Source organism: Flagellimonas okinawensis (genome assembly GCF_029194005.1).
GTDB lineage: Bacteria > Bacteroidota > Bacteroidia > Flavobacteriales > Flavobacteriaceae > Flagellimonas > Flagellimonas okinawensis.
Map to the genome: position 1 here is coordinate 172,369 of NZ_JARFVA010000006.1, position 57,671 is coordinate 230,039.

The 57,671-nt window shown below is 43.6% G+C and carries 53 protein-coding genes (2 of these 53 only partly in view); 26 read left to right on the plus strand and 27 right to left on the minus strand.

What is annotated here, in order from left to right; all coding sequences use genetic code 11:
• From PY091_RS15665 to glgB, 4 genes are all read right to left on the minus strand, one after another.
• Window positions 1-799 carry the 5' portion of an MFS transporter gene (locus PY091_RS15665; RefSeq protein ID WP_275650540.1) on the minus strand. 533 nt of this gene lie to the left of the window's left edge, so 799 of the gene's 1,332 nt are visible here — the first part of the coding sequence; the start codon lies at window positions 797-799; its stop codon lies off the left edge, out of view.
• 111 nt (window positions 800-910) lie between these two features.
• Window positions 911-1,720 (minus strand): M48 family metallopeptidase, encoded by an 810-nt coding sequence (locus PY091_RS15670; protein ID WP_275650541.1) that lies wholly within the window; start codon window positions 1,718-1,720, stop codon window positions 911-913.
• A 40-nt stretch (window positions 1,721-1,760) separates the two neighbouring features.
• On the minus strand, window positions 1,761-4,160 hold the full coding sequence (locus PY091_RS15675; protein WP_275650542.1) for a glycoside hydrolase family 31 protein: 2,400 nt from the start codon (window positions 4,158-4,160) through the stop codon (window positions 1,761-1,763).
• 96 nt (window positions 4,161-4,256) lie between these two features.
• A complete protein-coding gene (gene glgB, locus PY091_RS15680) occupies window positions 4,257-6,152 on the minus strand; it encodes a 1,4-alpha-glucan branching protein GlgB (RefSeq protein ID WP_275650543.1) in 1,896 nt (631 codons plus the stop codon).
• Window positions 6,153-6,312: 160 nt separating this feature from the next.
• Between glgB and PY091_RS15685 the strand changes: the two genes are divergently transcribed.
• From PY091_RS15685 to PY091_RS15705, 5 genes are all read left to right on the plus strand, one after another.
• Window positions 6,313-6,891, plus strand: coding sequence for a collagen-like triple helix repeat-containing protein (locus PY091_RS15685; RefSeq protein WP_275650544.1), 579 nt, complete (start codon window positions 6,313-6,315; stop codon window positions 6,889-6,891).
• 113 nt (window positions 6,892-7,004) lie between these two features.
• Window positions 7,005-7,508 carry a peptide-methionine (R)-S-oxide reductase MsrB gene (gene msrB / locus PY091_RS15690; RefSeq protein ID WP_275650545.1) on the plus strand — a complete coding sequence of 168 codons (504 nt, stop codon included), beginning with the start codon at window positions 7,005-7,007 and terminating at the stop codon, window positions 7,506-7,508.
• A gap of 18 nt (window positions 7,509-7,526) precedes the next feature.
• Window positions 7,527-7,931 (plus strand): peptide-methionine (R)-S-oxide reductase MsrB, encoded by a 405-nt coding sequence (gene msrB, locus PY091_RS15695; protein WP_275650546.1) that lies wholly within the window; start codon window positions 7,527-7,529, stop codon window positions 7,929-7,931.
• Window positions 7,932-8,097: 166 nt separating this feature from the next.
• On the plus strand, window positions 8,098-9,489 hold the full coding sequence (lpdA, locus tag PY091_RS15700) for a dihydrolipoyl dehydrogenase (RefSeq protein WP_275650547.1): 1,392 nt from the start codon (window positions 8,098-8,100) through the stop codon (window positions 9,487-9,489).
• 3 nt (window positions 9,490-9,492) lie between these two features.
• Entirely contained in the window at window positions 9,493-9,774 is a 282-nt protein-coding gene (locus PY091_RS15705) for a DUF3817 domain-containing protein (RefSeq protein WP_275650548.1), read from the plus strand.
• On the opposite strand, the gene aroQ is transcribed toward PY091_RS15705, so the two are convergent.
• Complete coding sequence (aroQ, locus tag PY091_RS15710; RefSeq protein ID WP_275650549.1) at window positions 9,766-10,182, minus strand: type II 3-dehydroquinate dehydratase; 417 nt, start codon at window positions 10,180-10,182, stop codon at window positions 9,766-9,768. The genes PY091_RS15705 and aroQ overlap by 9 nt on opposite strands.
• Window positions 10,183-10,301: 119 nt before the next feature.
• Complete coding sequence (locus PY091_RS15715) at window positions 10,302-10,826, minus strand: hypothetical protein (RefSeq protein ID WP_275650550.1); 525 nt, start codon at window positions 10,824-10,826, stop codon at window positions 10,302-10,304.
• A gap of 237 nt (window positions 10,827-11,063) precedes the next feature.
• Here PY091_RS15715 and xerD point away from each other — a divergent pair, with 237 nt between their 5' ends.
• Complete coding sequence (gene xerD, locus PY091_RS15720) at window positions 11,064-11,960, plus strand: site-specific tyrosine recombinase XerD (RefSeq protein ID WP_275650602.1); 897 nt, start codon at window positions 11,064-11,066, stop codon at window positions 11,958-11,960.
• A 5-nt stretch (window positions 11,961-11,965) separates the two neighbouring features.
• Here the strand turns inward: xerD and PY091_RS15725 are convergent, their stop codons facing one another.
• Window positions 11,966-12,481 (minus strand): hypothetical protein, encoded by a 516-nt coding sequence (locus PY091_RS15725; RefSeq protein WP_275650551.1) that lies wholly within the window; start codon window positions 12,479-12,481, stop codon window positions 11,966-11,968.
• A 95-nt stretch (window positions 12,482-12,576) separates the two neighbouring features.
• Complete coding sequence (locus PY091_RS15730) at window positions 12,577-13,884, minus strand: NAD(P)/FAD-dependent oxidoreductase (RefSeq protein ID WP_275650603.1); 1,308 nt, start codon at window positions 13,882-13,884, stop codon at window positions 12,577-12,579.
• Window positions 13,885-13,985: 101 nt separating this feature from the next.
• Between PY091_RS15730 and PY091_RS15735 the strand changes: the two genes are divergently transcribed.
• The 3 genes from PY091_RS15735 (at window position 13,986) to PY091_RS15745 (ending at window position 16,629) form a co-directional block, all read left to right on the plus strand.
• Complete coding sequence (locus tag PY091_RS15735; protein ID WP_275650552.1) at window positions 13,986-15,413, plus strand: amidohydrolase; 1,428 nt, start codon at window positions 13,986-13,988, stop codon at window positions 15,411-15,413.
• A 74-nt stretch (window positions 15,414-15,487) separates the two neighbouring features.
• The gene (locus PY091_RS15740) at window positions 15,488-15,982 is read left to right on the plus strand and encodes an RNA polymerase sigma factor (protein ID WP_275650553.1); all 495 of its coding nucleotides are present in this window, start codon (window positions 15,488-15,490) and stop codon (window positions 15,980-15,982) included.
• A 2-nt stretch (window positions 15,983-15,984) separates the two neighbouring features.
• Window positions 15,985-16,629 carry a hypothetical protein gene (locus PY091_RS15745; RefSeq protein ID WP_275650554.1) on the plus strand — a complete coding sequence of 215 codons (645 nt, stop codon included), beginning with the start codon at window positions 15,985-15,987 and terminating at the stop codon, window positions 16,627-16,629.
• Here PY091_RS15745 and PY091_RS15750 read toward each other — a convergent pair.
• Window positions 16,626-17,447 carry a lysophospholipid acyltransferase family protein gene (locus tag PY091_RS15750; protein WP_275650555.1) on the minus strand — a complete coding sequence of 274 codons (822 nt, stop codon included), beginning with the start codon at window positions 17,445-17,447 and terminating at the stop codon, window positions 16,626-16,628. The two genes, PY091_RS15745 and PY091_RS15750, sit on opposite strands and share 4 nt — an antisense overlap.
• Before the next feature lie 41 nt (window positions 17,448-17,488).
• A complete protein-coding gene (locus tag PY091_RS15755; RefSeq protein ID WP_275650556.1) occupies window positions 17,489-18,130 on the minus strand; it encodes an NUDIX hydrolase in 642 nt (213 codons plus the stop codon).
• Here PY091_RS15755 and PY091_RS15760 point away from each other — a divergent pair.
• The gene (locus PY091_RS15760) at window positions 18,129-18,848 is read left to right on the plus strand and encodes a peptidylprolyl isomerase (protein WP_275650557.1); all 720 of its coding nucleotides are present in this window, start codon (window positions 18,129-18,131) and stop codon (window positions 18,846-18,848) included. The genes PY091_RS15755 and PY091_RS15760 overlap by 2 nt on opposite strands.
• 10 nt (window positions 18,849-18,858) lie before the next feature.
• Here the strand turns inward: PY091_RS15760 and PY091_RS15765 are convergent, their stop codons facing one another.
• From PY091_RS15765 to PY091_RS15785, 5 genes are all read right to left on the minus strand, one after another.
• Window positions 18,859-19,362: a hypothetical protein gene (locus tag PY091_RS15765; RefSeq protein WP_275650558.1), complete on the minus strand. Its 504-nt coding sequence runs from the start codon at window positions 19,360-19,362 to the stop codon at window positions 18,859-18,861.
• Window positions 19,363-19,367: 5 nt separating this feature from the next.
• On the minus strand, window positions 19,368-22,019 hold the full coding sequence (locus PY091_RS15770) for a carboxypeptidase-like regulatory domain-containing protein (RefSeq protein ID WP_275650559.1): 2,652 nt from the start codon (window positions 22,017-22,019) through the stop codon (window positions 19,368-19,370).
• Between the two features lie 17 nt (window positions 22,020-22,036).
• A complete protein-coding gene (locus tag PY091_RS15775) occupies window positions 22,037-23,182 on the minus strand; it encodes a hypothetical protein (protein WP_275650560.1) in 1,146 nt (381 codons plus the stop codon).
• 196 nt (window positions 23,183-23,378) lie between these two features.
• Window positions 23,379-23,993, minus strand: a complete 615-nt coding sequence (locus PY091_RS15780) for a trimeric intracellular cation channel family protein (protein ID WP_275650604.1) — start codon at window positions 23,991-23,993, stop codon at window positions 23,379-23,381.
• Between the two features lie 2 nt (window positions 23,994-23,995).
• Window positions 23,996-24,721 carry an RDD family protein gene (locus PY091_RS15785; protein WP_275650561.1) on the minus strand — a complete coding sequence of 242 codons (726 nt, stop codon included), beginning with the start codon at window positions 24,719-24,721 and terminating at the stop codon, window positions 23,996-23,998.
• Window positions 24,722-24,756: 35 nt separating this feature from the next.
• Here PY091_RS15785 and PY091_RS15790 point away from each other — a divergent pair, with 35 nt between their 5' ends.
• Genes PY091_RS15790 through PY091_RS15815 form a run of 6 tightly spaced genes read left to right on the plus strand, consistent with a single transcriptional unit; the run spans window position 24,757 to window position 30,917 of the window.
• Window positions 24,757-25,728: a stage II sporulation protein M gene (locus PY091_RS15790; RefSeq protein WP_275650562.1), complete on the plus strand. Its 972-nt coding sequence runs from the start codon at window positions 24,757-24,759 to the stop codon at window positions 25,726-25,728.
• Window positions 25,709-26,650, plus strand: coding sequence for a hypothetical protein (locus PY091_RS15795; RefSeq protein ID WP_275650563.1), 942 nt, complete (start codon window positions 25,709-25,711; stop codon window positions 26,648-26,650). The genes PY091_RS15790 and PY091_RS15795 overlap by 20 nt, the downstream gene beginning before the upstream one ends.
• The gene (locus PY091_RS15800) at window positions 26,647-27,363 is read left to right on the plus strand and encodes a hypothetical protein (protein ID WP_275650564.1); all 717 of its coding nucleotides are present in this window, start codon (window positions 26,647-26,649) and stop codon (window positions 27,361-27,363) included. The genes PY091_RS15795 and PY091_RS15800 overlap by 4 nt, the downstream gene beginning before the upstream one ends.
• A 2-nt stretch (window positions 27,364-27,365) precedes the next feature.
• The gene (locus PY091_RS15805; protein ID WP_275650565.1) at window positions 27,366-28,577 is read left to right on the plus strand and encodes a DUF4350 domain-containing protein; all 1,212 of its coding nucleotides are present in this window, start codon (window positions 27,366-27,368) and stop codon (window positions 28,575-28,577) included.
• A gap of 3 nt (window positions 28,578-28,580) precedes the next feature.
• On the plus strand, window positions 28,581-29,579 hold the full coding sequence (locus PY091_RS15810) for an AAA family ATPase (protein ID WP_275650566.1): 999 nt from the start codon (window positions 28,581-28,583) through the stop codon (window positions 29,577-29,579).
• 3 nt (window positions 29,580-29,582) lie between these two features.
• Window positions 29,583-30,917 carry a DUF58 domain-containing protein gene (locus tag PY091_RS15815; protein WP_275650567.1) on the plus strand — a complete coding sequence of 445 codons (1,335 nt, stop codon included), beginning with the start codon at window positions 29,583-29,585 and terminating at the stop codon, window positions 30,915-30,917.
• Here the strand turns inward: PY091_RS15815 and PY091_RS15820 are convergent.
• From PY091_RS15820 to mnmA, 3 genes are read right to left on the minus strand one after another with little or no spacing between them, the layout of a single operon-like run.
• Window positions 30,910-31,383: a YfiM family lipoprotein gene (locus tag PY091_RS15820; RefSeq protein ID WP_275650568.1), complete on the minus strand. Its 474-nt coding sequence runs from the start codon at window positions 31,381-31,383 to the stop codon at window positions 30,910-30,912. The genes PY091_RS15815 and PY091_RS15820 overlap by 8 nt on opposite strands.
• A gap of 49 nt (window positions 31,384-31,432) precedes the next feature.
• The gene (locus PY091_RS15825) at window positions 31,433-32,374 is read right to left on the minus strand and encodes an NAD(P)H-dependent flavin oxidoreductase (RefSeq protein WP_275650569.1); all 942 of its coding nucleotides are present in this window, start codon (window positions 32,372-32,374) and stop codon (window positions 31,433-31,435) included.
• Between the two features lie 53 nt (window positions 32,375-32,427).
• Window positions 32,428-33,618 (minus strand): tRNA 2-thiouridine(34) synthase MnmA, encoded by a 1,191-nt coding sequence (gene mnmA / locus PY091_RS15830; protein WP_275650570.1) that lies wholly within the window; start codon window positions 33,616-33,618, stop codon window positions 32,428-32,430.
• 202 nt (window positions 33,619-33,820) lie between these two features.
• Here mnmA and PY091_RS15835 point away from each other — a divergent pair, with 202 nt between their 5' ends.
• Window positions 33,821-35,686 carry a fasciclin domain-containing protein gene (locus PY091_RS15835; RefSeq protein WP_275650571.1) on the plus strand — a complete coding sequence of 622 codons (1,866 nt, stop codon included), beginning with the start codon at window positions 33,821-33,823 and terminating at the stop codon, window positions 35,684-35,686.
• A 270-nt stretch (window positions 35,687-35,956) separates the two neighbouring features.
• Here the strand turns inward: PY091_RS15835 and yidC are convergent, their stop codons facing one another.
• The 3 genes from yidC to PY091_RS15850 all read right to left on the minus strand — a co-directional run bounded on the left by yidC (window position 35,957) and on the right by PY091_RS15850 (window position 39,819).
• The gene (gene yidC, locus PY091_RS15840; protein ID WP_275650572.1) at window positions 35,957-37,825 is read right to left on the minus strand and encodes a membrane protein insertase YidC; all 1,869 of its coding nucleotides are present in this window, start codon (window positions 37,823-37,825) and stop codon (window positions 35,957-35,959) included.
• A gap of 91 nt (window positions 37,826-37,916) precedes the next feature.
• The gene (locus PY091_RS15845; RefSeq protein ID WP_275650573.1) at window positions 37,917-39,527 is read right to left on the minus strand and encodes a CTP synthase; all 1,611 of its coding nucleotides are present in this window, start codon (window positions 39,525-39,527) and stop codon (window positions 37,917-37,919) included.
• Window positions 39,528-39,576: 49 nt separating this feature from the next.
• Entirely contained in the window at window positions 39,577-39,819 is a 243-nt protein-coding gene (locus PY091_RS15850; protein ID WP_207036487.1) for a DUF3820 family protein, read from the minus strand.
• A gap of 43 nt (window positions 39,820-39,862) precedes the next feature.
• Between PY091_RS15850 and PY091_RS15855 the strand changes: the two genes are divergently transcribed.
• The 4 genes from PY091_RS15855 (at window position 39,863) to PY091_RS15870 (ending at window position 42,855) form a co-directional block, all read left to right on the plus strand.
• Window positions 39,863-40,726 carry a hydroxypyruvate isomerase family protein gene (locus PY091_RS15855; RefSeq protein WP_275650574.1) on the plus strand — a complete coding sequence of 288 codons (864 nt, stop codon included), beginning with the start codon at window positions 39,863-39,865 and terminating at the stop codon, window positions 40,724-40,726.
• A 47-nt stretch (window positions 40,727-40,773) separates the two neighbouring features.
• On the plus strand, window positions 40,774-41,730 hold the full coding sequence (locus PY091_RS15860; RefSeq protein WP_275650575.1) for a sugar phosphate isomerase/epimerase family protein: 957 nt from the start codon (window positions 40,774-40,776) through the stop codon (window positions 41,728-41,730).
• A 10-nt stretch (window positions 41,731-41,740) separates the two neighbouring features.
• Window positions 41,741-42,028, plus strand: coding sequence for a hypothetical protein (locus PY091_RS15865; protein ID WP_275650576.1), 288 nt, complete (start codon window positions 41,741-41,743; stop codon window positions 42,026-42,028).
• Window positions 42,029-42,123: 95 nt separating this feature from the next.
• Window positions 42,124-42,855: a DUF6090 family protein gene (locus PY091_RS15870; protein WP_275650577.1), complete on the plus strand. Its 732-nt coding sequence runs from the start codon at window positions 42,124-42,126 to the stop codon at window positions 42,853-42,855.
• 24 nt (window positions 42,856-42,879) lie between these two features.
• On the opposite strand, the gene PY091_RS15875 is transcribed toward PY091_RS15870, so the two are convergent.
• Genes PY091_RS15875 through guaA form a run of 4 tightly spaced genes read right to left on the minus strand, consistent with a single transcriptional unit; the run spans window position 42,880 to window position 47,486 of the window.
• Window positions 42,880-43,413 (minus strand): DUF922 domain-containing protein, encoded by a 534-nt coding sequence (locus PY091_RS15875; RefSeq protein WP_275650578.1) that lies wholly within the window; start codon window positions 43,411-43,413, stop codon window positions 42,880-42,882.
• A complete protein-coding gene (locus tag PY091_RS15880) occupies window positions 43,401-43,805 on the minus strand; it encodes an OsmC family protein (RefSeq protein ID WP_275650579.1) in 405 nt (134 codons plus the stop codon). Before PY091_RS15880 ends, PY091_RS15875 begins: the two co-directional genes overlap by 13 nt.
• Complete coding sequence (locus tag PY091_RS15885) at window positions 43,783-45,957, minus strand: LysM peptidoglycan-binding domain-containing protein (RefSeq protein WP_275650580.1); 2,175 nt, start codon at window positions 45,955-45,957, stop codon at window positions 43,783-43,785. The genes PY091_RS15880 and PY091_RS15885 overlap by 23 nt, the downstream gene beginning before the upstream one ends.
• Window positions 45,954-47,486 (minus strand): glutamine-hydrolyzing GMP synthase, encoded by a 1,533-nt coding sequence (gene guaA, locus PY091_RS15890; protein WP_275650581.1) that lies wholly within the window; start codon window positions 47,484-47,486, stop codon window positions 45,954-45,956. The genes PY091_RS15885 and guaA overlap by 4 nt, the downstream gene beginning before the upstream one ends.
• Before the next feature lie 206 nt (window positions 47,487-47,692).
• Here guaA and pgmB point away from each other — a divergent pair, with 206 nt between their 5' ends.
• Window positions 47,693-48,352 carry a beta-phosphoglucomutase gene (gene pgmB / locus PY091_RS15895; protein ID WP_275650582.1) on the plus strand — a complete coding sequence of 220 codons (660 nt, stop codon included), beginning with the start codon at window positions 47,693-47,695 and terminating at the stop codon, window positions 48,350-48,352.
• 236 nt (window positions 48,353-48,588) lie between these two features.
• Here the strand turns inward: pgmB and bshC are convergent, their stop codons facing one another.
• Window positions 48,589-50,190 (minus strand): bacillithiol biosynthesis cysteine-adding enzyme BshC, encoded by a 1,602-nt coding sequence (gene bshC, locus PY091_RS15900; protein ID WP_275650583.1) that lies wholly within the window; start codon window positions 50,188-50,190, stop codon window positions 48,589-48,591.
• Window positions 50,191-50,348: 158 nt separating this feature from the next.
• On the opposite strand from bshC, the gene PY091_RS15905 reads away from it, so the two are divergent.
• The 3 genes from PY091_RS15905 to PY091_RS15915 all read left to right on the plus strand — a co-directional run bounded on the left by PY091_RS15905 (window position 50,349) and on the right by PY091_RS15915 (window position 55,341).
• Window positions 50,349-52,796, plus strand: a complete 2,448-nt coding sequence (locus PY091_RS15905) for a M14 family metallopeptidase (RefSeq protein WP_275650584.1) — start codon at window positions 50,349-50,351, stop codon at window positions 52,794-52,796.
• A 113-nt stretch (window positions 52,797-52,909) separates the two neighbouring features.
• Entirely contained in the window at window positions 52,910-54,229 is a 1,320-nt protein-coding gene (locus tag PY091_RS15910; RefSeq protein WP_275650585.1) for a carboxypeptidase-like regulatory domain-containing protein, read from the plus strand.
• 59 nt (window positions 54,230-54,288) lie between these two features.
• A complete protein-coding gene (locus tag PY091_RS15915) occupies window positions 54,289-55,341 on the plus strand; it encodes a S66 peptidase family protein (protein ID WP_275650586.1) in 1,053 nt (350 codons plus the stop codon).
• A gap of 66 nt (window positions 55,342-55,407) precedes the next feature.
• Here PY091_RS15915 and rocD read toward each other — a convergent pair whose 3' ends face one another.
• Window positions 55,408-56,688 carry an ornithine--oxo-acid transaminase gene (gene rocD, locus PY091_RS15920; protein ID WP_275650587.1) on the minus strand — a complete coding sequence of 427 codons (1,281 nt, stop codon included), beginning with the start codon at window positions 56,686-56,688 and terminating at the stop codon, window positions 55,408-55,410.
• A 235-nt stretch (window positions 56,689-56,923) separates the two neighbouring features.
• Here rocD and rlmD point away from each other — a divergent pair, with 235 nt between their 5' ends.
• Window positions 56,924-57,671 carry the 5' portion of a 23S rRNA (uracil(1939)-C(5))-methyltransferase RlmD gene (rlmD, locus tag PY091_RS15925; RefSeq protein WP_275650588.1) on the plus strand. 665 nt of this gene lie beyond the right edge of the window, so only the first 748 of its 1,413 coding nucleotides appear in the window; it begins with the start codon at window positions 56,924-56,926; its stop codon lies off the right edge, out of view.

The following is a 57,671-nucleotide window of genomic DNA, read 5'->3' on the forward strand; positions in this document are numbered from 1 at the left end:
TATAGGTGAAAAATGCGCCCAGGTACCTTTTGAGTCTTCGATTCTCCCCCAACTGGTGCCATACCGACCTCAACTCCCTAAAACCGTTCAATACAATGTGGTGACGTTCCCCCTGGCGCTTGTAACCCTTGGGTAAATGCTTAAAGGTGTATTGACTGAAAACGGCCCACCAAATACCGACAGAAATAAAAGAATATTTCATAGCCTTGATCTCGGCGACCTCCCCTACACTATCGGTAATGCCAAAAAAATCGGGATCCATCACCATAAAAAGATTGAAGACCATCAGGATAACACTGCCCACATAACCAAGCGAAAAACCTTTGGCACTAATTCTGTCCTGTTGTTCGGGATAGGCGATATCCGGCAAATAGGAGTTATTGATGGCAAAACTTACCCAAAAGCCCACAAGTCCAAAAAAATAACAGGTAAGTCCAAAATAAATGTGTTCCAGGGAAAACCAGTACAACCCAATGGATGAGGCAGCGCCTAGGTAACAGAAGAACTTGAGAAAAATCCTCTTGTTTCCCAAATAATCCGCCACTCCGGAAATCAGGGGTGTCACTATGGCGATAAATACAAAGGCAAGGGAGGTTACATAACTGATCAGTGGGGCCCTTGCGATTTCACCACCAAAGATGGTAACCTGTTCTATACCAGCCGTTCTAAACAACAAGCCATAGAAAAGAGGGAATATGGCCGATGAGATGACCAGACTGTACACTGAATTGGCCCAATCGTAAAATGCCCAGGCATTCAATAGTTTTTTGCTTCCCTTCAATGCCATTGTCTGTACCATAATCTAAACACAAAAAAATGCCACTTCGAATCCCTTTTGAAAAACCCTTGATGGTGTCGATTGGATTTTTCGTCTGTTTCGAAGTGACATGTACTGTTACTTTTTATCGATTTACTTGAAGGAAGTTACCCCAAATTTACGAGCTTCTTGTTTTGCGGCCGGGGCCCAAGCGGTCAAATTACTGATTCGCGTATCGTTGGACGGGTGGGTACTCAAAAACTCCGGAGGGGCCTGTCCGCCTGATTTAGCTTTCATACGTTGCCACAGTTTGGCCGCTTCATCGGGATTATAACCGGCAATGGCCATGATCTGAAGCCCGATCCTGTCCGCTTCGGTTTCATGGTTTCTGCTAAATGGGAGCATAACCCCTATCTGTGATCCAACGCCGTACGCTTGATTGAACAAGCCTCTGGTCTGCTCATCCTTGATGGCAACATTTCCTGCCACCGCGCCTATCTGTTGCAATGTCCCGGCACTCATTCGCTGGGCACCGTGATCGGCGAGGGCATGTGCAACCTCATGTCCCATGACCACTGCTATACCTGTCTCGTTTTGGGCAATGGGCAAAATTCCCGTATAGAATACGATCTTCCCTCCGGGCATGCACCATGCATTGACCGTTTCATCATCGACCAAATTGTACTCCCACTTATAATCCTTTAGATATCCGGGGTACCCATTGGCATCTAACCAACGTTCCGCTGCAGAAGCAATGCGTTGCCCAACATTCGTTATCATTTGGGCCTCTGCCGTTCCCTTGACCACTTTGTTCTCTTCCAAGAACTGATCGTATTGAGAGAAGGCCATAGGGAACATTTGACTATTATCATAAAAATTGAGTGTACTCTTGCCCGTAAATGGGTTGGTCTTGCAAGCCACGGCCATTCCCAGCACAAGCAACGTAAGGATAAGCTTTTTCATATGGTATTTTGTGTTTATTGTATCGGTAAATTACGAATTTTTATTTTCCGAATATGTGTAGTTCCGTGAAATCCTTTGCCACCTCTATGGAGTTATTGCCATTGAGCTTGATATCCTTCAAATCCACTTCCTCGTTGTCTACCTCCACGGTATCTATGGTAAACGGAAGTCCATGGAAGGTCAATTTGAAATTATCGTAGGAAGTGATGAAGTTCCCATCCTTGAACTGTTGGATTATCAATTCGTTCTCTTTGCCCGTCAATTTGAAACGTCTCAAACTATAGCGGCCCTTTTTATAGTCGTAGCCCTCTTGCTGGTCCTCATAGACCTCGGAATTTTCCGTACCTTCTTTAAAGTAGACATCAATGGCAAGCTTTTCGATCTCCTTCTCGCCCACATATTGTTGCACCGGATATTTCGGTATCATGGCCCCTTCCTTCACGAACAAGGGCACTCGGTGTATTTCCGCCGACACCCAGCGTTCAATCCCGCCTTCTGTCAATTCATCGGTCCAATAATTGTACCAGTTCCCTTTTGGAAAATACATTCGCCTTCCCTGAGCATTGGGTTCCTGTACGGGACAGACCAACATTTGCTTTCCAAAAATAAATTCATCCGTTCTAAAATGAGTCTGAGGGTCCTCCTGGTCATAAAAAACCAGGGATTGCAACATGGGAAAACCTTCCTTGATGTAATTGTAGAACATGGTGTACAGGTAGGGCAACAATTGATACCTTAATTCGATGAACTCCCGAACGATATCGGTAATCTCGTCACCAAAGGACCATGGTTCCTGGTCACCGTGATCGCCACTGGAGTGCACCCTGCAAAATGGATGGAAAACTGCCAACTGCATCCAACGGGCAAAAAGTTCCCCATTGGGCTGTTCGGCGAAGCCGCCGATATCCGAACCTACAAATGAATATCCGCTCAAGCACATACGTTGCATCTGCACATTTGCTATCCACAAATGTTCCCAAGTGGCCACATTGTCCCCTGTCCAAGTGGCACAATAACGCTGGGTACCGGAATATGCGGCCCTTGTAAGTACAAAGGGCCTTTTGGGGAACATGAACTTTTTAACGCCTTCATAGGTGGCCCTTACCATTTGCATACCATAAACATTGTGTGCCTTTCTATGGCTGCACGGGTGCCCATCATAATCATGCCTTACGTCCAAATTGGCGGTTTTGGTCGGCACCTCCATCACAGCCGGCTCGTTCATATCGTTCCACACACCACTTACGCCCATTTCTGCGATCATTTCTTTATAAAGATCGCTCCACCATTCACGTACCTCCGGATTGGTAAAGTCGGGGAACTTACATTCACCGGGCCATACTTTTCCCTTAAAATGTGGGCCGTCCGCTCTTCTGCAGAAGAACCCATTGTCCATGGCCTGCTGGTACACCCAATAATCACGGTCTATCTTGATTCCGGGATCGATCATGGTGATGGTCTTAAATCCATCTTCCTCCAATTCCTGGATCATTTTTTTGGGATTAGGGAAATACTTATTGTTCCAAGTGAAGCATCGAAACCCTTCCATATAATCGATATCGAGGTAAATCGCATCACAGGGAATATTGTGTTTCCTAAATGAAGCTGCAATATCCTTCACCTTTTTCTCTGGATAATAGCTCCATTTGGATTGATGGAAACCCAATGCCCACAAAGGTGGAAGCTCAGGTACACCGGTCAAGTCGGTGTAAGATTCCACCACATCGTACATCTTTGGACCGTAGAAGAAATAATAGTTCATCTCACCCCCATCGGCCCAAAAACTGGTGACATTTCTCTTTTCAGCGGCAAAATCAAAGTAGGTACTGAAAGAATTGTCAAAAAATATCCCATAGGACTTGCCCTGGGTAAGTCCTATGTAAAATGGGATGGATTTATACAATGGTTCCTGATCCTTGCCATAGGCATAAGAATCGGTAACCCAATTGTTCACTCTTTTGCCCTTTAGATTGGTATGTGAAGCCTTGTCCCCCATTCCGTAATAGCTTTCACCGGAATGGCATACTTTACTCATTTTTACCACATTGCCTCCATAATCAAAATTTTCCTCCCAATGAAAGCCCAGTTCGTCTTCGCATAAGAGCACATCGTTCTTGTCCACGATCTGCACTTTGAGGTCCGCCTTGTTGATATATATTTTGATCTTGGAAGTGGTGATCACGTATTCTGGAATCTCGTCCTTGACACTGAGTTCGTTGTAGCCTAAATTAACATCTTCACTGATGGCATAGGAGAAATCAGGTTCAAAAACATATTCCGTGGCATATCGGAACCGCACTACGCTATCCCTTAAAATGGTCACTTGGAGTATCACCCCGTTCTGGGTGGTAAAGTATATTTTATCGTTTTCCTGTTTGAAGTCTACGATATGGTTGGGGAACTGATTCCCTCTATTTGCAATTTCCGTATTGGTAATCATCTGTAATCAGTTGAGGCTCACAAAAGAAATACAAAAGCCTGAATAAATAAAAATATGTTTTGAAAAGCGATCAACTACATCGTTTTAGTAGCCCGTTTATTTGTAAACCACTACCCCCAGAGGTGGAAGGTTCACCAATACGGACTGTTCTTGACCGTTCCATGGGGTTTTCGAGGGCTTCATGGTCTTTTTGCCCACTCCACTTCCCGAATACCTTTTATCATCACTGTTGAACACCAATTTCAAGTTGGTGGACTTGGGCACGCCCAACCTATAGTTTTCCCGTGGCACCGGGGTAAAGTTGCAAACAATGATCAAGTCATCCTTTGGGTCATTGCCCTTTCTAATATACGAGATTACGGTATTCTCCGTATCGTTGTACTCTATCCATTGAAACCCCTCGGGTTCGAACTGCTTTTGGTACAATGCGGGTTGGGCCTTGTACAATTTGTTCAAATCCTTTACCGCTTCCTGTATCCCAGAGTGAAGATCATATTGGGTCAGGTGCCAATCCAAGCTCTCTTGGAAGTTCCATTCCGAAGATTGTCCGAACTCCCCTCCCATGAATAACAGGTTTCCACCAGGATGAGTGAACATATACCCGAACAACAACCTCAGGTTGGCAAACCTTTGCCATTCGTCCCCAGGCATTCGGTAAAGAAGTGATTGTTTGCCATAGACCACCTCATCATGGGAAAAAGGGAGCATAAAGTTTTCCGTAAAGGCATATGTAAGACTAAAACTGATCATGTTAAGATCGTAAGAACGGTGGATCGGATCCCTTTTGAAAAACTCCAAGGTATCGTGCATCCAACCCATCATCCACTTCATGCCAAAACCAAGCCCCCCATAATGTACAGGTTTGGTAACACCTGTAAAGGCCGTTGATTCTTCTGCAATGGTCTGCACCCCTTTGAAACTTGCATATACCTCTTGGTTCATCTCCCGTAAAAAGGACATGGCCTCAAGATTTTCATTATTGCCGTACATATTGGGCTCCCACTCACCATCCTCACGTGAATAATCCAAATATAACATGGATGCCACGGCATCCACCCGTAATCCGTCCACATGGTATAGATCAAGCCAATAAATGGCATTGCTGATCAAAAAAGCCCGCACTTCGTTTCTACCATAGTTAAAGATGAGGCTTTTCCAATCGGGGTGGTAGCCCCTTCTTCGATCAGGATGTTCGTAGAGGTGAGAGCCATCAAAAAATCCCAGCCCATGTGCATCTTCGGGGAAATGGGAAGGCACCCAATCCAGTATCACTCCGATACCACGTTGGTGCAGGGCCTCCACCAATACTTTAAAATCCTCCGGCTTGCCAAATCGTGATGTCGGGGCGAAATATCCGGTTATTTGATAGCCCCAGGATGGGTCGTAGGGATATTCCATTACCGGCATGAACTCCACATGGGTAAACCCCATTTCTTCAACATAATCCGCCAATTGTTCCGCCATCTCCAGATAACTCAACGATTCCCAGCCATTCTTTTTTTTCCAAGAAGCCAAGTGAACCTCATAGACGGAATAGGGCTTGTCCAAACCGTTCTTTCCTTCTCTCGTTGCCATCCACTGATCATCTTTCCATTTATGGTTATCGTCCCAAACTATGGAAGCTGTTTGTGGAGGTTGCTCACAATAACGCGCAAAGGGGTCGGCCTTCTCCGTCCAAATATCATTGTTATTGGAATGTATCTTGTATTTGTACTTGGTTCCCTTGTCCACTCCCGGAATGAATCCTTCCCAGATACCACTGCTGTCCCATCGAACATTGAGTTGGTGCTCCCCAGCATTCCAATAATTGAAATCACCCACCACACTGACCGACTTGGCAGAGGGGGCCCACACGGCAAAATAGGTTCCTTTAACACCATCTACCTCCGTTAAGTGGGAACCCAACTTATTGTAGAGCCTAAAGTGTTTTCCACCTTTAAAAAGGTCGATATCAAAATCTGTAAAAAAACTGTGCGGGATTACCTTGGACATATGTGTGGTTTTAGTACTATACAATAATAAGGATCTTTGGGCAAGAATCCGATTTTGGCGATCGGTTTGATCAATTAAATCATTTTTTTAAAAAAATGGAACGCTTTTTGATTTTTAAACGTTGACATATAAATTGAACACAAATCAAATTCCAAAAATCATGAATAAATTTAGTACAATTCTAGGGGCAGTAATCATTTTAGTTTTCGCAGCATGTGAAGGACCGCAAGGACCTCCGGGATTCGACGGGCTGGATGGGCTAAATGGCCAGGACGGCCTGGACGGTATACAGGGACAGGTAGTAGAAGTTGAGGGGGTAAACTTTGATTACGACTTTGATGCCAATCTCTTTAGTACTTTGATCACTTTTTCCGATGTCACCAACTTTGAAGTTTTTGAATCGGATGCCGTTCTGGTATATAGACACGATGGGGTAATCGACCTAAACGATGGTTCCACTGCAGATGCATGGACCCAAATACCCCAAAATTACTTCCTGAACGAAGGAACCATCCAATATGTATTTGCCCACACATTTGTCGACCTTGAATTGTTCATCGATGGCAATTTCGATCTATCGAATTTGAGCACAGACTTTACAGACAACCAATTGTTCCGTATTGTATTTGTACCAAGCGAATATGCAGAATCACCAGATTTTGATGCAAGCAATATCGAAAGCGTGATGTCCACCTTGAATATTGGCGAGAGTCAGATCATGAAGTTGGATATCGACTAAATCCATTCAAAAATAGTATCTTAAGTCCTGTTGGAAGCAATGGGACTTTTTTTATGGAATCTTTTTGAAAGGATTTCCATTCAGTCTCGTCTAAAGAGTTAAAAAATCACAGCATGGGAAAAAGATTGCTATTATTTGCACTGGTAATACTTACAGGTTGCAAGGGAACATCACAGGAAGAGAAAAAGGAATCTGCCAATAACGAGACCGGGAAAGAAACGTTCAAAGTGAACAAAACGGATGCTGAATGGCGGGCTGAACTTACTGATATGGAATATTACGTGCTCCGAAAAGCAGCTACGGAAAATGCATTTTCCAGTGAATTGCTCGACAACAAGGAAAAAGGGACCTATGTCTGCGCAGGATGCGGGACCCCACTCTTTAAAAGTGAACACAAATTTAAATCGGGAACGGGCTGGCCCAGCTTTGACCGGGAAATAGAGGGGAATGTGGCCTTTGATACCGACTATAAAATTGGTGTGGCCCGCACCGAAGAGCATTGCGCAACCTGTGGCGGTCATTTAGGCCATGTTTTTAACGATGGCCCCAGCAACACCACGGGAAAAAGGCACTGTATCAATGGTGCCGCACTTGATTTTATCCCTTACAACAAATAAATTGCCCCAAAAAAGTCAATGGATAAAAAATATAGCATCAACAAAACCGAGGCGGAGTGGAGAAAAGAGCTTTCTGCCGAAGAATATTATGTTTTAAGGCAAAAAGGTACCGAACGCCCCTACACGGGAAGGTTCGACCTGCATTTTGAGGACGGTGACTATCATTGTAAGGCCTGTAACGCCAAACTTTTTGAAAGTGGGCACAAATTCGAAAGTGGTTGTGGATGGCCATCTTTTGACCAAGCTGTCGAAGGCGCCATTGAATACATTCGGGATACTAGCCACGGTATGATTCGCACAGAAACCGTTTGTGCCAACTGCGGAAGCCATTTGGGGCATGTCTTCAACGATGGCCCCAAAGAAACCACTGGCCAAAGATATTGCATCAATTCCATCAGCATTGATTTTGATCCCGAGGATTAAAACGTGTCGGCTGTCTTTTCTTTACGCTAAATAGCGCCGTTCCCACATTTCACAAACTAATCCACAATTGATTTTTTTCAACTTGGGAAATGGGAATTGATTTCCGTACTTTTGCAGCTGCCAATCGATGGCACATTTTCAATCTAACAACTAAAATCAAAATCTAATGAGCAAGTTCGATATAATTGTTTTGGGAAGTGGTCCTGGTGGATATGTTACCGCCATAAGGGCATCACAATTAGGTTTCAAAACAGCCATTATAGAAAAAGAAAGTTTAGGAGGTGTATGTCTTAATTGGGGATGTATCCCAACAAAGGCCCTTCTAAAATCCGCTCAAGTGTTCGAATATTTGAAACATGCCGAAGACTATGGATTGAGTGCCAAGGACGTTGACCATGATTTTGAAGCGGTTGTAAAAAGAAGCCGTGGTGTTGCCGAGGGAATGAGTAAAGGTGTCCAGTTCTTGATGAAAAAGAACAAGATCGAGGTCATCAATGGATTTGGAAAGGTAAAATCCGGCAAAAAGGTCGAGGTAAAGACCGAGAGTGGTGAAACCACCGAATATTCTGCCGATCATATCATTATCGCTACCGGTGCCCGTAGCCGTGAGCTGCCCAGTCTTCCACAAGATGGAAAAAAAGTAATCGGTTACCGCGAGGCAATGTCCTTGAAAGAACAACCTAAGAAAATGATCGTGGTAGGTAGTGGCGCCATTGGAATGGAGTTCGCTTATTTCTATCACTCCATGGGTACCGAGGTAACTGTTGTAGAGTATATGCCGAACATCGTTCCTGTTGAGGACGAGGATATCTCCAAACAATTGGAACGCAGTTTTAAAAAGTCAGGTGTAAAAATCAAGACTTCTGCCGAGGTTACCAAAGTCGACACTTCAGGTGATGGCATAAAGGCAACCGTAAAAACCAATAAAGGGGAAGAGGTCTTGGAGGCGGATATCGTACTATCCGCTGTGGGCATTAAAACCAATATCGAGAACATTGGTTTGGAAGATGTTGGAATCGCCACGGATAGGGACAAAATATTAGTCAACGATTATTACCAGACCAATATACCGGGATATTATGCCATCGGAGACGTTACCCCGGGTCAGGCATTGGCACACGTTGCCTCAGCAGAAGGAATTCTCTGTGTGGAAAAAATTGCGGGAATGCATGTGGAGGCGTTGGACTACGGAAACATTCCGGGCTGTACTTACTGCATCCCTGAAATCGCTTCCGTTGGTTTGACCGAAAAGCAGGCCAAAGAAAAAGGATACGACCTTAAAATTGGCAAGTTTCCATTCTCAGCCAGTGGTAAAGCAAAGGCAGCAGGTACCCCAGATGGTTTCGTAAAAGTAATTTTTGATGCCAAATACGGTGAGTGGTTGGGTTGCCACATGATCGGCGTCGGTGTAACGGACATGATCGCCGAAGCAGTAGTCGCTCGAAAATTGGAGACCACTGGACATGAAGTATTGAAAGCCGTTCACCCGCACCCAACAATGAGCGAAGCTGTTATGGAAGCAGTTGCTGACGCTTATGATGAAGTAATCCACCTATAAGGTATGCTGAAAATTTTTAGGGCCACTGCCATATTGGAAGGTATTTCCTATCTACTCCTTTTCGGAATGACCATGCCGTTAAAGCATTGGGCAGATATTCCTGAACCCAACCAAGTTGTTGGTATGGCGCATGGAATATTGTTTATTCTATATGTTGTAGTGGCCATAATTTTTTGCTGGGAAAGAAAATGGAAGCTCAAAAGGTTCATTATCCTTTTTATAGCCTCCCTCCTGCCGTTCGGTACATTTTATGCGGACAAAATTTACCTAAAAAACTTAGTTTAAAAAGCTTTGGATAGCCAAATCATAACTTTGAAGGCCAAATCCGAGGATAACACCTTTGGCCCCTGAAGATATGTAAGACACATGGCGATATTCCTCTCTTTGGTGGGTATTGGAAATATGCACTTCTACAACGGGAGTCTCAACCGCTTTAACAGCATCTCCCATACCTACAGAGGTATGGGTATAAGCAGCTGCATTTAAAATAATGCCATCATATTGAAAACCAACTTCCTGTATTTTACCTATAAGTTCTCCTTCTATATTGGACTGATAATATTCCAGTTCCACATCCGGAAACTTATTTTTAAGTTGCTCAAAGTATTCCTCGAAAGTAACGCTACCGTACACTTCCGGCTCGCGTTTTCCCAAAAGGTTCAGGTTGGGTCCGTTGATGATCATTAGCTTCATACCATCAAAAATACAACAAAAAGAAAAGGGCGGGAATACCCGCCCATATTTCATATTATTTTAAGCCTTTTAGGAATTACGATCTTCAATAAGATTCGGCTATGTGATATGCACGTACATTAAAACAAGAACAATAAGCCCAAAGCAACAACCGAGAAACTCCCATTATTGCTCACATTGATATAGGAAACGTTCAACTCTGTATTTCCAGTTATATTGTACCCTATCATGGGTCTAACATAAAATCCACCTTCATTGCCCTCGTTAATACCAACAGCATACCCTATATCACCACCTAGTTTAAAATTGTAGTTGGGATAAAGCCTAAAAGCTGCCGCTACTGGAACAAACTGAATGTCACCAAAATTTCCGGAAACCGTAATGGGACCGTCGGTAAATTCCACGTCACTTCCGAAGGAGTTTAAGAATCCTGATGCAATACCCACATCTACCATTTCCGAAACGGACCAATGATACCCAAGGTCTATCCCAAGGCTAAAACTTGAAAAATCCGCAGCATCGCCTACAGGAAGCCCTGCAAAAACACCTGCTTTAAAACTGGTACGGTCCACATGCTGAGCCATGGACGAAAAACTAAAGGCAACCATTGCTATAATTGCCAAAAAGAATGTCTTTTTCTTCATTGTTAAAATTTTACTAACAACAAAACGCAGCTGCTTTAAAAAAAGTGTGGTTTGAAATATTTTTCTTATTAAAAGACGGTCTCAACTTTCTAGAATCACTCATCAGTCCAATTGATTTGTGGAAAGTATGCAATCCATATACCTTTTATTTATCCCATTTGATAAAATGGTATTTTGAGTTGACCAATGCAGTTTTCGAACCAACTTCCAAACAGGATTGTCATTATATTTGATGCTGTGAACTGGCAGCAAGCAATAAAGGATTATCAAAATTATCTTAAGATAGAGCGAGGGCTATCCCTAAACTCCATCTCCAATTATACCATGGACCTTGAAAAACTTGCCAATTATTTGGAGGAGCAAACCATTGAGGAGAAACCAATGGAAATAAGTAGGGAAACGGTTCAACAATTTATTTACGATATTGCCAAAATTGTTAGCCCAAGGACGCAAGCACGTATTATATCAGGGCTAAGGGGTTTTTTTACCTATTTGGTTTTCGAGGATTACCGGGAAGACAACCCCATGGACCTAATCGAAACACCCAAAATCGGGAGAAAACTGCCCGACACACTTTCCGAACAGGAGATCGATCTATTGATCACGGCAATCGACCTGTCAAAGCCCGAGGGTGAACGCAATAGGGCCATTTTAGAAACCTTGTACGGGTGCGGACTTCGCGTTTCCGAACTTATCAACCTAAAACTTTCCGATCTTTATTTTAATGAGGATTTTATTAAAGTAACGGGAAAAGGGAACAAGCAGCGCTTTGTACCCATAAGTGGGGTAAACCAAAAGTACATTGACATTTACAGGAAAGAGGTACGGGTCCATTTGCCCATAAAAAAAGAGCATGAAGATTATGTTTTTTTAAACCGGAGAGGTAAGCAGCTTACACGCGCCATGATTTTTACCATTGTAAAAAGGTTGGCCGAGACCATTGGCCTGGACAAAAATATAAGCCCGCACACCTTTAGGCATTCTTTCGCTACCCATTTATTGGAAAATGGTGCAGACCTGAGGGCCATTCAACAAATGTTAGGACATGAAAGCATAACCACTACCGAGGTTTACATGCATGTCAATCGTAAACATTTGACCAAGGTCCTCAAAGATTTCCACCCGAGAAAATAAAATGCTTAAAATTTGAGCCGGGTACCCATTTCCAGTCGGGTCTTAACCCCCTCGAGCCCGATACTATAAAAATCTGATTGGAAAGTAGGTTGGACCATCCTGACATCCATTAACATATTCTCCTTAACTTGATGCTGCACGCCAAAATATATTTCTTCACGAGGTACTGGATTAGGGTATCCCCTGCCCTCATTGTACAGGTCCCATTCCTTTTGGTAACCACCAAAAATATTTGATTTTTCGTTTAATCGTTGTCTAAAACCGGCCCCTAACTTAAATCTGTCCGCATAATACCTTCTGTAGTGTTCGCCTATTATTTGCAGTTCAGTCCCTTTTACAACTTTAAAATTGACATTGAACCAGGCAAAATGGGACAGTTCATCAAATTTTGGGTAATTGAACCCTTCAATATATATGGGGGGTTCCGATGTTTTGGACATACCTGATTGATATTGTGCCCATCCTTCAATACCAAAAACCAGTAGTGCGGCCAGTGTGAATAAAAAGCTTAATCTGAACATGGTAAGTGTTTTACTACAATGTACCAAAGTGCAGCCGATTCACCATGATCATTGGGTAAATTTTAACCTGGATAGTTGATGCAGAACAAACTAAATCAGTCTTGCATTAAAGTATCCTTTTTTACCCTGTTCTGTTTTTTAAAGGGACGAATAATCAATCTTGCCTCGCGATCAAATCGAATATAATTGTACACCCAGTTGATAAATACAACAACTCTATTTCTGAATCCTATGAGGAAATACAGATGCACGAACATCCATACAAACCATGCAAACACCCCTTGAAACCTAAACTTGGGCATATCCACGACCGCTTTGTTCCTTCCCACGGTGGCCATACTTCCCTTATCCTTGTAAACAAATGGCCGCATTGGCTTTCCATCTATCAATTTAACAAGGTTGTCGCCTAAATTTCTACCTTGTTGAATCGCTGGTTGTGCCATCATGGGGTGACCATGTGGAAAATCCTCGCTTTCCATCTGGGCCACATCACCAATAGCGAAAACATGATCTACGCCCATTACCTGATGGTATTCATCAACTTTTAACCGATTGCCCCTAGCTAAAAGTTCCTCACTGTCCAGACCCTTCAGTCCAACTGCCTTTACACCTGCGGCCCAGACCAAGGTTTCTGCATCAAAAATTGTATTGGTGTTGGTTGTGACCCGTTTGCCATCATAGTCCACAACCCGGATATTCTTCCATACATTCACACCCAGTTCCTCCAAAAACTTTTCTGCCTTTTCGGAAGCCTTACTACTCATCGCCGGCAAAATCCTATCGCCGCTCTGCACTAGGTTTATCTGTGCCCGCCTAGTGTCCAGGTCAGGATAATCCTTGGGCAATATCCCCTTCTTTATCTCGGCCAGGGCCCCTGCCAATTCCACCCCTGTAGGTCCACCTCCTACGATCACAAAGTTCATAAGGGCATCCCGCTCATGGAGGTCATCCGTTAAAAGTGCCTGCTCAAAATTTTCCAGGATCAAACTGCGCAAGTTCAAAGATTGAGGAATGGTCTTCATGGCCATACCCTTGGACTCAATGCCCTTGTTCCCGAAAAAATTGGTCTCAGAACCCGTGGCGATCACCAGATAATCATAAAAGATCTCACCTATATTGGTCTTGATCCGTTTGGTATCCGTTTTAACCTCCAGCACCTGTGCCAACCTAAAAAAGAAATTAGGGTATCCCTGGAGTACCTTGCGTATGGGATAGGCAATGGAATCCGGTTCAAGTCCACCAGTGGATACTTGATAGAGCAAAGGTTGAAAATTATGGTAATTGTGCTTGTCCAAAAGGACGACCTGGGCATCTTTCTTACTTAACTTCTTGGCTAATGCAATGCCTCCAAAACCGCCGCCGACGATAACGACCCTTGGAAAACTGGATTGAGGAATGTTCATTCTCGACATATCGTCAAATTTACGTATTCCCGTTCACCGGGACCCATCGCAGGGTCGGTTTTTTTGTATCTTTAGAGCCTAACTCAAAAAAACTTCAACCAATGAGAAAATTTCTCCCGTTAGGTGTGCTATTCCTATTGTGCACAATGGGTGTCCATGCCCAAAAAAAGAAGAATGACGTCATTAAACAGCTCGACTCAAAATCCGAAGAATACAGTAAGATAGCCCATGATATCTGGGATCTTGCCGAAATGGGATATTTGGAAGAGAAAAGCTCTGCCATCCTACAGGAAACCTTATCCGATGCAGGTTTTTCCATCGAAGCGGGTATCGCAGGTATTCCCACCGCCTTTAAGGCAGAATTTGGTTCCGGTTACCCAGTGATCGCCATTTTGGGCGAATACGACGCCCTTCCAGGTTTATCGCAGGAGGCCGTTCCAGAGAAAAAATCGGCAGGTGGAGCAGCAGGTCATGCCTGTGGACACCATTTGTTCGGTACAGCATCCACAGCCGCTGCCATATCAGTTAAGAACTGGATGGAAACCAACAATATCAAGGGGACCATTCGTTTTTATGGATGTCCTGCGGAAGAAGGTGGTTCCGGTAAGGTATATATGGTACGCGAAGGCGTTTTCGATGATGTTGATGTTGCCCTTCACTGGCACCCAAGTTCGGCAAATGCCGCAAACGCTGGTGCGGCCCTGGCCAACAAATCCGCTAAATTCAGGTTCCATGGTGTATCTGCCCACGCGGCCGCTGCGCCACAAATGGGACGCTCGGCATTGGACGGCGTAGAGGCCATGAACGCTATGGTGAACATGATGAGGGAACACGTTCCAGAAGATGCAAGGATTCACTATGTGATCACCAATGGTGGAAAGGCCCCCAATGTGGTTCCTGATTTTGCAGAGGTCTACTATTATGCCCGACACAATACAAGGGATGTGGTCGTAGACATGTTCGATAGAATAGTAAAAGCCGCCGAAGGTGCTGCAATGGGTACGGGCACTACCATGGAATACGAAATGATCGGGGGCACGCATGAATTGTTGCCCAACCTTACGGTACAAAAGATCATGTACGACAACTTGGTCAAAGTAGGTGGGGTCGCCTACAATGAAGAAGAAAAAGCCTTTGCCGAGAAAATATCGGCAACCTTGGGCAAAAATGCCCCGGAAATAAGCTCTGCAGCAGAAATCCAACCGTATAAAGAAACCGCCGAAGCCGGAGGTTCCACAGATGTTGGCGACGTAAGCTATACGGTCCCAACAGCCGGACTTGGAACTGCGACCTGGGTTCCGGGAACACCTGCACACAGCTGGCAAGCAGTTGCCGCCGGTGGTATGAGCATTGGTTCCAAGGGAATGATGGTAGCGGCCAAAACCATAGCGCTTACAGCAATGGACATTTTTGAGAGCCCCAAAACCGTGGAAGCCGCTAAAAAGGAATTGGAAGAAAGAAGAGGCAAGGACTTTAAATATGTTCCTATGTTGGGAAATCGACCTCCCGCTTTGGACTACCGTAAATAATTTTTTTCACTCAGTATTGTAACAAAAGCTTTCTTGACCCTACTAATGGGTAAAGCAAACTTACCAACCATTTAGTGAACAAAGAACTGGAACATCGTTTTGTGACGGAACTTGAGGACAATCAAAACATTGTCCATAAGGTTTGCAGTCTATATACCAATGACAAGGACTCTCACAACGATTTGTTCCAGGAAATTACAATACAACTCTGGAAAGCATACCCAAAGTTTCGGGGAGATGCCAAGTTCAGTACATGGATGTACCGTGTTGCACTGAACACTGCAATAACCTTGTACAGGAAATCCAAGAAAAGGGTAAAGACCCAGGATTTTGATTCGGTCCTCTATAAGATCAAGGCCACCGACTATGATGATACGGAGGAACGACAATTAAAACTGATGTACGATGCCATTAAGCAACTGGGCGATATCGACAAAGCTTTGGTCTTTCTTTATCTGGAAGACAAAGATTATTCCGAGATAGCCGAAACTTTGGGAATTTCAGAGGTAAATGCGAGAGTGAAAATGAGCAGGGTGAAAACGAAATTAAAAACCATATTAAATCCGTGATTATGTTGGATGAACTGGAGCTCTTGAAAAAGGATTGGCAGAAGCGGGAAGCAAATCTTCCCAAGTTGTCCTATGAGCAAATATACCCGATGACCAAGAAAAAGTCATCGTCCATAGTAAAATGGATTTTTTATATCAGTATCATAGAGTTTGTCTTCTGGGCGGGAATCAATATTGTTTTTAGTGGACCGGATACCATGCAGGAACTTAAGGACATGCACATCTACAAAGTGGTCATGGCCCTTAATGTGATCAATTATGCCATCATCCTTTACTTTATCTATAAGTTCTACACCAATTACAGAAAAATATCCTTTACCGATTCGTCCAAGAATTTGATGAAGACCATATTAAATGTGAAACGCACCGTTACACAATATGTTTGGTTCAACTTGATCATCTTCACCACCTACTTGATCATTAACATGTACGGGGTACTACTCTATGGCCAGGAGGGACAGGAAATTGTGGAAGCAGCCTCCCAAGATGGCAATACCATGGCATTTTGGGCCATGGTGATCGGTATATCCATAATCTTTACAGCAGCGATCCTGTTCTTGATATGGCTCTTTTATAAACTTCTTTATGGAATCCTGCTAAAAAGGCTCAGAAAGAATTACAATGACCTCAAAAGATTGGAGGTCTAATCATCGATCTTTCCCTTATAGCTGTATCTTCTTTTTTGGTTCTCCTCTTCATAGGCCAACAATTCCTTTTGTGGGATCACCTTGAGGAATGATGGATGCTGCTCGATGGCGTATTCCAGTTTCTCCAAAATGGCATCAATGGATTCATTGTCGTAATCAATATCCAAGGGTTCTTTTATTTGCATGGACTGAAGGATGCCCTTCTTCTTGACCCTAAGCCCCTTTTTATCAAATGAACGTCGGAAACCATCAATTACAACGGGGACCACGATAGGTTTGTATTTTTTTATGATATGTGCCGTACCCTTTCGGAGTGGTTTCCAAGGTGTGGTGGTGCCCTGTGGAAAGGTAATCACCCAACCATCGTCCAGTGCCTTTCCGATATTGGAGATATCACTGAATTTCACCTGGCGATTTACATCCTGTCCATCCGCCCTCCAGGTCCTTTCGATACTAATGGAGCCTGCATAGGCCAAGATCTTGGTCAACAAACTCTTGCCCATGGTTTCCTTGGCAGCCACATAATAGATGTTGAGTTTGGGATTCCATAGATAACCGAGATTTTTGATGGAATCGTCCCTTCCCTTCAAGCTCGCATTGAAAACATGGAACATGGCCACAACATCGGCAAAATAGGTTTGGTGATTACTGACAAAAAGCACCTTGTTCTCGGGAAGGTCCCTTATAATCTGTGAACCTTCTATCTCGAGGGTATTGAAACCCTTGTAGCGCTGGTGGGTCATCATGCCAGCAATACGGATCAGCCATCGTTTTAAAAATAAAATATGACCAAAAGGATTTTTCTTAAAAAGGCCCATATGTAGTGTTGGTTGTTAACTGCAAATTTACAAAATAGACGCTAAAGCACTTGCCGTAAAAGCTCTTTGATCTCACTCAACATCATTGCCGTAGCACCCCAGACCGTGTAACCGTTTAATTTAAAGGCCGGTACATTAATGTTTTTTGCATAGGAAGTGCTCAAAATTTCTTGAATATGATTGGAATCGTCCAAAAAATCCCTGAGATATACCTCCACAAGGCTCTCCACTTCGCTGTCCTCCTTGATAAAGGGCTGCGGATCTGGATAGATCCCGATGTAGGGTCTCACCAAAAAATTGCTGGGAGGAATGTACACATCACTGAGTTCTTTGATCACTTCGACCTTGGAGGGCGGCACCCCTACTTCCTCATGGGTTTCCCGCAAAGCGGTATCCATAAGGTCCCGATCAATTTTTTCGACCTTGCCCCCCGGAAAACCGATTTGGTTAGAGTGAACTCCTTGGTACACCTTTCGCAAGATCAACAGCAATCTGGTCTCGCGCTCCATATCCGGATAAAAGAGCGCCATTACACCTGCCCTTCTAGGGTTTGCCTCTTCTACCCTATTGTCCCTCAACCATTGGATACGTAGCTCTGGAGACATTTTGTTGTGTGAATCCTCGCCGGGTAGTGGTAGATTTTTTAATTTTAAGGCTCGTTGACAAAAATCATTAAAATCCATGTTGTTGAAACAATCGGCTTTAACTACAATTATACTACTCTTTTTATTCGTTTCCTGTGGAGAATCCCCTAAAAAGGAGAAGGACAAAGTTCAGGAAAATATTGCAAACAAGGACACGACACCTGAAATAGAAGTGGATTCCACCCAGTTGGCCGAAGAGGAAGAGCCCTTTTTACTAACAGAGGAAAACGCCATAGATTTTTTCTTTGACTATGCCAAAAAGGTCAAAAAGGACAAAGTGAGAATTACCACTACCATGGGCAGCTTTACCGTTCAACTTTACGATGATGTTCCCTATCACAAGGCCAATTTCATCTATTTGGCGAGACAAAAATATTTTGACAGCACCCAGTTCCACAGGGTCGTAAAGGATTTCATCATACAGGGGGGCAATTCGGACGACCGTAAAACAGCACGTAAACGCGGTGATATTGGCCGGTACCTGCTTCCACCGGATACCAGAAAGGGCCACAAACACCACCGTGGGACCATTTCCATGCCAAGCAGTGAAAGGGACAACCCCCATAAGCTTGCCTCCCCATATGAGTTTTTCATTGTGGTCACCAATCCGGGCTCCTACCACCTAGATGGTTCCTACACTCCATTTGGACGTGTTGTGGAAGGGATGGATGTTGTCGATGCCATTAACAGTGTCCCCGTTGGCGATGGGGATTGGCCTTGGCAAAATGTTTATATCCTCAAGGCTGAAGTATTGTAACCAGAATCAATTACGATGCCTTTTTGAAGCGGTTCCTACCCAATGAGATTCTATAGGCAAAACCTTCCTTTTGATTTTTTATGGGCACATCTTTCTTTTTGGACTGCTGTTTTCGTTCGTAAATGGAAAGAAGGGCCGCCATGATGATGATATTTTTCATGATGTACTGCCCTACCAGAGTGAGTGACAAGGGTGCTTCGCCAAAAACATCATTGGGAAAAAACAAAAGCGGGGTAAATGTGCAAACCATGTGAACCAAGGCCCAAATGATAGCTTGTCTTTTAAAAAGACCGGACATCAACAAAAGCCCCAATCCCACTTCCCAAAAGGCAAGTAGGATGATGGATACCTCATCTGGAATGACCCCAAAAGTGAGCTGGCGAATGGTATTTTTTGCCAAATCTTCTGCCGGACTCAAGTTGGGAACAAATTTCAATGCCCCGAACCAAATATATACCAAACCGATAGTGATGGCGATAAAACGATTTTTTCCGGTTGGATTTGAATGCTTCATATGTTTTAAATTTTCATGTTGATTCCAAAGATGATTTGACGAAAACCACCACCGAATACACCCGAAGTTGCCCTGTTCAATCTCGAAGCGCGGTACACCCTATCCGTGATGTTCTTTCCATTTACAAAAATGGTCGCATCGATTTTACCGCCGATGGCCAGGTCATAGTTCACAAAAGCATCAATGGTAGTGTATGCCGGTAATCTTCCAATGGCCCCATCTGCGGATTCGTTCTTGAAATTGTGAAACTCGGTGTATTGTTTGCCCACGTGGTGCACATTGAATCCGCTCGATAATCGGTTCCAATCATAATTGAAGCCAAGGCTCATATTGATTTGGGGCGTATACGGGGCCTCTGAATCTGAAAGTCCTTCATTGCCATAGGTAATGACGCTCCTTGTAATGTTTGGAAATTGTGAAGAATCCACGGTTTGGTCGGTCAATAAGACTTCTCCGTTCCCATTGTCCACATAAATCTCATACGCATTCCTGTTTGCGTTTACCTTATCCACATACTCGTTCTGGGTGGCTGCACTATGGATGACCTGCGAAAAGAGATCTCTATCCTCCAACTTGCCGGCTTTTACCTTGGAATCCATATAGGTCACATTGCCCAAAAAGTGTAATTGATGACCATTTACGTTCAAAAGTTCTGCATTGATGGCCATTTCCACTCCTTGCACATTGATTTCCCCCAACTCTGTGAACACTTCATTTCGGCCTCCAGCATAAAAGTTTCTACTGGCATTATGGAAGTAGGTCAACTGCCCTTGGATACCATTGTTGAACAGGCCACCTCTCCAGCCGACTTCCTTGTTCCAGCTCAACTCCGGGGCAATATTTATGCTTTGCCCCTCCATAGGATTGGTGACCACGCCGTTTTGTTCCACCAAAAAACCGAAAACCTTGGAAGGGGCTATCATGCCTTGGTACACACTACTGTAAAATTCCCCATCACCATAATCATGGTTTACTGTGATTCCAGGCAAAAATTGATTGTAAACATTGGGCTCCCTGCCTTCCGTGGTACTTTCCAAATCAGGATTTTGCGACAAGGCCAAAAGGTCCTGCCGGAACATATCCACGTGCTCGAAACGAAGAATAGGTGTCACTCCCCATTTTCCAAAATGGAACTCATTTCGGATATATCCATTGGCCGACCACAACCGATACCACAGATCTTTGGTCGCCGTCCCATACCTGGCCCATCTGGAATTGTCCGCCTCCAAGAAAACATCCTTGAAGGTTTCACGGTGCAGGTTGATGCTGCCCTCGAACGCACTTGGAGCACCAAAGGCCTCCCAATCTACGTTTACGGTTTCCTTGATTCCGGAAACACGATAAATCCAACGACTGTCCGCAGTACGTTCCAGTCCGTTTTCCACCCGACCAACGATGACATAATCCTCTTCATCAAATGTTCTTCCTGCTAAATATCCATATCTATCATTAAAAATTTCATCGCCCACATAATCCCGCACTTCGGATGCACGAACCTTGGTGGTAACTTGTCGCCACCAATCCCTTTCAAAATCGGACGCATATACTTTTGTGGTAAAGCTCACCTTTTTGTTCGGGAGCCATTTATGGATAATGTCCACACCATAACGCCTCATGATAAATTGATCGGCATCCAATGGGTTTTGGGTCGGATCGATCTCAAAAGTGAAAGGGGTTTGTGAACTCAAGGAGGCCTGATTGTCCTCAAACTGTCCGCTAAGCTTGAAATAAAGGGATTGATTTTCGGAAAGTTTGGCAAATATCTTCGCATTTAGGTTCAATATCTCGACAGATGAGTTATCGGTAAACCCATCAAACTTCTTATAAACACCTTCTACCAATCCCCCAATGTCGTTCCAGGTACCCCCATAGGAAAACAGGCCCGATGTATAGTTCCGCTGACCTCCCGTCAACTTTAGTCGAAGGGCAGGTTTCTGTGGTGGCAAGGCCGTAATATAATTTACGGCTCCGTACATATTATTGGGACCGTACCGCAATAAATCGGCTCCCTTGTACACCTCAATGGAGGCAATTCGATCACTAACGGGGTTATAGTACGCTCCTGGTGCTATATAGGGAGCAGGAGCGGATGGGGTGCCGTCCTCCATCAACAGCACCTTTTTGGAACGCCTGCCCCAAGAACCCCGTATACTGATGTTCGGTCGGTTGGACAGTCCCATGTCCCCGACAATATTGACCCCCGGGATGGTTCGCAGTACCTCTTCGGTGCTTAGTGGATTGATATTCTTCAATGAAATGGGATCGATCCTAAAATTGCTCCCTTTAAACCTACTTTTAAAATTTTTGGGCGATGCACTTACAATTACCTCGTTCAAAGTGGTATTCGATCTTTTCAGCGCAATGGTTCCAAGATCATAGCTGCCCGTCAAAGTCCCTTGCCATGGCTCATACCCCAAATATTTGACGATGATCTGTTGGTCATTGGCATCCATTTTGATCTCAAATTTGCCAAAATCATCCGTCAAGGTTCCTGCATCGCGGGGTTTCAGTAATATTTGTGCGGCGATCAAGGGTTGTCCATCGGTGGCATCCACCACTTTTCCCTTTAAATTTTCCTGCCCCACTGCTTGAAAAGCGAGAAGCCAAAGGCTGACGTACAATAAACTTTGAATGGGGGAAATAATCGTTTTATGCATCGATGTTCAAAAGAAATTTAATTATTGAATTCGTTCATAAGTTCTGGGTCCACTTTTACTTTATGTCGGGCAAAGCGATAAGAAACCCCGACGTTGATCAAATAATCGGCAAATGCGGCATCGCCCATTCTAGGTTCTCCGGTCATTTGTTCAGTTTGTAAATCGGTGACACTTTGTGGTCGCTCTCTTCTCACGGCAAAGGGCACGTTAAGATTCAAGGAAAAATTATCCTTCATAAAGGCAATGCCCGGGTCTATGGAAAGTACATTGCCCGGTCTTCTAAAGCCTTCGTTCCCACCCATGAGGTCTTTGACCGGAACGCCTTCGTAGCGGGCCCCCAATGAAGCGGAGATGGTATTGCTCAAACTATGGCTTACCCCAGCACGAATGGAAAACTGATCTGGAACTGCCATAATGGCCTCGTTCTGTAATATTGGGCTGAGAGTTTCCCTAAAAGTCCTTGTGCCATTGGTCTCTCGTGGATTGATCAAATAAAAACCGCCACCGTACGCAAAGAACTGGTCGGCAATTTTTTGATAAAACTGAAAGTCCAGGGTAATTCCAAAACCACCGTCCCCAGGTTGGATACTCTGATCCACCGGTCTTACTTGAGGACCTCCTTCCGGGCCGACATTATAAAAAATATCGGAGGCGTTGTAGCTGCCCGTGGGCAACTTGACCCCCAGTCCCAAGGCCAAATTTCCATTTTGGTGTTTTTCCAAATCGAACAGCCAATATCCCACTCCTACCCGAATATCGGCCAATCCCCTTGAAAAGGTAGTGTTACGCTCATCTCTCCCATGCTCGTACAAGGAAGATCGTGTATTGATCACAGTTGGAATGGTAATGCTTGCATACCACCTATCCGATATCCCGTAGGTCAAAAAAAAGTCCCAGGAATGTGAATGGTTGATAACCTCGGTCTCATTGGAAACCCTGTCCGGTTCTTCCTCTGTTCCCCTAAAATGGCGAAAGGACTTAAAGTACCGGTAATTACTTCCTATTTGAATATCTCCCGGCCCCAATAAATTGTTTTCCAATGTATTTCCCACACAAGAGGAAAAATGTCTTATGGCCACACAGCCCTGTGCATTGGCCCGATCGATTCCGATAAACGGAATCAATACCAAAAATGTAATGATTAGTGATTGTGATGTTCTCATACCTGATTAGTTGATGGTTTTTCAATAGAATGGATTCTGAAATCCACCCTAATCGAAATGTTGTTTTTATTTGCTCGAGGGCAAAGTAGAGGTATGGCCGAAGGAATCCGGCTAACAAAAAAGTAAAAATGATTAACGGGAAGTTAATCGCGTTAACCAACTATTAAGCAATATTGATTATAGGTTATCAAAACGATCAATGCACCCGCTCTTTATAAATACTGGGCAAACTGATATGAAAACGAACGGCCAATAATCTCAAAAGTATCACCACCAGGATACCTGCGATATAGGCATATTCTTCCTTGACCGGAAACTGTATGATCAAGAAGTAGCTGAGTGCACCAAGAATACATGCCGTGGCGTATATTTCCTTGCGGAAGATCACAGGTATCTCATTACAGAGTATATCGCGTATCACACCTCCGAAACAAGCGGTCATAGTCCCTAAAAATATACACATCACCGGCAAGAGATCGGCTTCCAGCCCTTTCTCCACCCCTACCATGGTATACAGACCGATACCGATGGTATCGAACAGGAACAAGGACCTGCGAAGGTATTTGAGCTTGTTTACAAAAATGATGGCGAAGACCACCGAAATGAATATGGTGATCACATAAGTGAGATCCTGCATCCAGCCCACGGGAGTGTTGCCTATCAACAGATCTCTGAGTGTACCTCCACCGATGGCCGTAACAAAAGCGATAATGAATACCCCGAACAGGTCCAGCCGCTTTTCCATAGCGACCAAAACACCGGAGATGGCAAAGGCGATCGTACCCAAAATATCTATGGTCAAATACAGCATCATTACATTTTTTGGGTATAATAATTATAGTCCTTGAGCACGGTGTCAATATACTGCACATCGTAAAGATTGGAATTGGTCTTCAATATACTGTCCACTTTTACCCGTAATGCGGTCAATGTTTTAAAATCCCCACTCTTACGGGCTATCAGATAGGTTTCTTTGATCAAGCGTACATCCTTGTCCGTCAAAAGGGTCACGTTGGTGAACTGAGGTTCATAACTTTCCTCTACCTCTTCCAAAATGGTATGGGACACTTTGGTCCTTTGCTTGGTACTGATCACTACAGTGCCCGCTGCTGCATCACCGACACGTTGTCTTTTTTCTGAGAACAGGATGCTCAATATACCTATGGAGCCCAAAAAAATCCAAATATCGACCAGCCTCAGCATCCACCGTATCAAAAGATTGCTCCAATGTACGGGTGTGCCGTCCAATCTCACCACGCGCATTTTCATCAACATTTTTCCGACTGTCCTTCCATTGAACAGACTGTGCATCAATAAAGAATAGAACATGGCGGGCAAAAATATTAAGGCGGCAAGCCCTCTCTGGGTCCAGGTATCCTCATAAATATAACCCAGAGCACTACTCAACAAATTCACCAGATAAGCGTAAAGATACAGTATGAGACCATCGATCAAAAAAGCAACAATTCGCTCACCGAGCCCAACTATCTTATAATCTAAATTGACATTTTGCGTTGTATTGATTTGGAGGTTCTCCATATAAACGTAATTTTAGCTCAAGGAAAATTCCACATATGCGCGAAGCTGCCTTTGTGAAGCAAAATAAGGAAAAATGGATTGCATTTGAAAAAGCAATCGCATCAGGTTCACAAACCGACCCTGACACCCTTGTCGATGGCTACATACAGCTTACCAATGACTTGGCCTATGCACAAACCTATTATGCCGGAAGCAAGACTTTATTGTATTTGAACTCCCTGGCATCCCAAGCGCATCAAAAAATTTACAGGAACAGAAAAGAATCGGGCAACCGCATCGTAAAGTTCTGGATAAGGGAGTTCCCACTTTTTTTCAAACAATATCACAAAACCCTTTTGATCGCCTTTTTAATTTTTATTTCCGCTACAGCAATCGGTTCGCTATCGGCCATGAACGACGCATCTTTTGTGCGATTGATCCTGGGGGACGGTTATGTAAACGAGACCCTGAACAATATTGCCAAGGGAGAACCCACGGCCATCTACAAAAGTGGTAGTGAAATTGGAACTTTCCTAGGCATTACCATCAACAACATTCGGGTTGGCTTTTTGGCATTTGCCTTTGGGGTGATCACGAGTATTGGCACAGGTTATATACTTTTTAGCAATGGTGTGATGCTGGGCGCCTTTATCACATTTTTTTACACCAAGGGAGTGTTTTTGGAGGCAAACAGGCAAATTTGGCTCCATGGCACCATTGAAATCTCAGTCATTATAATAGCGGGCTGTGCGGGATTGATCATGGGCAACAGTATTCTGTTTCCCAAGACCTTTTCCAGGAGGGTTTCTTTTATGAAAGGTGCCAAGGACGGACTCAAGGTAGTGGTCAGCACCATTCCCTTTTTTATCATTGCCGGATTTATCGAAGGGTTCATTACCAGGTATGCCTCCATGCCGGATTGGTTGGCCTATTCCATTATTGGAGGATCATTATTGTTGATCGTTTATTACTATATCATTTACCCCATCTTACTAAACCGAAAAATACATGAAGGACAAGTACATTGAACTTCGGATTAACCGTGATTTTGGTGATATCCTTTCCGTATATTTTGAATTTTTGAGACAGAACATCAAAAAATTCACCAACGTATTTTTAAGCTACAATGGTATTTTTTTGATCGGCCTTTTGATCACCAGTTACTTATTGGTATCAGGTTTTATTGGAATGGTCACCCAAGGCACCAATGCCTATGGTGTAGGGTCATCGGCCTCCAGTGATGATACCTTTTGGGCCTATATTTTGACCGGAAGTATCCTATTCTTCCTGATTTTTTTGTTTGTTGCGGGACTCAATTTCAGTTTGAGCTCATCCTACCTTATAAAATATGAGGAACACAAAGGCCTGGATTTTGATAAAAAGGAGGTTTGGGACCATACGAAGAACAATTTGGGCAAAACCTTGATCTTTATTCTCCTGTTGATCCCCGTTTACATTGGTTTTTTTATCGTGGCCATTATATTTGCCTTCATTCCCCTATTGGGGATGTTTGCCCAGTACATTGTGCAATTTGCCCTAACGGCCTGGATCGGGGTTTCATTTTTTAGCATGCTCAGCCAACAAAAGGATGTTGTAGAGGGCTACGGGGAAGGATGGAGATTGGTCATTGACAATTTTTGGCGATCCGTAGGGGTCAATTTTATATTGGGCCTACTCAATGGAATCTTGGCTTTTATCATATTATTGGTACCGTCCATACTAGTTGGTATCTATACTTTCCATGTGGTGGAAAACAATGTGGACATCACCAATTCCGTGGTATCGACCGTTATTTACACCCTTGGATTGTGCATGTTGCTCATTCTAATGGTCTACGCCCAATGCCTATCACAATTTGTCAACGGAATTCTTTTCTATGCCTTGCACGAGAAAACCTATAACATCAATACCAGAAGCAAAATAGACCAAATAGGCCAATCGGATCAATGATCAAATACTTCCACATACTGTTCTTCTTTATTGGAATCACAGGGATGGCCCAAAACGATTCCATTCGGATACCGACCGATAGCAATTCCGTACTGACGGATCGGGCGATCGATGGGGATCTGAACCAACGGTACTCGGGGGAGGAATTCAACTATGAGGTAAAAACCGGTGAATCCGCCAATTTGCTCAGTCGATTTGTACGATGGTTCCTAAATACACTCAACGACACCTTTGGATTTCAAATTTCTCCGGAAACACTTCTCATACTGGAGTATATCATCTATGTTCTGATAGGCACTTTGGCCATATATTTGGTGGTCCGTTTGTTCGTCAATGAAAAGTTCAGCGCTATTTTCACCAAGAAGGCCAAGACCATTGACAGTATAGATTTTACAGAAGAACATATTGAGGAAATCGATTTGGATTCACTCATGCAGGAGGCGCTGAGGAATGAAAACTTTCGGCTTGCGGTCCGTTATCAATTTCTCAAGGTACTAAAGATACTTTCGCAAAAGAACCTAATAGAATGGCATTTTGAAAAGACAAATGCGGACTATCAGCGTGAAATCAAGGAAACTAGTTTGCAAGTTTCCTTTAAAAATGCATCTTACCTCTACGAGAACATCTGGTACGGTGAGCAGCCCATTGACAAAAATGGCTATGCAAAGACCAACTTGCATTTCGATGCCGTTAAAAAATCCATACAGAAATAACCATGGACAGAAAAGCCAAAATAGTCATATGGATATTCGCATTGGTGGTGTTGGGCATCATTGTTACCGAAATTGTCCGTCCAAGACCCATTAATTGGAACCCATCTTACACTGCCGTAGATAGAATCCCTTTTGGCTGTTATGTCCTGTACAACGAACTGCCCTCTTTGTTTCCCGATGATGGCATCGAGACGGTACAGGAAAGTGTATACAATGTTCTTTTGGAAAGGGATTCGACCGAACGCTCCAACTATTTGTTCATTAACGAATATGTGGATCTGGACACTCAGGAAACCCATCAGATATTGGACTATGTAGATCGAGGAAATACTGTTTTTATAGCTGCTTCCGGCTTTGGATGGGAATTAATGGACACCTTGAACCTTGCAATAAATTCGGATTATTCTTTAAAAGAGGGGTCGGCCCAGCTTAGCCTTACCCATAATAGATTCAAGAATGAAGAGTTTGAACTGTCCCGAGGGGTATTCAACGCACACTTTACCAGCGTAGATTCTTTAAACACCACCATCTTGGGAAACATTTCCTATACACAACAGAATTTTTTGGAAGAGCAGTCCAATGTCCAAATCACAAGACCCAATCTGATCAAGGTGCAATTCGGAAAAGGCGACTTTATTCTAAGTACCACGCCACAGGCCTATTCCAACTATTATATGCTCAAGGGAAATTCGTCCTATGTGGCCCATACGTTCTCCTATTTGGAGAAAAGGGATGTACTGTATTGGGATGATTATAAAAAAGCGGGGCGTAGGACCATTGATTCACCAATGCGTTTTGTTCTCCAACAGGGAGCACTTAAATGGGCCTATTACATCACTGTTTGCGGATTGCTGTTGTTTGTCCTTTTCAAGGGCAAAAGAGAGCAACGGATTATTCCGGTCATAGAGCCCCTTAAAAATTCATCGGTTGAATTTGCCCAAGCCGTGGGTTCGCTATATCATCAAAACAAAGATTATTCGGATCTGATCCAGAAAAAGATAAATTACTTTCTGGCCCACCTAAGAAATCAATATCATATAGAAACCGCCCAGCTCAACGACCAAACCATTCAAGTTTTGGCGGCCAGGGCGGGCAAAGGTATCACGGAGACAAAAAACATCATAAATTTCATCATAGAGCTCAAGAACAAAAAGTTTCATTCCGAAAAGGATAGCATAGAGCTGAACAAAAGAATAACCGCATTTAAGCAGTAACAAATGGAAGAAAAAGAACCACAAGGAGATGGGTTGCAATTCAACTCTCGAATCGACCTGGGCAAGCTACAAAACGCTGTTTCACAAATAAAAGAGGAAATGGGCAAGGTCATTGTTGGCCAACAGGATATGATCGAACTACTGATCATTTCCATTTTGGCCAATGGCCATTCATTGATCGAAGGTGTACCCGGTGTTGCAAAAACGGTCACTGCCAAATTATTGGCCAAGACCATGAGCGTGGATTTCAGTCGTATCCAGTTTACACCGGACCTTATGCCCAGTGATATTTTGGGCACCTCGATCTTCAACGTCAAAACTTCTGAGTTCCAATTTAAAAAAGGTCCCTTGTTCTCCAACATTATATTGATCGATGAGATCAACCGGGCACCTGCGAAAACGCAAGCAGCACTTTTTGAGGCTATGGCGGAAAGACAGATTACCATGGACGGCATTGAATATGCCATGGAACCACCTTTTTTGGTCTTCGCCACACAAAACCCTATCGAACAGGAAGGCACCTATCGATTGCCCGAAGCGCAACTGGACCGCTTTTTGTTCAAGATCAATGTGGAGTACCCATCGCTGGAAGAAGAAATCCAAATATTGGAAAGTAAACATCAGCAAAAGAACAAGAACGAAGAGGACATGGTCAGTGCCTTGCTTTCGGCTGAAGAAATTGCAGTGTACCAGGACACCATTAAGGAAATCATTGTGGAAAAAAACCTCCTTAGGTACATTGCCTCCATTGTGGACAATACACGGACCAACGCCAACCTTTATTTAGGTGCTTCACCAAGGGCTTCCATTGCCATTATGGATGCATCAAAAGCATTGGCGGCCATAAACGGGAGGGATTTTATCACACCCGATGATATTAAGACCATTGCAGCCCCGGTCTTGGGGCACAGGATCATGCTCACCCCTGAACGTGAAATGGAAGGATTGACCGCTGCACAGGTGGTTAAACAGATCGTTGACGGTATAGAAATTCCAAGATAAAACGTGAAAAGGCTCTTTAGACCCATATATCTGCAAAAGCGATTTTTCATTGCGCTCACCTTGGTGATCGGAGGCTTTTTGATATCGTATATGGTCCCCAATCTATTCGGGACACTAAAGTTGCTGTTCGTAATTTTACTGTTATTACTTTGTGTTGACGCCCTGCTTCTCTTTGCCTCCAAGGGAAAGGTAAACGGCCATCGCATGCTGCCGGACAAACTCTCCAATGGCGACGAAAATCCGGTTGAGATCAAAATAGTCAATGGTTATTTGTTTCCGGTACAAGTATCGGTGATCGATGAGATTCCATTTCAGTTTCAAAAAAGGGACTTCAATATTCGAAGCACCCTTGGCAGTGGTAAAAGCAAATTGTTTTCCTATCAATTAAGACCGACGCAACGCGGGGTTTATCAATTTGGAACATTGAACATCTTTGCGGTTTCACCCATTGGATTTTTGGCAAAAAAATACAGTTTTGAAAATGCCGCGGAGGTCCCTGTTTATCCTTCTTTCCTACAGCTGCAAAAATATGACCTCATTGCTTTCAGCAATCGTTTGAACCAATATGGTTTAAAAAAAATTAGACGAATCGGCCATACATTGGAGTTTGAACAGATCAAAGATTATGTGCTGGGTGATGATATCCGCAACATCAACTGGAAAGCTACGGCCAAACGGGGCCAATTGATGGTGAACCAATATCAGGATGAAAAATCGCAACCCATTTATTCCGTAATAGACAAGGGACGGGTAATGAAAATGCCGTTCAATGGTCTCAGTTTATTGGATTACGCCATTAATGCCACCTTGGTCATTAGCAATATTGCCCTTAAAAAACAGGACAAAGCGGGTATGTTTTCCTTTAGTGATAAAATCGAGAACAGAGTTGCTGCCGATCGTCGCAGTTCCCAGATGAACCTGATCTTGGAAACCCTGTACAATTTGGACACTAACTTTATTGAAAGTGATTTCAGTAGGCTGTATGTCGATGTCAAGCGCAACTTGAACCAAAGGAGTCTATTATTGCTATACACCAACTTTGAAACCATGGATGCCCTGCACAGGCAACTCCCCTATCTTGTGGCCATCGCCAAGCAGCATTTATTGGTTGTCATTTTCTTTGAAAACACTGAACTGAATTCATTTGCCATTGAAAAGGCGGAAACCGTGCAGCAGATTTTTGAACAGACCATTGCCGAAAAATTCATTTACGAAAAGAAGCTTATCGTCAACGAGCTAAGAAAGCATGGCATACAGACTATTTTAACGAAGCCAGAGGAACTGACCATCAATACGATCAACAAATATTTGGAAATTAAGGCAAGGGGGCTTATTTAACAGTAACCATCTGCTTGGAAAGTCCCAATGTATTCAAAGAGGGCAGTTTACCGTCCAATACAACAAATTCTGTTCGCGGCTGATAAAAATGTCGTTTCTTTTGGACATCAAGTTTGGAATAACGCCCACGTAAACGTCTACGATCATCCTTTTTGGCAAATAAATCAATGGTTACCCCTACGGTTACCCCTCCCAAAATCGTCGCAGCGAGATCATCGTTGTCCCAACCATTATCGCGCTGTCCAGCATCCACGGTCTCCTTGGCCAGACCAATCAATGTACTTCCTGCTACTGAACCAACAAAAGTCCAGATCCGGTTACCATCGGAAGCCTGTTTGGCGATTCCTGCTCCAGCTAGGCCAAATAGATTTCCTCCCAGAAAATGGAGTGCTTTGTCCCGCTCCACTTGCCCATGGCAATGCGAGGCGAGCACAAAAAAGAGTAGTGTGGGGATTAGTGTTCTCATTGCGCTGGTTAAATATATTAAAAGTTTCTTAAACTAATCACGCAAAGTACTAATAGTCTTGTATTTCTGCCTTGGCTTCTTGGAATTCCGCCATGATATCCAAAACAATCTCTGCTGCTGGTTTGATCTCATGGATAAGACCGGAAACTTGACCTATTTCAAGTTCTCCCTCTTCCATGTCACCTTCGAACATCCCTTTTTTGGCCCGTGCCCTCCCCAAAAGTGATATCAACTCTTCTTTGGTGGCGCCATTGGAATAGGCTTCTTGCACATCCTGGTAGAATTTATTTTTCAGCAACCTTACCGGAGCAAGCTCCTTTAAGGTCAACTGGGTATCACCTTCTTGTGCATCCACAACCCTTTTTTTGAACATCTCATGCGAGGATGCTTCTGGAGATGCCACAAATCTACTCCCAACTTGCACACCATCAGCTCCCAAGACCATAGCGGCCAGCATGGCCCTTCCTGTGGCAATTCCTCCTGCAGCAATCAGTGGTATCTGTATTTTTTCCTTTACAGAAGGAATCAAGACCATCGTGGTGGTTTCATCCCTCCCGTTGTGTCCACCTGCTTCAAATCCTTCTGCCACGATAGCATCAACACCTGCCACCTGAGCTTTAAGGGCAAATTTCACACTGCTCACCACATGTACCACTGTGACTCCCTTGTCTTGAAGAAATTTGGTCCATGTTTTTGGGTTCCCTGCAGAGGTAAACACAATCTTCACTTCATGTTTTAAGATAATATCCATCAACTTTTCAATATCGGGATATAACATGGGAACGTTCACACCGAAAGGTTTGTCGGTTGCTTGTTTACATTTGACAATATGTTCTTCCAATATTTCGGGATACATACTACCTGCTCCCAAAAGTCCCAATCCACCGGCATTGGATACTGCGGAGGCCAAACGCCAGCCACTGGCCCAAACCATTCCGCCTTGTACTATGGGATATTTTATTCCAAAAAGTTGTGTGATTTTATTTTGCATGAAAATAGTCTTCAGGTTATGGACAAAATAAAGAAAATAAAACAGCTTTCCGATTATGAAATAACTCCTGAACCGATCAATTCTTCATTATGGTACCAAGCGGCAAATTGTCCCTCCGTTATAGCAGATTGTTTCTCCTTAAAATCTACGAAGAGTCCATTTTCGACCTTATAGAGGGTAGCGGGTTGAAGCGGTTGACGATACCTGATTCGTGCCATGACCTCCATACTCCCATCTACCTTGAGGGCCAGATCGGGACGTACCCAATGCAGTTCATCGTCTTTAATGAACAAGGTATTGCGTAAAAGTCCGGGATGCGATTTCCCTTGACCTGTATAAATAATGTTCTTTTCCACATCGGTATCGATTACGAACAGGGGTTCCTTTGTTCCTCCAACATTCAATCCTTTCCGTTGTCCAATGGTGAAGTAATGTGCCCCTTGATGTTCGCCTACCACCTTTCCATCCGTTTCACTGTACACCGGTTTTTCAGCTTGGAAAACTAATTTGTCCCTGTCGCTCTCAAATTTTGGAACTGGTACAGAAAACTGCGCCGCGTCGCTCGGGACCTCCACGATAACACCCTTTTTGGGCTTTAACTTCTGCTGCAGAAATTCGGGCAAGTGTACTTTACCGACAAAGCAAAGTCCTTGGGAATCCTTTTTATCCGCAGTTATCAGATTATGTTCGGCCGCAATTTTGCGAACCTCTGGCTTTAATAGTTCACCAATGGGAAATAAGGTCTTGGACAACTGCTCTTGAGAGAGTTGGCAAAGAAAATAGGACTGATCTTTATTGGGGTCCGCTCCGGATAATAATTGATAGGTTTCCGTGCCATCTTCGTTTTGAATGGTCCCCTTTCTGCAGTAGTGGCCCGTTGCCACATAATCCGCACCCAATTGCAGGGCAATTTTCATGAACACATCGAACTTGATCTCGCGGTTGCACAATACATCGGGATTCGGTGTTCTCCCCCGTTCATATTCATTGAACATATAATCCACGATTCGTTCCTTGTACTCGGCACTCAGATCTACCGTTTGAAAAGGTATGCCCAGTTTTTCTGCGACTATCAGGGCATCATTACTATCCTCCAACCATGGGCACTCTTCTGAAATGGTCACTGAATCATCGTGCCAGTTCTTCATGAACAGACCAATAACATCATATCCTTGCTCTTTGAGCAAATATGCAGCCACGCTTGAATCAACGCCTCCAGAAAGTCCAACAACAACCTTTTTCATTGCAATGCATTAAGGGTACAAAAATACGAATTGACCTGTATTTAAAATGATAAATATCTCATAAAGGAAAAGTGGATGGATTATCCGCTCCATGATCACCATTTTTTAATTTTGTTAAAGTTTTATTGAAATATGTTAAACATTATTGTTTTTATTTTGTTTAATAATAGTTTTAAATAGTTAAACAAATATCTATCATCAAATGAAAGCTTTAAAACATTTTACCCGACTGACTTTACTTCTTTTTGTATTTGGTCTAACGTCTTGTTCAGATGACGACGATGGAACCCCACCGCCAGAACAAACGGTGACCATCGTGGATGCTGCCCAAGCAACTGCCGAATTGAGCACCTTGGTAAGCGCATTGCAAAAAGCGGACGAAAGTCCCAACAACGACTTGGTGGCCACATTGGATGGCGAAGGTTCCTTCACTGTGTTTGCTCCCACCAACCAAGCGTTCAACGACCTTTTGGCCCAATTGGATGGATTTGATTCCTTGGACGACTTTAGTTCCCAACAACTACAAGACCTCTTGGCCGTTATCCTGACCTATCATGTGGTGGGTGAAGCTGCCCTTTCCTCCGATTTAAGTAACGGAATGAGCTTGACGACGGTGCAAGGTTCCACTTTGCAAGTCTCCACAGAGGGGGGCGTATTTATCCAAGATGCCACGGATGTACCTGCTGAAGTAACCTCAGCGGACATTGAAGTTTCCAACGGAGTCGTTCATATTATAGATAAAGTTTTATTGCCGCAAGCTATATTGGACGAATTGGCGGACATAATTCTTGTACCTATAACAGATTTGGCCATTGGTAACGAAAACCTAGAAAATTTGGTCGCTGCGTTAACGGCTGCCAACGGAGACTTACCCACCGTACTTAGGGGAAATGGACCATTTACAGTTTTGGCCCCCACCGATGAAGCCTTTGAAACCTTCCTTGACGGTGCAGCATTGACCGATGTTCCTGTTGACGTATTAACCAATGTGCTGCTAAACCACGTGATCAGTGGTGAGGTGACTTCCGAGGATTTGACCGGACTTGGTTCCGGATATACCAGTACTTTGGCTACAGGTGCCGGTGACCAAAATGTAAGCCTGTTTTTCAATACCTCTGACGGAGTAACGTTCAACGGTGTTTCATCGGTAGTTACACCAGATGTAAAAGCCTTGAACGGTATTGTACACGTTGTAGACGCGGTAATCGATATTCCCAACATAGTTGACCATGCGGTTGCCAATCCTGGACTTTCTTCTTTGGTTGGTGCATTGACCGATGGGGGAAATACAACATTTACCGACCTGCTCTCCAACGAAGAGGAACTTTTTACGGTGTTCGCTCCAGGTAATGATGCCTTTAGTGCGTTTACCAACCCAAATACCAATGATTTAAATGACATCCTGTCCAACCACGTTGTTGTTGGAGCGGCAGCGTTCTCATCAGATTTGACGAATTCCTATGTGAACACGGCAGCTGAATATGCCGCGGATGAAAACCTAAGTCTATATATCAATACAGATGATGGTGTTACCTTAAATGGAACCAGTAGTGTAGTTATGGCTGACATTGTTGCGAGTAACGGGGTCATCCATACCGTAGATGCTGTAATCGACCTACCCACCGTGGTAACATTTGCTGCTGCCGACCCAAATTTTTCAACATTGGTACAAGCCTTGACTGAACTGACCCCAAGTACGGATTTTGTCAGTGTGCTTTCGGCACAAGATGGGGCAGGAAGCGATCCGTTCACCGTATTCGCTCCTACCAATGCTGCATTTGATGCCTTGGCCAGTATTCCAGCAGAAGCCGACTTGATTCCAATACTACAGCACCACGTGGTTGCAGGAGCAAACGTACGTTCCGGCGACCTAAGTGATGGGGCCACAGCAACCACTTTGGAAGGGGACATGATTACCATCAACCTACCTGGAACAGGCGATAACATTGCCGATATTACGGATGGGGCAGGAAATACAGGCATCGGGATAGATGCTGTAGATGTTCAAGCGATCAACGGAGTTATCCATGTAGTGGACACCGTACTGATACCGGACACAACAAACTAACTCGTTTTTGATTATATCTTTACTGTAAAAGCCCCCTCAATTTAGTTTGAGGGGGCTTTTTATCGATATGGGATTACCGTTCATCGATGACACATCAATAACCGATTATTTACCCACAGAAAGTATGGCTTTGACAACTTTAAATTTGTTTACTGTACGTTATGCTGCATCTTTGGAGTCCCAAATCTTTCCAAACTAAACCTGTAAATGAAAACTCCCCCAAGGCAATCTTGAGGGAGTTTTTTATTTTAACCAAAAAGTAAGAAGGGACTATCTTTTTCCAGACTTCTTTTGCTCCTCGGCCTGTTCCATCATTTCGCGCATCTTACGCTGGAACTTGTTCTCTTTTTTGGGCTTTTTCTTGTTCTCCTGAATCTGGGCATGGATTTTATCCTCATCCAAGATATAGTTCTTAATGGCCAACATAATAAATATGGTGATCAAGTTGGATATAAAGTAATACAAACTCAAACCACTTGCATAGTTGTTAAAGAAGAACAACATCATGATCGGTGATAGGTACATGATGAACTTCATATTGGGCATACCTGGTTGTTGCTGCATCTGCATGCTCTGTCCTGTGGTCATCTGCATATAAAAGAAAATAGCAACAGATGCCAAAATAGGGAACAAGGACACGTGGTCACCATAAAATGGTATGGTAAACGGCAACTCGAATATGGTATCGTAGGAAGATAGGTCCTCTGCCCATAAGAATGACTTTTGGCGCAGTGCAAAAGATGTCGGGAAAAACATGAAAAGCGCATAGAAAATGGGCAATTGCAACAATGCGGGCACACAACCACTCATGGGGCTTACCCCGGCCTTGTTGTAGACCTTCATGGTTTCCTGTTGCTTTTTCATGGCATTGTCCTTGTACTTTTCGTTGATTTCCGAAATCTCAGGTTTCAACACCTTCATCTTGGCCTGTGACAGATAAGACTTATAGGTTACCGGCGAAAGTGCCAATCGTACCAAAATAGTCATGATTATAATTGCGATCCCGTAAGGCAGGAACGAACTTAAAAACGTATAGAACGGTGTAAAGACGTATCTGTTGATCCAACCAAAGATTCCCCATCCAAAGGGTATGGACTCCACCAAACCAAGATCCGTGTAATCGTCGAGTACCTTTACATCCGTAGGTCCGTAATACCAGTGCATGTTTTGGGAAAGCTCACCACCTTGGAACTCCAAAGGAGCCTTTGTGGTATAGGCTTTTGTAAATCCAAGCTCCTTACTTTCCTCTTCAACAAGATTGGTTGAAGTGAGATCGGCAGTTTTAAAATGGTCGTCCGTTGCCAATATGGAACTAAAAAAGTGCTGTCGATAGGACAACCACTTGACATCTACTTCGGTTTCCTCATCAAAATCACTGCTCTCTGAAAGTTTGCTGATATTTCCATCATCATGGTTATAGGTCAAACGGGTATATCTGTTTTCATACATCACACTTTTATCGTGTCGGATCCCTTTGAGGTCCCATTCCAAGGTAACAGGTTTACTCGTATTGAAGACACCGTTCAAACCTTGTGAGCGGACCGTAAAATCCACCAAATATTCATCCGGCTTCATTTCGTAACGATACTCCAAGAACTGGTTGTTGGCCACTTTGGCCTTCATGGAAAGCACCTTGTTGTCACCACTTTGGGTCAACGAAGGCTCAAAATAAAGATCCGCAGTACTCAACACCCTATTATCGGTAGTTGTAAAGTTCAGCGCAAAATTGGCATTGCCATCCTTTACCAAATAAACGGGAACGGAATCATGGGTCACAAAGTTTTTCAGTTCCGCCTCTACGATCTGCCCTCCCTTATTGGACACTTCCAAGCTAAGCACTTCGTTTTCCAGCACAGTGGTCCCTTCGGCCGTCTGTGTAAAACCAAAGGCTCCCACCGTTCCTTTATATTGGGCCACGGCAGTGGAATCGTTAAGGTCTATGATTGTGGATTCCTTTACGGGTGCAGTTTTGGCCTCTTCTTCCACTTTTGCCTCCTCGGCCTCGACCCTGGCCTGTTCTGCTTTTTGAGCTTCCAACTCTTCTGGCGTTGGCTGATTTTGGTAAAACATAAAAATCAGTATTCCAAAAATCAGTACAAATCCAATAATGGATTTAATATCCAGCTTCTTTTCTTCCATGAATTGTATTTAGTAGAACTATTTAATGTGGTATTCCAGGGAGCAAATATATGCCCAAAACCACGTTTTATGCCAAACTGGCATTGTTTTGTTATTGCTTATGGTCCAATACGGCCTTAACAAACCCTACAAATAAAGGATGGGGACTTGCCACCGTACTTTTATATTCAGGGTGATATTGTACGCCAACAAACCATGGGTGTGAAGGAATCTCGACCACTTCGACCAAGCCGGTCTTTGGATTGAGCCCTGAAGCGACCAATCCGGCATCCTCCATTTTTTCCTTATAGATATTGTTAAACTCATAACGGTGCCTATGGCGTTCCTCGATATCGGAAGAACCATATACCTCCCTGACCAAACTACCTTCTTTGAGGTGGCAATCCCAACTGCCCAAACGCATGGTACCCCCCATATCAGTAATATTCTTTTGTTCTTCCATTAAACTGATCACTGGGTCCGGTGTTCCTTTGTCCATTTCCGTGGAATTGGCCTTTTCCAGTCCCAGCACGGTCCTGGCGAATTCGATTACGGCCATTTGCATGCCCAAACAAATACCCAAGAAAGGGATATTATTCTCACGTGCATATTTGACCGCACTCACCTTACCTTCGATTCCTCGTTCTCCAAAACCGGGGGCCACTAGGATACCGTCCAAGCCCTGAAGTTTCTTTTCAATGTTTTTATCGGAAAGGTGCTCTGAGTGAATGGACTTGACCTCAACATCCACTTCGTTGGCGGCCCCTGCATGTATAAATGCCTCTTGAATGGACTTGTACGAGTCTGGCAGTTCCACATACTTGCCGATCAAACCGATCACTACCTTGTCCTTTGGGTTTTTGTGACGTTGCAAAAACTCTTTCCATTGGTCCAAGTTTGGTTCGGTGGTATTTGGAAGTGCCAATTTTTCCAAGGTTACGGTATCCAAACCTTCTTCTTGCATCAATAAGGGGACATCATAAATGGTAGAGGCATCTATGGATTGTATGACCGCCTCCTTTCTTACATTACAGAAAAGTGCCAATTTTTCCTTTATGTCCTCGGAAATATGGTGCTCTGTCCTACAAACCAATATATCGGCCTTGATCCCACTTTCCATTAAGGTTTTTACGGAGTGCTGGGTAGGCTTGGTCTTTAATTCGCCCGCAGCGGACAAAAACGGAACAAGGGTCAAGTGTACAACGATTCCATTGTGCTCGCCCAATTCCCAAAGTAATTGTCTCACGGCCTCAATATAGGGCAAGGATTCAATATCACCTACGGTTCCACCGATTTCGGTAATTATGATATCGTATTCCCCGCTATTTCCAAGAATTTGGATACGTTCCTTTATTTCGTTGGTAATATGTGGCACCACCTGTACAGTTTTGCCCAAAAATTCACCCCTGCGCTCCTTTTCGATGACACTTTGATAAATTCTTCCAGTGGTGACGTTATTGGCCTGGGAGGTCCTAACGTTCAAAAAACGTTCGTAGTGGCCAAGATCCAGGTCGGTTTCCGCTCCATCATCGGTCACATAACATTCGCCATGCTCGTACGGGTTAAGGGTTCCCGGGTCAACATTAATGTATGGATCCAGCTTTTGGATGGTGGTTCGGTATCCCCTGGCCTGTAGTAGTTTAGCCAAGGATGCGGCGATGATTCCCTTACCCAACGAAGAGGTAACGCCTCCCGTAACGAAAATGTACTTGGTATCTGACATATTGATCTTTCTATTACGGGGCGTAAAATTACTAATTGCTGGGCAAAAATCAGGTAGATTCTCTAGGAAAATCTTTTTGCAACTTTCTAATGATGGGTTCCAGGTTGTTATCCTTGATCGTTAACATCGTATTTAGGTAACCGCCCAATTTCCCTTCGGGAAAACCTTTTTGCCTAAACCAGACCAAATAGGGCAATGGCAGGTCCACAAGATACCGCCCCTTGAATTTACCGAACGGCATCTTATAATGTGCCAGTTCCAACAATTGTTTTGAATCGGGTCGTATTTCCATATCTAGGCCTAAAATACTATCTTTCCAATAACAAATCCACACAATGAAACGTAGAAATTTTATAGCCACGGCCGCCGCCGGTTCAGCAGGTCTGGCTTCAACATCTGCCATGGCTTATGGCCAGGGTTCGACCAAAGACTTTATTCTTAAGAACAATATTAACCATAGTGTTTGTGAATGGTGCTTTAACGATATCCCTTTAGAAGAGTTTTTAAGCAACCTCAACGAACTTGGCATAAAAGCGATTGACCTGGTAGGTCCAAAGGATTGGCCTACACTTAAAAAATACGGCATCCATTGCTCTATGTGCAATGGCGCTGAAATTTCTCTAACGGAGGGTTGGAACAATCCCAAATACCATGAGCAGCTTATAAAAAACTACACGGAGATGATTCCCAAGGTGGCCGAAGCAGGCTACACCAACCTGATCTGTTTCAGTGGCAATCGGAACGGAATGAACGACTATGTGGGACTGCAAAACTGTGTGGATGGACTTTCACAAATAATGCCTTTGGCCGAAGAACATGGCGTGGTCATCCAAATGGAACTCTTCAATCAGGTGAACCATCCGGATTATATGTGTGATAACTCACTTTGGGGCGTTGAACTCTGCAAACATTTGGGAAGCGATAATTTCAAATTGTTGTTCGACATCTACCACATGCAGATTCAGGAAGGTGATATCATCAGGAGCATTCAAAACTACCACCCCTATTTTGGACATTACCACTGCGCTGGTGTTCCTGGTAGACACGAAATAGACGAAACCCAGGAACTGTACTATCCGGCCATTATAAAAGCCATCCACGCAACAGGCTTTAAAGGATACGTGGCACAGGAATTCATTGTTACCTGGGAGGATAAGATAGGCGCCCTGAAAGATGCCTTTGAAAGGTGCGATATCTAATGGACCTGAACAAACCAATATAAAAACCATAACCAAACTGAACAAACATGAAACGAAGAGAATTTATCCAAAATACGGCCCTTGCCTCCAGTGCTACCATGCTCATGGGATTGGGCGCCTGTGCATCACCCACTAACCACCTAGAAAGCATTGGGATCCAATTGTTCTCACTCCCAAAATTACTGGAGGAGGATTTACCCGGGAGTTTAAAGTTGCTCTCTGACATGGGCTACAAAGAAATCGAAATCTATGGTCCCTACCCCTTCAGTTCTGCCGCCGCCCACGAACGTTGGGATGCCGTTACCCCAAGTTTGGGGTTCTCTGGAAGTGGGTTCTATGGAAGAACGGCAAAAGAGTTCCGAAAATTATTGGATGATTACGGTCTAAAAGCTACTTCTGGGCACATTGATCTGGTCAGCCTTGAAAACAAGATGCCAGAGATCGGTGAGGCGGTGCGGACATTGGGCTTGGAATGTTTGGGGATTTCGGCCATTCCGGGGGACCTAAGAACCTCATTGGATGATTATAAAAAAATGGCGGACACCTTTAACACCATTGGTGAGAACGCCCAAAAGGAAGGTTTTAAATTTATTTACCACAATCATGGATACGGTCTCCACCCCATGGATGGACAAATTCCCCTGGACATCATTTTGGACGGAACAGACCCCGAGCTTGTATTTTTTGAGATGGATATTTATTGGACCACTGCCGGAGGGGCGAATCCCGTGGAATATCTAAAAAAATATAAAAATAGATATATCGCCATGCACTTAAAGGACATGAAGGAAATAACCACTTTCAAGGGAGATGGAGGAACATCCGATCAATGGATCGAACTGTTCCCGTTGATGACTTCGGTAGGAAAAGGGGCCATGGATATTCCAGCGATTGTTGATGCCGCCCAAAAATCTGGTGTAAAACATTTTTTTGTTGAACAAGATGTGGTGGCAAACCCCAAAGTTGCCCTAAAAGAGAGTATCGATTATTTAAAAACCTTATAAGGACACACACATGATACTTCAGATCATTAAGCTAAAAAGTTCTCTGGACATGGATAAGTTGATGGAAAAAGCCAGGGAACGGGAACCACAGTTCAAGGCCACCCCTGGACTTTTACAGAAATATTATGTCAAGTTAAGTGAGCCTGGCCAATATGGTGGGGTATATATTTGGGATTCCAAGGAGTCGGCACAATCCTTTGGAGAATCAAAACTGGCCAAGGGTATTCCCGAAGCTTATGAAATCTTGGAGGCTCCGGATATTGAGACAATGGAAATTCTTTTTCAATTAAGGGACTAAGGGTTTACCATTGCCAAATCCGATCATATTAAGTTGTGATCTTTTTAAAGGCTACCGGTTTTCCTATCTTAACCACTTTAAACAAACTTTAAGCTATGATCAAGTTCTTCAGAAAAATCAGGCACCGGTTATTGGTTGAAAATAAATTCAGTAAATACCTGATTTACGCTTTTGGAGAAATCATCTTAGTGGTCATAGGGATATTGATCGCACTTCAAATAAATAATTGGAACGAGGAAAGAAAAAATAGCCAACTCGAAAAAAATTATCTTCTCTCCATATCGACCGACCTGGAAAACCTGACTTACAATACCCAGCGTATTTATGTGGACCAATTCGACGAAAAGATTGAAAACCTATTATTTGCCAAAAAATATATCGAGGAACCCTTTGCCATTTCGGACACCATTGATTTTATCAATACCATCACCAAGGGAGCTGCATCATTTAGCGGCTTTTATCTGGTTGACGACGAGGCCTACCAAGAACTGGTAAGTACGGGTAATTTACGTTTGATAAGCAATGATAGCCTAAGAAAAGATCTGTCCGAATTCTACACGGACATGAAAGTACAGGCTGAGCTATCTAAAAGGTACAATACAGAATATGGGAATTATGTCAATGCCATTAGACCCTTTGACAACGACAATCCAAGCTACCTCACCCCTTACGATATCAATGAATTTTTGGAAGAATTGACAACTAAAAAGTTTCGCCAATTGGTCGACCATGAGCTCACTTATGGCTATCGCACCAGGCGTATGGCCAAATCTGTTGTTAAAAATGGACGCAAAATGAAAGAAAGGGTAGATGAAGAAATCAAATAATTAACTCGAGGACAAGTTCCAATACTAACTTTCTTCCTTGAGGGCATTTGCAACCTTTTGGTTCCACTCCCGTTGCTTCTCCCGGTTTCTGGAAAAATTGGTCTCCCAGTCATATTTCTCCTGATAGTCCTGAAGGTCCTTCAAGATATCCCTATAGATCTTTCGCACTTCAGCCTTCACATCATCGGAAAATGAAGTTCTGCGCAGCTTATCCCTCATTTTTCTGGCAAAAAGTTCGGTAATATCAAAATGGAGTTGTTCGTGCGCCAAGGTATTTTCATCGCACAACTGTGGTTTGTACCAAGATTCGTTGGGATAGAAATAGGCGTTCACCTCAAAATCCAGATTTACCTCATGATGCAATAAATTGGCGGAATAGGTGTAACTGATTCCACTCGCGGTGGTGGCAGCAGCTTCATCCGCCGGTGGAACCTTTCCCTTGTAGTCGGACCATGTGAGCCTTGTACTTCCGTTCCATGGAACTCCTTCTTCGATTTCTTGGGAAAGTCCAAGGAAACCGAACAAAAAAATGAGCCCTATGGATATTACCTTACCCAATTAAAATCGATTATCCTTTCAATGTCGGGATGCAGGCTATAATGCACCGGACAAGTATTTGCCGTATGTACAAGTATTTTCCTGTGCTTCTCGGAAACCGATGCGGGCATCTCGAGCTTGACCTCTATCTTGGAAATACGCCTTGGGTTTGCCGCCATATGCTTGGTGACCTCAGCAGTGGCACCTGTTAGATCAATGTCAAGGTCCCGTGCCTTGATACCCATCATGGTCATCATGCAATTGGCCAATCCGGTCGCAACGGTATCAGTAGGCGAAAAAGCTTCCCCTTTGCCGTTGTTGTCCACAGGGGCATCGGTAATATACTCGCTACCAGAGCGGATATGGACACAAGTTGTACGAAGGTTGCCGTTATAGGTTACTTTTGCTGTCATTGGACTCAACTTCTTTTATTTGTAGTTCATCATATTCCATGATATAACAGGCCCTGTTAAAATAACCGGAGGTCCAATCATTGAAATAGTCAAATCCATTTCCGGCATACTCCGTCAATCCAATATATTTTGAAGTTTCAAAGAGATTCTTCTTGTAGGCCAGTTTCAAGAGGACATCCATGGTAAGGTCGAATCCCCTAATGGCATACCTATCCGGAAGAACACCGTTGTACTTTTTACTGTATGCTTTTATAAAAGTATTGCTTCCCGCCTCTTTGTAGAATGTGGGAAAGGTGAATTTTAGATTGGACAGGTGGGTTCTGGAAACGGCATCATCATCGAAAGCCGCATTAAAACTAGTAGTGAACATACGAACATCCATTCGTTCCGATTCATCCGAACCAATGGCCGCCGTATTTGCGGAGTTCAATATAGAAGTAACACTCGCCACCATATTGGGCTGGTCTGTTTCCAAAAACACCCAATTCTCCTTTTCCTCTGAGAGTTGTAGAAGAAATTCGTCCAGGTGCAATGATTTGTTCTCGATTACTTTGGCTATTTGAGCCCCGGGAAACTTGCTCAATATTGAATCAAGTGCCACTTGGTGCGTGGAATCCGCTATGATGATGATATTTTCATCCTGATGGACCTTCTCCATATAGGACAACATTTTTTCACGCATGACCACCTCTCGCGGTACGGAGAAAAACACATTGCTATGACTCAATTTACTATCTGAGGAAATAGGTGCAATGACCGGAATATTTTTTGATGCAGCCTGAACGGCCACTTCATCCAAGGGCCCTGAGGCCAAGGGTCCGATTACGGCATCCACCCCTGATAGGTTTTCCCTGAACAGGATTTCCTTGACTTTTGCCTGATCCAATTGGGTGTCATAGGTCGTTACATCTACCGACACCCCCAATTTTTTAATGGAATCCAATGCCACCATGGCTCCTGTATACAGCCCAAGGCTCAGGGCAAGGTCCCTACGGTTTTTTATCAGCTCCTTTGCCTTTTCGGGGTCGGATACATTTACCTTGTCCAATCTAAATGGCAACATAAAGACCAGTTTAGGCATGTTCTCCACGTTGATACTGTCCACAAGGTTGATTTTATCGAGTACAAGGGCATTCTTTACTTCCAGCTCGTCCGCTTTTTCTTTTGGCAATTTAAGTACCATTCCTGCTTTAAGGCCATTTTCAAGGGCTGGGTTCAATCGGAAGAGTTCATCCCTCGTGATCTTCAGGTTTTGGGTAAGCCTAAAAATATTCTGTTTTGGCTTTACCTCATAAAAAATAAAGTTCTCGGTATTCACTTCCCCTTCATCATTCTTCTTTTTGGGAAGGCGAACAACCATTCCTTCCTTTAGACCGCCTGCCTTCATGATCTCGGGGTTCAACCGGACAATGGAGTCCGTGGGTATGCCATATTGTTTGCCCAAACTGTACAAGGTCATTTTCGGAGGAACGGTATAGGATGTGAACAATTCCACCTTTTGGTCCTTTAGGCTATCCCCCTTCGGGCGTGGCAATTTCAGCTCCTCTCCCACAGCGAGGTAATTGGTGTTCTTGTCCAATTCCGGGTTCAACACCAAAAGACTGTCAACACTAATCCCATATTTATGGGCTATGCTCCATCTGGTCTCCTTGGGCTGAACGGTATATTCCTCAAAATCCAACTCTTCTTCCTCTTCAGGATCGACTTCTGGAAAAACAGGTATTTGGAGAACCATTCCCTTGTCCAAGGTTTCAGAATACAATCTGGTGTTGTATCGCTTCAACTGGTCCTCGGTGATATTGTACTTTTGAGACAGGCCAAACAGGGTCTCCTTTCTCCTGACCCGGTGCCTGGTGAACCGAATCGGTTTTATTTCTTCTTCCTGTTCTTCCTTCTTGGTCTCTTTTTTTTCCTCAACAGGTTTACCGGTCAAGGGAATAATAAGAATGGTATTCACCTTAACATCAGATGCACTCTTGATTTCCTTGTTCGCTTGAAGAATACTGTATGGAGTGACCCGGTACTTTTGGGAAATACTTTTAAGTGTTTCCCCATCCTTTACGGCATGTGTAGCGTAATTCTGTGCAGATACCGGCACCATGGCCAAGAAAAAGACCATGGTAAAAACCAGTAGTAAAATATTTTTTTTCATTCCCATTCTATAGTTGCAGGTGGTTTTGAGCTAATGTCATACACCACTCTATTAACGCCTTTAACCTTATTTATTATATCGTTAGAGGTCTTTTGTAGGAACTCATAGGGTAAATTCACCCAATCGGCGGTCATACCATCTGTACTTTCCACGGCTCTTAGCGCAACACATTTTTCATAGGTTCGCTCATCTCCCATAACTCCTACACTATCTACGGGCAAAAGCATGGCTCCGGCCTGCCAGACCTTATCATAAAGTCCCCATTTTTTCAATCCGTCTATAAAAATGGCATCCACTTCTTGCAGTATCGCCACTTTTTCAGCAGTTATGTCACCCAATATCCGAATGCCCAATCCTGGACCTGGGAAGGGGTGTCTGCCCAAAATGGATTCCGACATTCCCATACTGGCCCCTACTCGCCTAACCTCATCCTTGAACAACATTTTTAAGGGCTCCACCACCTTCAATTTCATATAATCGGGAAGTCCTCCTACATTGTGGTGGCTTTTGATTACCGCTGATGGGCCGCCACTTGCCGAAACAGATTCGATCCTGTCCGGATAAATGGTCCCCTGTGCCAACCACTTTGCGTTTTCTACTTTATGTGACTCATCATCAAAGACCTCGATAAAGACCCTTCCGATAATTTTTCTTTTTCCTTCCGGGTCCGATTCTCCCTTAAGAGCATCCAAAAAGCGTGCCGAAGCATCCACTCCCTTAACGTTCAGCCCCATATGCTTGTACTGGTCCAATACGCTCTCGAATTCATTCTTTCGTAAAAGACCGTTATTTACAAAAATACAATAGAGATGGTCGCCGATGGCTTTGTGCAACAACATTGCCGCTACGCTCGAATCCACTCCTCCAGAAAGGCCCAATATCACCTTTTCGTCACCGATTTCCCTTCTCAACTCCTCCACGGTCGTCTCCACGAAGGCATCGGGTGTCCAATCTTGCTTTAAACCTGCAATATTGACCAAAAAGTTTTCCAACAGTTTTTTTCCGTCGGCAGTGTGGTACACCTCTGGGTGAAACTGGATCCCATAGGTAGTTTCGCCTTCGATCTTATATGCTGCATTGGCAACATCATGAGTACTGGCCAAACGCACAGCTCCTTCAGGAAGTTCCTTTATGGTATCGCTATGGCTCATCCAAACTTGGCTGCCTTCCCCAATTCCCTGCAAAAACTCCTCACCCTCCTTCACAAAGGATAAATTGGCCCTACCATATTCCCGGGTAGCCGATGGTGCCACATTGCCCCCATGAAAATGGGATAGGTACTGTGCACCATAGCAGATTCCCAATAGCGGTTTCTTGCCTTTGATTTCTGACAAATCTGGATGTGGAGCCTGTTCGGAACGCACCGAAGACGGGGAACCCGATAGGATAACGGCCTTATACTCCGATAGGTCTTCGGGCAATTTGTTGTACGGCTTTATTTCTGAATAAATGTTGAGTTCCCTCACGCGTCTAGCGATCAATTGTGTGTACTGGGAACCAAAGTCTAGGATGAGTACGTTGTTCTGCATGGGCAAAAATAGCAATTTGCTTTAGTTGCAAAAGTATCTTTTAAAGGATATTTAAGACAAGTTTTTCCTGAAAGTAATTCCAAGGGTTATCAACAAGCCCCAAGATCGCTAGGCACGTTACAAATTGTTTTGTAAACTACATAGCCTAATATAGTTTTTTTCTTAATTGATTTCCTCATTTCTTTGCGTCCTAAATTGAACCGACCATGATTAAGGGATTCATTTTTGATTTGGACGGCGTGATTACAGACACGGCCGAACTCCATTATGCCGCGTGGAAGAAACTTTCCGATGAACAAGGGTGGCATTTTGACCGTGAACTCAATGAAAAACTAAGGGGCATTTCCCGAATGGATTCCATAAAAGTGATCATGGACCATAACGGGGTTTCTTTGGACGACGCGACCATTGTGGAACTGGCCACCATGAAAAACGACATTTATGTGGATAGCCTGGATGATATGACCCCGGAAGATTACTTGCCCGGAGCAAGGGAACTCCTCACCCATTTAAGGTCGGAAGGCTTCAGCGTTGCCCTAGGCAGTGCCAGCAAGAATGCAAACAAGGTATTGAAACAACTCAATGCCGTTCATTTTTTCGATGTCATCGGAGATGGGAACAGTGTCTCCAAAAGCAAACCCGCACCAGATATTTTTCTGTTTGCCTCCGATAAACTTGGGCTACGCCCGGATAATTGCATTGTATTCGAAGATGCCGAAAAAGGAATCGATGCAGCAAAGGCGGGGAATTTTCACAGTGTTGGGATCGGTCCGGAAGAAAGAGTCGGCCATGCGGACATTCGGTTCGATACCATGAAGCAAGCTACGCTGTTCGAGGTTAAATCCCATTTCAAGGATTTGTTCTAGTCCAAACTAAACTACATTGAAAGCATAAAACAAAAAGCCCCGGGAACCACTCCGGGGCTTTTCAATAAAATCAAAACCAACCTAAACATATGAGTTAATTAACTCAAAATATTTACTTTTTCATAGCAATTTTCAATTATAGAACAACTGGGTAAGCATATACCCTACCTAATTATCCATATTTTTTTTTAAAAAAAGTAATGTTCCGGAAGTTTAAGCCAATATAAAGTGCCCTTCTAGTGCTTTAGAATGGTAAAGTCCTGCGAAAAAGGATCTAAGGTTTCCAATAATAAGGGTATCATATCATCCCCCATTTCCAAATAGATTTCCGAAAAGTTGAGTTGTCTCTCTTGTAAAGATCGATTGGGAAACAACGCGTTCTGAAGATCGGTCAACCGGACCACATGATCTTTTAATTTGCGTTTCTGGGCCCTCAACAACCTTTTTTCAAGATTGTCCAATCCCTTTTTCTGTTTTACTTCCTGGGCTTTGACCGCACCCAAGAAACTCTTGTCGGTTTTCTCGGCCAACGCGTACATTTGCTGAAACTGCTCCTCCAAGAGCTTTTTCTGTGGTGAAAAATCAATATCTATATTGGAAATATCACGTATCTTTTTATTGATCAGCGAATGTTGCTTCATGAACAGATGTGACACAGTAAGTCCCATTTTTTCGACCTTTTCCGACTGCTTTTCGGTGATGAGCAATACTGAATTCCTGAGCATCAACATAGGAAAGGTCACCCCTACCTTCTCAAAATAGGCCTTTAATTCCAACCAATAGGCCAATTCGCCGCCGCCGCCAATATAACACAGGTTGGGCAAAATAACTTCTTGGTACAAGGGACGTGCCACCACATTTGGGGAAAAACGCTCGGGATATGCCTCCAATTCATCAAGAAGCTCCTCTTCGGTAAAATCAATATGGGTATTGATGACGTGGTATTTTCCTTTTTTTAGAACAATCCGTTCTCGCAGCCCATCCTTCAAATAGAAATAATTGATTTCCCTTGGGTTGACCTGGATATTGTAATCCGTGGAAAGTTTGCTCAATTTATTGATGGTTCCAGAAATTTCTTCAAAAGGCGTATGATCTAGAATATCGGTTTTGGCATAGGGAACCAATAATTTCTTGAGTTCTTTGTCATCGCCGTCCACAATTACCAAACCTTCTTCTCCAAACAAGCTGTTTGCTAAATAACGGGTAGCTTCAGTCAAGGTTGCATGGCCAAGATAGGCTTCCTTGAAAAGGTCCTTCAATCGATCTGTCAACCCCAAATTGCCCAGCTCGGATGCAAAAATTTCAAACACTTCATCCAAACCATCTGTGGGCAACCTTCCTACCGCACCTGTTGCCTTTTTGTTCCAAAGCACCTTTTTTCCGTGTAAGTTGAAGTAATTGATCTCATCAAAATCGTGGTCCTCGCTCGCCATCCAATAAATGGGCACCACATGTTGATCGGGATGCTGCTTGTTCAGCCTTTTTGCCAAATTGATGGTGGAAACGATTTTGTACAGGAAGTACAACGGACCCGTGAACAAGTTCAACTGGTGACCTGTAACCACCGTGAAGGTATTTTCGGAACCCAGGGAATCGATATTTTTTTGTGTTTCCTTGGAAACGTTTACCCCTTTGTACTGTTCGATCAGAGAACCAACCAGTACCGATCGGTTGGACTTTGGATAATTGGCCGCCTTCTCCTTGATTTGATCGCCGAAATTTTCAGGTTTCGGGTACCTGTTATAAAAGGGGGACAATGTTTCTTTTTGATCGAGGTAATCACAAATTAATCGGGAAAAATAACCGGTCTCCTTAAAGGGTATACATTCTACTTCCATTAAAACTGTAATGAGGTGTTCAAAGATAAGTCTCTTCTTTTTTTCTGTTCCTAAAAATACGTTAATTGAATTTTATGCAATTTTAACCAGCACTAGCCAATAAAATTAGGTTTCTGGGACAATTTATTAGTAGATTTGGTCGAATTAATAACCAAAGCATGACCAAATTTTTATTTTCCCTCGTTCTTTTTGTTTCCTTTTCCGTTTCCGCACAACAATTGATGTCCCCGTCCGAATTTTTGGGGTATGAACTTGGAACACAGTTTACCCGTCACCATGAAGTCGTGGATTACTACGAATATTTGGCCGAATCCGCTCCGGACCGGGTAAAACTGACAGTTTACGGAAAGACCAATGAGCGCAGGCCTCTTATTTTGGCCTACGTTTCTTCCGCGGAGAATCTTTCCAACCTGGAAAATATCCGTCAGGAGCATTTAAAGGATACCAATGGAACTGGAAGTGGTTCCAAGGCCATTGTTTGGTTAAGCTACAACGTTCATGGAAACGAAAGTGTAAGTACGGAAGCATCCATGAAAACAATATATGAGCTCTTGACCAAAAAGAGCTCGTATTTGGATAACACCGTAGTGATCATGGATCCCTGCATCAATCCCGATGGACGTGACAGGTACAGTAACTGGTACAATCAATATAAGAACACACCTTTCCAAGTCGACCCCAACAGCAAGGAACACCACGAAGGATGGTGGAGCGGACGTAGCAACCACTACATGTTCGACCTTAACCGTGATTGGGCTTGGCTTACCCAAATTGAAAGCCAACAGCGCTTGAAAGTATTCAACCAATGGTTGCCGCACATCCATGTCGATTTCCATGAGCAAGGAGTGAACAACCCTTATTATTTTGCGCCCGCTGCGGAGCCTTATCACGAAGTGATTACGGATTTCCAGCGTGATTTCCAGGTAACCTTGGGCCGTAACCATGCCAAGTATTTCGATGCCAATGGTTGGTTCTATTTTACCAAAGAGGTCTTTGATTTGTTGTATCCAAGCTATGGTGACACCTATCCTATTTACAATGGCGCCATCGGTATGACCTACGAGCAAGGGGGCAGTGGGCAAGCCGGTTTGGGCATTGTGACAGCGATCGGTGACACACTTACCTTAAAGGACCGTATTGCCCACCACTTCACGACCGGGCTTTCCACGGTAGAGGTATCTTCACAAAATGCCGAAAAATTGAACGAGGAATTCAGAAAGTTCCACCAGAACAAAGAATTCAAGTACAAGAGCTACGTTCTGAAAGGGGATAACGATAAAATAAATGCCCTAAAATCACTTTTGGACAAGCACAATATTGAGTATGGGGACCTATCCAGCGGTTCCTATCGCGGGCACAGCTACACATCGGGCAGCAGTGGGAGTCTAAGTATCGACAAGAACGGGATGGTAGTATCGACCGATCAGCCCAAAGGCACTTTGGTCAAAGTACTTTTTGAACCCAATGCCAAACTTTCTGATTCACTGACCTACGACATTACTGCATGGTCCCTGCCCTATGCCTATGGATTGGACGCCATAGCCTCGACATCCAAGGTTTCCGGACAAGGTCCACAGCAAGCACAAGCTAGGACAAATATCACAACCGGGAGCTATGCCTACTTGACCGATTGGAACAGTATGGAGGATGCACGCTTTTTGGCAGCATTGCTCAAAGAGGGAATCCGGGTCAGAAAAACCGATCATCCATTCAGTATTGAAGGAAAATCCTTTGAACGCGGTACGTTGATCATCACCAAGGGAGATAACGAAAACAAGGAGGATTTTATCCAGTCCCTCCAGACTATAGCATCAAACTTCAAAAAAGACTTGACCTCCACGACTACTGGATTTGTGGATTCCGGAAAAGATTTTGGTTCTTCGTCCATTCAAATGATAACCAAGCCAAAAGTGGCCGTTTTATCGGGAGGCCCTACCTCAACACTTCGTTTTGGGGAGATATGGCACTTTTTTGAACAACAATTGAATTATCCACTTACCGTGATCGATGACGATTATGCCAACAGGGTTGACTTGAACGAATATCAAATTTTGGTGCTGCCCGATGGACGATACGGCAACCATTTTAACGAAGAACAATTGTCCAATCTTAAGGATTGGGTGCGTAAAGGAGGTAAGATCATTGCCATGGGAGGCTCGATTGATGCACTGGACGGTGAAAAAGGATTTGGGATAAAAAGAAAGCAATTGGAAAAGGATTCCGGAGACAACAAACCACAACCCTACAAAGATTGGGAAAGAGAACGTATCAAAGGGGCCATTACCGGTGCAATCTTTAAGACCAAAGTGGACAATACCAACCCCTTGGCCTACGGATATGGGTCCGACTATTTCTCCCTTAAATTGGGCAGCAGTGCTTTCGAATATCTCGATAATGGAAATGCGGTATATCTAGAAGGAAATACCAAGCCATTTTCTGGTTTTGCAGGAACCGAAGCGCAAAAGCGCATATCGGAATCCTTGGTGTTCGGGGTGGAAAACCATGGACGCGGACAAGTGATCTACATGGTGGACAATCCTTTGTTCCGTGGATTCTGGGAAAATGGAAAATTGTTTTTTGCCAATGCACTTTTCATGGTAGATTAGCCTATTTACCATGATTTTAAGGTGTTTAAGGCCATTTTTTAACTAAAATGGCATTGATTCCTATATCCATTTTTTTGTACATTTATTAAAAGTAACTAGGAAAAATTGCGGATATGACATCGAAAACCCCATCATCGGTTCCAATTAGGAATGCAAAGAACATAATACTTTCGGTACTAAGTACCATTGCACTGTTATTGCCCATAGCTTCGAATGCCCTTCAAGAAGAGACGGCCGTGGTCGATTACAATGAATACAGTGGAGAGGTAAAAGAGGAATCCAGTAACAAGGCCTTGGTATTTGCAACCCTTTCCGTTGAAGGCACCAATATTAGCACCATCACCAATACGGAGGGCAATTTCTTGCTAAAAGTGCCCAAGGAACATTTGAGCAAGAACCTTATTGTCTCCTTCCTGGGATACAAGACCAAAATGGTACCCATTTCCAGTTTAGAACCGGAGGGCAACGAAATTACCTTGCAAATTTCAGTGACACAGCTTTCAGAGATCAATATTAATGCACCCAAGGACGCCTTGGCCCTGGTAAAGGAAACCTTAAAGAACAGGGATGATAATTATTTTGACGACCCTGCACTAATGACGGCATTTTATAGGGAAACCATTAAAAGAAGAAGGAGAAACGTATCATTGGCAGAAGCTGTGGTCAATGTGTATAAAACGCCCTACAATGCTTCCAGGGACGACGCGGTCGAACTATACAAGGCCAGGAAGAGCACCGATTACAGCAAATTGGACACCGTGGCGCTAAAATTACAGGGAGGCCCCTACAATACGCTCTATGTGGATATGATGAAATATCCCGAGTACATATTTTCCGAGGAATCCCTCTCGAACTATAAATTCGTTTTTGACCGTTCAACACGGATCAACGACCAGTTGATCTATGTGATCCGTTTTAAACAATATGAGGGCATATTGGAACCCTTATATCAAGGTGAACTCTATATTGATGTAGAGCATAAGATATTGACGGGCGCCATTTTCTCTTTGAACATTACCGATCGAAAAAAAGCGGCCGAGCTTTTCGTGCGAAGAAAACCGGCCAAGGTAGATGTTTGGCCCACTGAAGTTTCCTATCGCGTGGATTATAGGGAAAAAGATGGAAAATGGTATTATGGATACAGTAGCGTATTCATGGAGTTCAAAGTAGACTGGGAGGACAAATGGTTCAATTCCCAATACAGCATGACGGCGGAAATGGCGATTACCGATTGGGAAAAAAATCCCGGTGACGAAAGACCGCGATTTCGTGAACGCATCAAAAAATCGATAATTTTAAGTGATGAGGCCTCAGGATTTTCCGATCCGAACTTTTGGGGGGAGTACAATATCATAGAACCTGAAAAATCCATTGAGTCCGCAATAAGAAAAATTCAGAGGCAACTGCGCAGGGAAGAAAGAAACAGTGATTAAAGCATGATTTTATTCTAAATTTTGTGCATTTTTATGCTTGCTTTGCATAATCCCATAAAATGTCCAAAAGAAGAAGCTTTTTAAAATCGGCAACAGTTCTTGGTGCTGCAACACTATTGCATCAAACCAGTTGGGGAAACCAACCTTTAGCGCAACTCAACACAAAGATCAAACCTAAAAAATTGAATCCCGGTGACACCATCGGTCTTGTCGCTCCCGGTTTTGCCATTGCGGAAGAAAAACTATATCTGGCAGTGGACACCTTGGAAAAGATGGGGTTCAAAACCTATTACACTGATCGCATTAAGGGGAATTTTGGTTATTTCAGTAATACGGATGAAGAAAGGGCCAAGGATTTGAACGAAATGTTCGCCAATAAAAAAATCGATGCCATTCTTTGTGCCAGGGGCGGTTACGGATGCACCCGCATTTTGGATATGTTGGATTACGACACGATTTTGGACAATCCAAAGGCACTTATTGGTTTTAGCGATATTACTGCATTGCTCAATGCCATCTACAAAAAGACCGGCCTTGTCTGTTTTCACGGTCCAGTTGGAAGCACATTAGATGATGAATACAGTCAATCCTATTTTCAAAAAGTCTTGATGGAACCAGAGGAAACCCTGCCCATTAAAAATGCCATTTTGCGGGATCCCAAACAATATCGCAACAGTGAATACTATCGGTATACCATACACGCTGGAACGGGTCAAGGCGAACTTGTTGGCGGAAGCCTATCCTTGGTAACCGCAATGATCGGCACCCCTTATGAAATAGATTTTACGGACAAGCTCGTTTTCTTGGAAGACGTGGAAGAAGCCCCATATCGCATAGACCGAATGCTCACCCAACTTACCGATGTTGAAAGTTTTACTAAGGCAAAAGGAATTATCTTCGGGGTCTGCAAAGGTTGTGACCGTAAACGGACAACGGACAATTTCACTCTTAGGGAAGTGATCATGGACCGAATAGGGCCATTGGGCATACCTGCGGTATATGGGATGAGCTTTGGACATATTCCACAAAACTCGACCTTGCCCATCGGTATCGAAGCCAGCTTTAATGCATATAAAAAACAGCTGAAACTATTAGAGCCTGCCGTTTCCTAAAGAAAGTTTCAATAGCAATGTTATAAATAAAAAATGGCGGTCAAAGGACCGCCATTTTTATAGATTCTATTTAGAGAAATCCTTTAGGGTCTTGATAATAATGGAAACACAATCCATCAATTGCTCTCGGTTCATGACCAAAGGTGGCGCAAATCGAATAATGTTGCCATGTGTTGGCTTGGCCAGCAGACCATTTTCCTTCAAGGCCATACAAATATCCCATGCAGTGGAACTATCTTCGGTATCATTGATCACAATGGCATTCAACAATCCCCTACCCCGCACCTTGACCACAAGGTCGCAAGTAGGAATAAACTTGTTCAGCTCTTCACGGAAGAGTTCACCAAGTTCCTCGGCATTTTGAGCTAGGTTTTCATCTTTGATAACCTCCAAAGCGGCCATACTAACGGCAGCGGCCACAGGATTACCACCAAAGGTACTTCCGTGGCTTCCCGGTGTGATCACCTCCATAATATCGTCATTGGCCAAAACGCCCGATACAGGATATACGCCACCCGAAAGGGCCTTGCCCAAAATCAAGATATCGGGTTTCACATCCGGTGTTCCACTACAATTTTTGTCCGCGCAGCTACAATTGCCGCAAGTGGCCAGCAACCTTCCCGTTCTGGCAATACCGGTTTGCACTTCATCAGCGATAAAAAGTACATTGTATTTTTCACAAAGGGCTTTGGCACCTTTCAAGTAACCTTCGGATGGCACATACACCCCTGCTTCACCTTGGATAGGTTCCACCAAGAAACCTGCTACGTGCGGATTACTTTTAAGTGCGTTCTCCAAAGCCGTTAAATTATCGTATTCGATTTTTATGAACCCTTCGGTGTATGGGCCATAGTTTTCTCTTGCCACTTCATCATTGGAGAAAGAAATAATAGTGGTCGTCCTTCCATGAAAGTTATTTTCACAAACGATTACTTGGGCTTGGTTTTCTGGAATACCTTTCTTCTGATAAGCCCATCTTCTACAAACCTTCAGGGCAGTTTCCACTGCTTCAGCCCCTGTGTTCATGGGCAATAGCTTGTCAAAACCAAAAGTTTCCGTTGCATATTTCTCATACTTTCCCAACATATCGTTGTAAAATGCCCGTGAAGTCAAGGTCAACGTTTTTGCCTGCTCCACCATGGCCCCAACAATTTTAGGGTGACAATGTCCTTGGTTCACGGCAGAATATGCAGAGAGAAAATCATAATATTTTTTCCCTTCCACATCCCACACATATACACCTTCTCCCTTGCTCAAAACCACAGGAAGTGGATGGTAATTGTGCGCTCCGTACTTGTTTTCCAAATCTATCGCTTGCTGCGATGTTAAATGCTCTAAAACAGCCATTTCATTAAATGATTAAAATTGATAAAATAACCATTCCTACTGTACCTTTATTCTTTCGAAGTCTCGAAAAAGCAGCGTGGGAGAGAAATCATCCCTTGGAGTGCCCGCAAATTACAAATTAATTGATGAAAACGTAATTTTTCTAAAAGTGATTCGTCTTCCATTATTCGAAAGTTTAGATGCAATTTAAGAAGCTGCATTCTGCCAAATACCAAAAAGAACTTACTTTTGCGGCATGCGTAAAAACAGAAGGAGAAAAACGTTTGAAAACGTAGAGGTAGTCGATGCCGGAGCAAAGGGAAAATCCGTAGGGAAAGCTCCGGATGGACGGGTTATTTTCTTGACCAATGCCGTACCCGGTGATGTGGTCGATGTAATGACCACCAAAAAACGAAAAGCTTATTTTGAGGGGGTTGCCACCAAATTCCACACCCTATCCGATAAAAGAACGGAACCGGTATGCCAGCACTTTGGTACTTGCGGGGGATGCAAATGGCAACATATGGGATACGAGCACCAACTCTACTTCAAACAAAAAGAGGTAGAGAACAACCTAAAGCGCATAGGCAATCTTGAGTTGCCCGGGACCACTCCTATCCTTGGGTCCAAAGAACAGTATTTCTACAGGAACAAAATGGAGTTCTCCTTTTCCGATAGCCGTTGGTTGACCCCGGAGGAAATCAATTCTGATATCGAAATTGAGGATAGAAATGCCTTGGGGTTCCATATCCCAGGTATGTGGGACAAGATATTGGACATTAAAAAATGTCATCTGCAACAAGATCCTTCCAATGCCATACGTTTGGAAACAAAGCAGTTTGCCAACCAGAACGGCCTAAGCTTTTTTAATCCCAGAAAACAAGAAGGGCTTTTACGCACATTGATGATCCGCACATCATCAACAGGTGAGATTATGGTACTGGTTCAATTCTTTGAGGAAGACACCAAAAAAAGGGAACTGCTCCTCAATCATCTAGATGAAA

Coding starts and splice junctions, on each gene's coding strand:
- PY091_RS15670 (WP_275650541.1), bottom strand. CDS start 1,720: ATGAAAAAGCTTATCCTTACGTTGCTTGTGCTGGGAATGGCCGTGGCT.
- PY091_RS15675 (WP_275650542.1), bottom strand. CDS start 4,160: ATGATTACCAATACGGAAATTGCAAATAGAGGGAATCAGTTCCCCAAC.
- glgB (WP_275650543.1), bottom strand. CDS start 6,152: ATGTCCAAGGTAATCCCGCACAGTTTTTTTACAGATTTTGATATCGAC.
- PY091_RS15685 (WP_275650544.1), top strand. CDS start 6,313: ATGAATAAATTTAGTACAATTCTAGGGGCAGTAATCATTTTAGTTTTC.
- msrB (WP_275650545.1), top strand. CDS start 7,005: ATGGGAAAAAGATTGCTATTATTTGCACTGGTAATACTTACAGGTTGC.
- msrB (WP_275650546.1), top strand. CDS start 7,527: ATGGATAAAAAATATAGCATCAACAAAACCGAGGCGGAGTGGAGAAAA.
- lpdA (WP_275650547.1), top strand. CDS start 8,098: ATGAGCAAGTTCGATATAATTGTTTTGGGAAGTGGTCCTGGTGGATAT.
- PY091_RS15705 (WP_275650548.1), top strand. CDS start 9,493: ATGCTGAAAATTTTTAGGGCCACTGCCATATTGGAAGGTATTTCCTAT.
- aroQ (WP_275650549.1), bottom strand. CDS start 10,182: ATGAAGCTAATGATCATCAACGGACCCAACCTGAACCTTTTGGGAAAA.
- PY091_RS15715 (WP_275650550.1), bottom strand. CDS start 10,826: ATGAAGAAAAAGACATTCTTTTTGGCAATTATAGCAATGGTTGCCTTT.
- PY091_RS15725 (WP_275650551.1), bottom strand. CDS start 12,481: ATGTTCAGATTAAGCTTTTTATTCACACTGGCCGCACTACTGGTTTTT.
- PY091_RS15730 (WP_275650603.1), bottom strand. CDS start 13,884: ATGAACATTCCTCAATCCAGTTTTCCAAGGGTCGTTATCGTCGGCGGC.
- PY091_RS15735 (WP_275650552.1), top strand. CDS start 13,986: ATGAGAAAATTTCTCCCGTTAGGTGTGCTATTCCTATTGTGCACAATG.
- PY091_RS15745 (WP_275650554.1), top strand. CDS start 15,985: ATGTTGGATGAACTGGAGCTCTTGAAAAAGGATTGGCAGAAGCGGGAA.
- PY091_RS15750 (WP_275650555.1), bottom strand. CDS start 17,447: ATGGGCCTTTTTAAGAAAAATCCTTTTGGTCATATTTTATTTTTAAAA.
- PY091_RS15760 (WP_275650557.1), top strand. CDS start 18,129: ATGTTGTTGAAACAATCGGCTTTAACTACAATTATACTACTCTTTTTA.
- PY091_RS15755 (WP_275650556.1), bottom strand. CDS start 18,130: ATGGATTTTAATGATTTTTGTCAACGAGCCTTAAAATTAAAAAATCTA.
- PY091_RS15765 (WP_275650558.1), bottom strand. CDS start 19,362: ATGAAGCATTCAAATCCAACCGGAAAAAATCGTTTTATCGCCATCACT.
- PY091_RS15770 (WP_275650559.1), bottom strand. CDS start 22,019: ATGCATAAAACGATTATTTCCCCCATTCAAAGTTTATTGTACGTCAGC.
- PY091_RS15775 (WP_275650560.1), bottom strand. CDS start 23,182: ATGAGAACATCACAATCACTAATCATTACATTTTTGGTATTGATTCCG.
- PY091_RS15780 (WP_275650604.1), bottom strand. CDS start 23,993: ATGCTGTATTTGACCATAGATATTTTGGGTACGATCGCCTTTGCCATC.
- PY091_RS15785 (WP_275650561.1), bottom strand. CDS start 24,721: ATGGAGAACCTCCAAATCAATACAACGCAAAATGTCAATTTAGATTAT.
- PY091_RS15790 (WP_275650562.1), top strand. CDS start 24,757: ATGCGCGAAGCTGCCTTTGTGAAGCAAAATAAGGAAAAATGGATTGCA.
- PY091_RS15795 (WP_275650563.1), top strand. CDS start 25,709: ATGAAGGACAAGTACATTGAACTTCGGATTAACCGTGATTTTGGTGAT.
- PY091_RS15800 (WP_275650564.1), top strand. CDS start 26,647: ATGATCAAATACTTCCACATACTGTTCTTCTTTATTGGAATCACAGGG.
- PY091_RS15805 (WP_275650565.1), top strand. CDS start 27,366: ATGGACAGAAAAGCCAAAATAGTCATATGGATATTCGCATTGGTGGTG.
- PY091_RS15810 (WP_275650566.1), top strand. CDS start 28,581: ATGGAAGAAAAAGAACCACAAGGAGATGGGTTGCAATTCAACTCTCGA.
- PY091_RS15820 (WP_275650568.1), bottom strand. CDS start 31,383: ATGAGAACACTAATCCCCACACTACTCTTTTTTGTGCTCGCCTCGCAT.
- PY091_RS15825 (WP_275650569.1), bottom strand. CDS start 32,374: ATGCAAAATAAAATCACACAACTTTTTGGAATAAAATATCCCATAGTA.
- mnmA (WP_275650570.1), bottom strand. CDS start 33,618: ATGAAAAAGGTTGTTGTTGGACTTTCTGGAGGCGTTGATTCAAGCGTG.
- PY091_RS15835 (WP_275650571.1), top strand. CDS start 33,821: ATGAAAGCTTTAAAACATTTTACCCGACTGACTTTACTTCTTTTTGTA.
- yidC (WP_275650572.1), bottom strand. CDS start 37,825: ATGGAAGAAAAGAAGCTGGATATTAAATCCATTATTGGATTTGTACTG.
- PY091_RS15845 (WP_275650573.1), bottom strand. CDS start 39,527: ATGTCAGATACCAAGTACATTTTCGTTACGGGAGGCGTTACCTCTTCG.
- PY091_RS15850 (WP_207036487.1), bottom strand. CDS start 39,819: ATGGAAATACGACCCGATTCAAAACAATTGTTGGAACTGGCACATTAT.
- PY091_RS15855 (WP_275650574.1), top strand. CDS start 39,863: ATGAAACGTAGAAATTTTATAGCCACGGCCGCCGCCGGTTCAGCAGGT.
- PY091_RS15860 (WP_275650575.1), top strand. CDS start 40,774: ATGAAACGAAGAGAATTTATCCAAAATACGGCCCTTGCCTCCAGTGCT.
- PY091_RS15865 (WP_275650576.1), top strand. CDS start 41,741: ATGATACTTCAGATCATTAAGCTAAAAAGTTCTCTGGACATGGATAAG.
- PY091_RS15870 (WP_275650577.1), top strand. CDS start 42,124: ATGATCAAGTTCTTCAGAAAAATCAGGCACCGGTTATTGGTTGAAAAT.
- PY091_RS15880 (WP_275650579.1), bottom strand. CDS start 43,805: ATGACAGCAAAAGTAACCTATAACGGCAACCTTCGTACAACTTGTGTC.
- PY091_RS15885 (WP_275650580.1), bottom strand. CDS start 45,957: ATGAAAAAAAATATTTTACTACTGGTTTTTACCATGGTCTTTTTCTTG.
- guaA (WP_275650581.1), bottom strand. CDS start 47,486: ATGCAGAACAACGTACTCATCCTAGACTTTGGTTCCCAGTACACACAA.
- pgmB (WP_275650582.1), top strand. CDS start 47,693: ATGATTAAGGGATTCATTTTTGATTTGGACGGCGTGATTACAGACACG.
- bshC (WP_275650583.1), bottom strand. CDS start 50,190: ATGGAAGTAGAATGTATACCCTTTAAGGAGACCGGTTATTTTTCCCGA.
- PY091_RS15905 (WP_275650584.1), top strand. CDS start 50,349: ATGACCAAATTTTTATTTTCCCTCGTTCTTTTTGTTTCCTTTTCCGTT.
- PY091_RS15910 (WP_275650585.1), top strand. CDS start 52,910: ATGACATCGAAAACCCCATCATCGGTTCCAATTAGGAATGCAAAGAAC.
- PY091_RS15915 (WP_275650586.1), top strand. CDS start 54,289: ATGTCCAAAAGAAGAAGCTTTTTAAAATCGGCAACAGTTCTTGGTGCT.
- rocD (WP_275650587.1), bottom strand. CDS start 56,688: ATGGCTGTTTTAGAGCATTTAACATCGCAGCAAGCGATAGATTTGGAA.